Annotated in this window: 65 protein-coding genes (2 of these 65 cut by a window edge); 22 read left to right on the top strand and 43 right to left on the bottom strand. The window is 63.3% G+C overall.

Features of this window, described 5'->3' with window-relative positions; all coding sequences use genetic code 11:
• The 5 genes from VK792_RS05825 to VK792_RS05805 form a co-directional block, all read right to left on the bottom strand.
• On the bottom strand, positions 1–270 hold the start of the coding sequence (locus VK792_RS05825; RefSeq protein ID WP_326296417.1) for a F0F1 ATP synthase subunit B. The gene continues 291 nt to the left of window position 1, outside the view; only the first 270 of its 561 coding nucleotides appear in the window; its start codon is at positions 268–270; its stop codon lies off the left edge, out of view.
• Positions 271–275: 5 nt separating this feature from the next.
• Positions 276–827: a F0F1 ATP synthase subunit B' gene (locus VK792_RS05820; RefSeq protein WP_326296416.1), complete on the bottom strand. Its 552-nt coding sequence runs from the start codon at positions 825–827 to the stop codon at positions 276–278.
• An 86-nt stretch (positions 828–913) separates the two neighbouring features.
• Positions 914–1,138 (bottom strand): F0F1 ATP synthase subunit C, encoded by a 225-nt coding sequence (locus tag VK792_RS05815; RefSeq protein WP_005981269.1) that lies wholly within the window; start codon positions 1,136–1,138, stop codon positions 914–916.
• An 82-nt stretch (positions 1,139–1,220) separates the two neighbouring features.
• The gene (locus VK792_RS05810; RefSeq protein WP_326296415.1) at positions 1,221–2,012 is read right to left on the bottom strand and encodes a F0F1 ATP synthase subunit A; all 792 of its coding nucleotides are present in this window, start codon (positions 2,010–2,012) and stop codon (positions 1,221–1,223) included.
• Positions 2,002–2,343 (bottom strand): AtpZ/AtpI family protein, encoded by a 342-nt coding sequence (locus VK792_RS05805; RefSeq protein WP_326296414.1) that lies wholly within the window; start codon positions 2,341–2,343, stop codon positions 2,002–2,004. Before VK792_RS05805 ends, VK792_RS05810 begins: the two co-directional genes overlap by 11 nt.
• Positions 2,344–2,618: 275 nt before the next feature.
• Here VK792_RS05805 and VK792_RS05800 point away from each other — a divergent pair, with 275 nt between their 5' ends.
• On the top strand, positions 2,619–3,602 hold the full coding sequence (locus VK792_RS05800; RefSeq protein WP_326296413.1) for an alpha/beta hydrolase: 984 nt from the start codon (positions 2,619–2,621) through the stop codon (positions 3,600–3,602).
• A complete protein-coding gene (locus tag VK792_RS05795) occupies positions 3,599–3,934 on the top strand; it encodes an ArsR/SmtB family transcription factor (RefSeq protein WP_326296412.1) in 336 nt (111 codons plus the stop codon). Before VK792_RS05800 ends, VK792_RS05795 begins: the two co-directional genes overlap by 4 nt.
• Positions 3,935–4,164: 230 nt before the next feature.
• On the opposite strand, the gene dut is transcribed toward VK792_RS05795, so the two are convergent.
• Genes dut through VK792_RS05775 form a run of 4 tightly spaced genes read right to left on the bottom strand, consistent with a single transcriptional unit; the run spans position 4,165 to position 7,522 of the window.
• A complete protein-coding gene (gene dut, locus VK792_RS05790; RefSeq protein WP_326296411.1) occupies positions 4,165–4,614 on the bottom strand; it encodes a dUTP diphosphatase in 450 nt (149 codons plus the stop codon).
• On the bottom strand, positions 4,611–5,804 hold the full coding sequence (gene coaBC, locus VK792_RS05785; RefSeq protein WP_326296410.1) for a bifunctional phosphopantothenoylcysteine decarboxylase/phosphopantothenate--cysteine ligase CoaBC: 1,194 nt from the start codon (positions 5,802–5,804) through the stop codon (positions 4,611–4,613). The genes dut and coaBC overlap by 4 nt, the downstream gene beginning before the upstream one ends.
• Before the next feature lie 54 nt (positions 5,805–5,858).
• Positions 5,859–6,647 (bottom strand): ChaN family lipoprotein, encoded by a 789-nt coding sequence (locus tag VK792_RS05780; protein WP_326296409.1) that lies wholly within the window; start codon positions 6,645–6,647, stop codon positions 5,859–5,861.
• On the bottom strand, positions 6,644–7,522 hold the full coding sequence (locus VK792_RS05775; RefSeq protein WP_326296408.1) for an RNA polymerase factor sigma-32: 879 nt from the start codon (positions 7,520–7,522) through the stop codon (positions 6,644–6,646). The genes VK792_RS05780 and VK792_RS05775 overlap by 4 nt, the downstream gene beginning before the upstream one ends.
• Positions 7,523–7,738: 216 nt before the next feature.
• On the opposite strand from VK792_RS05775, the gene VK792_RS05770 reads away from it, so the two are divergent.
• Positions 7,739–8,431: a glutathione S-transferase gene (locus VK792_RS05770; protein ID WP_435404830.1), complete on the top strand. Its 693-nt coding sequence runs from the start codon at positions 7,739–7,741 to the stop codon at positions 8,429–8,431.
• 4 nt (positions 8,432–8,435) lie between these two features.
• On the opposite strand, the gene VK792_RS05765 is transcribed toward VK792_RS05770, so the two are convergent.
• The 17 genes from VK792_RS05765 to ffh all read right to left on the bottom strand — a co-directional run bounded on the left by VK792_RS05765 (position 8,436) and on the right by ffh (position 20,745).
• The gene (locus tag VK792_RS05765) at positions 8,436–9,245 is read right to left on the bottom strand and encodes a division plane positioning ATPase MipZ (protein ID WP_326296407.1); all 810 of its coding nucleotides are present in this window, start codon (positions 9,243–9,245) and stop codon (positions 8,436–8,438) included.
• A 198-nt stretch (positions 9,246–9,443) separates the two neighbouring features.
• On the bottom strand, positions 9,444–9,665 hold the full coding sequence (gene rpmE, locus VK792_RS05760) for a 50S ribosomal protein L31 (protein WP_326296406.1): 222 nt from the start codon (positions 9,663–9,665) through the stop codon (positions 9,444–9,446).
• Positions 9,666–9,676: 11 nt separating this feature from the next.
• The gene (gene rplS / locus VK792_RS05755) at positions 9,677–10,060 is read right to left on the bottom strand and encodes a 50S ribosomal protein L19 (RefSeq protein ID WP_326296405.1); all 384 of its coding nucleotides are present in this window, start codon (positions 10,058–10,060) and stop codon (positions 9,677–9,679) included.
• Between the two features lie 216 nt (positions 10,061–10,276).
• Positions 10,277–11,620 carry a TrkH family potassium uptake protein gene (locus VK792_RS05750; RefSeq protein WP_326296404.1) on the bottom strand — a complete coding sequence of 448 codons (1,344 nt, stop codon included), beginning with the start codon at positions 11,618–11,620 and terminating at the stop codon, positions 10,277–10,279.
• A gap of 3 nt (positions 11,621–11,623) precedes the next feature.
• Positions 11,624–12,289: a potassium channel family protein gene (locus VK792_RS05745; protein ID WP_326296403.1), complete on the bottom strand. Its 666-nt coding sequence runs from the start codon at positions 12,287–12,289 to the stop codon at positions 11,624–11,626.
• 137 nt (positions 12,290–12,426) lie between these two features.
• A complete protein-coding gene (trmD, locus tag VK792_RS05740; protein WP_326296402.1) occupies positions 12,427–13,215 on the bottom strand; it encodes a tRNA (guanosine(37)-N1)-methyltransferase TrmD in 789 nt (262 codons plus the stop codon).
• A 72-nt stretch (positions 13,216–13,287) separates the two neighbouring features.
• Positions 13,288–14,274 (bottom strand): hypothetical protein, encoded by a 987-nt coding sequence (locus VK792_RS05735; protein WP_326296401.1) that lies wholly within the window; start codon positions 14,272–14,274, stop codon positions 13,288–13,290.
• A 609-nt stretch (positions 14,275–14,883) separates the two neighbouring features.
• Positions 14,884–15,387, bottom strand: a complete 504-nt coding sequence (rimM, locus tag VK792_RS05730; RefSeq protein WP_326296400.1) for a ribosome maturation factor RimM — start codon at positions 15,385–15,387, stop codon at positions 14,884–14,886.
• On the bottom strand, positions 15,380–15,532 hold the full coding sequence (locus VK792_RS05725; RefSeq protein WP_326296399.1) for a hypothetical protein: 153 nt from the start codon (positions 15,530–15,532) through the stop codon (positions 15,380–15,382). The genes rimM and VK792_RS05725 overlap by 8 nt, the downstream gene beginning before the upstream one ends.
• A 72-nt stretch (positions 15,533–15,604) precedes the next feature.
• Positions 15,605–15,970, bottom strand: coding sequence for a 30S ribosomal protein S16 (gene rpsP / locus VK792_RS05720; RefSeq protein WP_326296398.1), 366 nt, complete (start codon positions 15,968–15,970; stop codon positions 15,605–15,607).
• Positions 15,971–16,028: 58 nt separating this feature from the next.
• Positions 16,029–16,325: a chorismate mutase gene (locus VK792_RS05715; RefSeq protein ID WP_326296397.1), complete on the bottom strand. Its 297-nt coding sequence runs from the start codon at positions 16,323–16,325 to the stop codon at positions 16,029–16,031.
• Positions 16,326–16,424: 99 nt separating this feature from the next.
• On the bottom strand, positions 16,425–17,030 hold the full coding sequence (locus VK792_RS05710) for a GNAT family N-acetyltransferase (protein WP_326296396.1): 606 nt from the start codon (positions 17,028–17,030) through the stop codon (positions 16,425–16,427).
• Between the two features lie 82 nt (positions 17,031–17,112).
• The gene (locus tag VK792_RS05705) at positions 17,113–17,679 is read right to left on the bottom strand and encodes a GNAT family N-acetyltransferase (RefSeq protein ID WP_326296395.1); all 567 of its coding nucleotides are present in this window, start codon (positions 17,677–17,679) and stop codon (positions 17,113–17,115) included.
• On the bottom strand, positions 17,676–18,188 hold the full coding sequence (locus VK792_RS05700; protein ID WP_326296394.1) for a GNAT family N-acetyltransferase: 513 nt from the start codon (positions 18,186–18,188) through the stop codon (positions 17,676–17,678). Before VK792_RS05700 ends, VK792_RS05705 begins: the two co-directional genes overlap by 4 nt.
• Positions 18,185–18,712, bottom strand: coding sequence for a GNAT family N-acetyltransferase (locus VK792_RS05695; protein WP_326296393.1), 528 nt, complete (start codon positions 18,710–18,712; stop codon positions 18,185–18,187). The genes VK792_RS05700 and VK792_RS05695 overlap by 4 nt, the downstream gene beginning before the upstream one ends.
• Entirely contained in the window at positions 18,709–19,242 is a 534-nt protein-coding gene (locus VK792_RS05690) for a GNAT family N-acetyltransferase (protein ID WP_326296392.1), read from the bottom strand. The genes VK792_RS05695 and VK792_RS05690 overlap by 4 nt, the downstream gene beginning before the upstream one ends.
• Positions 19,243–19,245: 3 nt before the next feature.
• Entirely contained in the window at positions 19,246–20,745 is a 1,500-nt protein-coding gene (gene ffh / locus VK792_RS05685; protein WP_326296391.1) for a signal recognition particle protein, read from the bottom strand.
• A gap of 412 nt (positions 20,746–21,157) precedes the next feature.
• On the opposite strand from ffh, the gene VK792_RS05680 reads away from it, so the two are divergent.
• Positions 21,158–21,394, top strand: coding sequence for a hypothetical protein (locus VK792_RS05680; RefSeq protein WP_326296390.1), 237 nt, complete (start codon positions 21,158–21,160; stop codon positions 21,392–21,394).
• A gap of 141 nt (positions 21,395–21,535) precedes the next feature.
• Entirely contained in the window at positions 21,536–22,408 is an 873-nt protein-coding gene (locus VK792_RS05675) for a LysR family transcriptional regulator (protein WP_326296389.1), read from the top strand.
• A 36-nt stretch (positions 22,409–22,444) separates the two neighbouring features.
• Here VK792_RS05675 and VK792_RS05670 read toward each other — a convergent pair whose 3' ends face one another.
• From VK792_RS05670 to VK792_RS05660, 3 genes are read right to left on the bottom strand one after another with little or no spacing between them, the layout of a single operon-like run.
• Positions 22,445–23,425, bottom strand: a complete 981-nt coding sequence (locus VK792_RS05670) for an SLAC1 anion channel family protein (protein ID WP_326296388.1) — start codon at positions 23,423–23,425, stop codon at positions 22,445–22,447.
• Positions 23,422–23,781 (bottom strand): DUF5368 domain-containing protein, encoded by a 360-nt coding sequence (locus VK792_RS05665; RefSeq protein ID WP_326296387.1) that lies wholly within the window; start codon positions 23,779–23,781, stop codon positions 23,422–23,424. Before VK792_RS05665 ends, VK792_RS05670 begins: the two co-directional genes overlap by 4 nt.
• Before the next feature lie 12 nt (positions 23,782–23,793).
• Positions 23,794–25,107 (bottom strand): NAD(P)/FAD-dependent oxidoreductase, encoded by a 1,314-nt coding sequence (locus VK792_RS05660; protein WP_326296386.1) that lies wholly within the window; start codon positions 25,105–25,107, stop codon positions 23,794–23,796.
• 229 nt (positions 25,108–25,336) lie between these two features.
• Here VK792_RS05660 and VK792_RS05655 point away from each other — a divergent pair, with 229 nt between their 5' ends.
• The 4 genes from VK792_RS05655 to VK792_RS05640 all read left to right on the top strand — a co-directional run bounded on the left by VK792_RS05655 (position 25,337) and on the right by VK792_RS05640 (position 28,523).
• Positions 25,337–26,467: an S-(hydroxymethyl)glutathione dehydrogenase/class III alcohol dehydrogenase gene (locus VK792_RS05655; protein ID WP_326296385.1), complete on the top strand. Its 1,131-nt coding sequence runs from the start codon at positions 25,337–25,339 to the stop codon at positions 26,465–26,467.
• An 86-nt stretch (positions 26,468–26,553) separates the two neighbouring features.
• Positions 26,554–27,324 carry a potassium channel family protein gene (locus tag VK792_RS05650; protein ID WP_326296384.1) on the top strand — a complete coding sequence of 257 codons (771 nt, stop codon included), beginning with the start codon at positions 26,554–26,556 and terminating at the stop codon, positions 27,322–27,324.
• On the top strand, positions 27,321–27,809 hold the full coding sequence (locus VK792_RS05645) for a GNAT family N-acetyltransferase (protein ID WP_326296383.1): 489 nt from the start codon (positions 27,321–27,323) through the stop codon (positions 27,807–27,809). The genes VK792_RS05650 and VK792_RS05645 overlap by 4 nt, the downstream gene beginning before the upstream one ends.
• Positions 27,810–27,824: 15 nt before the next feature.
• A complete protein-coding gene (locus VK792_RS05640) occupies positions 27,825–28,523 on the top strand; it encodes an NYN domain-containing protein (RefSeq protein WP_326296382.1) in 699 nt (232 codons plus the stop codon).
• On the opposite strand, the gene VK792_RS05635 is transcribed toward VK792_RS05640, so the two are convergent.
• Both VK792_RS05635 and VK792_RS05630 read right to left on the bottom strand, forming a co-directional pair.
• Positions 28,524–29,141: a TetR/AcrR family transcriptional regulator gene (locus tag VK792_RS05635; protein WP_326296381.1), complete on the bottom strand. Its 618-nt coding sequence runs from the start codon at positions 29,139–29,141 to the stop codon at positions 28,524–28,526.
• Positions 29,142–29,207: 66 nt separating this feature from the next.
• On the bottom strand, positions 29,208–29,360 hold the full coding sequence (locus VK792_RS05630) for a hypothetical protein (protein WP_326296380.1): 153 nt from the start codon (positions 29,358–29,360) through the stop codon (positions 29,208–29,210).
• Positions 29,361–29,532: 172 nt separating this feature from the next.
• Between VK792_RS05630 and mbfA the strand changes: the two genes are divergently transcribed.
• Complete coding sequence (mbfA, locus tag VK792_RS05625) at positions 29,533–30,507, top strand: iron exporter MbfA (RefSeq protein ID WP_326296379.1); 975 nt, start codon at positions 29,533–29,535, stop codon at positions 30,505–30,507.
• Positions 30,508–30,557: 50 nt separating this feature from the next.
• Here the strand turns inward: mbfA and VK792_RS05620 are convergent, their stop codons facing one another.
• The 8 genes from VK792_RS05620 to VK792_RS05585 form a co-directional block, all read right to left on the bottom strand.
• Positions 30,558–31,916 carry a branched-chain amino acid ABC transporter permease gene (locus VK792_RS05620; protein WP_326296378.1) on the bottom strand — a complete coding sequence of 453 codons (1,359 nt, stop codon included), beginning with the start codon at positions 31,914–31,916 and terminating at the stop codon, positions 30,558–30,560.
• Positions 31,913–32,923: a branched-chain amino acid ABC transporter permease gene (locus VK792_RS05615; RefSeq protein ID WP_326296377.1), complete on the bottom strand. Its 1,011-nt coding sequence runs from the start codon at positions 32,921–32,923 to the stop codon at positions 31,913–31,915. The genes VK792_RS05620 and VK792_RS05615 overlap by 4 nt, the downstream gene beginning before the upstream one ends.
• A gap of 28 nt (positions 32,924–32,951) precedes the next feature.
• The gene (locus tag VK792_RS05610) at positions 32,952–33,308 is read right to left on the bottom strand and encodes a hypothetical protein (RefSeq protein ID WP_326296376.1); all 357 of its coding nucleotides are present in this window, start codon (positions 33,306–33,308) and stop codon (positions 32,952–32,954) included.
• A gap of 2 nt (positions 33,309–33,310) precedes the next feature.
• Positions 33,311–33,667, bottom strand: a complete 357-nt coding sequence (locus tag VK792_RS05605; RefSeq protein ID WP_326296375.1) for a hypothetical protein — start codon at positions 33,665–33,667, stop codon at positions 33,311–33,313.
• 2 nt (positions 33,668–33,669) lie between these two features.
• Entirely contained in the window at positions 33,670–34,353 is a 684-nt protein-coding gene (locus tag VK792_RS05600; RefSeq protein ID WP_326296423.1) for an ABC transporter ATP-binding protein, read from the bottom strand.
• Between the two features lie 73 nt (positions 34,354–34,426).
• Positions 34,427–35,500 (bottom strand): hypothetical protein, encoded by a 1,074-nt coding sequence (locus VK792_RS05595; RefSeq protein ID WP_326296374.1) that lies wholly within the window; start codon positions 35,498–35,500, stop codon positions 34,427–34,429.
• Positions 35,500–36,276 carry an ABC transporter ATP-binding protein gene (locus VK792_RS05590; protein ID WP_326296373.1) on the bottom strand — a complete coding sequence of 259 codons (777 nt, stop codon included), beginning with the start codon at positions 36,274–36,276 and terminating at the stop codon, positions 35,500–35,502. Before VK792_RS05590 ends, VK792_RS05595 begins: the two co-directional genes overlap by 1 nt.
• Positions 36,277–36,372: 96 nt before the next feature.
• Positions 36,373–37,557, bottom strand: coding sequence for an ABC transporter substrate-binding protein (locus tag VK792_RS05585; RefSeq protein ID WP_326296372.1), 1,185 nt, complete (start codon positions 37,555–37,557; stop codon positions 36,373–36,375).
• 293 nt (positions 37,558–37,850) lie between these two features.
• Between VK792_RS05585 and VK792_RS05580 the strand changes: the two genes are divergently transcribed.
• Genes VK792_RS05580 through VK792_RS05565 form a run of 4 tightly spaced genes read left to right on the top strand, consistent with a single transcriptional unit; the run spans position 37,851 to position 41,678 of the window.
• Entirely contained in the window at positions 37,851–38,717 is an 867-nt protein-coding gene (locus VK792_RS05580; RefSeq protein ID WP_326296371.1) for an FAD binding domain-containing protein, read from the top strand.
• Complete coding sequence (locus VK792_RS05575) at positions 38,714–39,196, top strand: (2Fe-2S)-binding protein (protein ID WP_326296370.1); 483 nt, start codon at positions 38,714–38,716, stop codon at positions 39,194–39,196. The genes VK792_RS05580 and VK792_RS05575 overlap by 4 nt, the downstream gene beginning before the upstream one ends.
• Positions 39,196–41,436, top strand: coding sequence for a xanthine dehydrogenase family protein molybdopterin-binding subunit (locus tag VK792_RS05570; protein ID WP_326296369.1), 2,241 nt, complete (start codon positions 39,196–39,198; stop codon positions 41,434–41,436). Before VK792_RS05575 ends, VK792_RS05570 begins: the two co-directional genes overlap by 1 nt.
• Entirely contained in the window at positions 41,433–41,678 is a 246-nt protein-coding gene (locus VK792_RS05565; RefSeq protein ID WP_326296368.1) for a ubiquitin family protein, read from the top strand. Before VK792_RS05570 ends, VK792_RS05565 begins: the two co-directional genes overlap by 4 nt.
• 51 nt (positions 41,679–41,729) lie before the next feature.
• Here the strand turns inward: VK792_RS05565 and galU are convergent, their stop codons facing one another.
• On the bottom strand, positions 41,730–42,617 hold the full coding sequence (gene galU / locus VK792_RS05560; protein ID WP_326296367.1) for a UTP--glucose-1-phosphate uridylyltransferase GalU: 888 nt from the start codon (positions 42,615–42,617) through the stop codon (positions 41,730–41,732).
• A gap of 234 nt (positions 42,618–42,851) precedes the next feature.
• The gene (glmM, locus tag VK792_RS05555) at positions 42,852–44,192 is read right to left on the bottom strand and encodes a phosphoglucosamine mutase (RefSeq protein WP_326296366.1); all 1,341 of its coding nucleotides are present in this window, start codon (positions 44,190–44,192) and stop codon (positions 42,852–42,854) included.
• Positions 44,193–44,328: 136 nt separating this feature from the next.
• Here glmM and VK792_RS05550 point away from each other — a divergent pair, with 136 nt between their 5' ends.
• Complete coding sequence (locus VK792_RS05550; protein WP_326296365.1) at positions 44,329–45,342, top strand: NAD-dependent epimerase/dehydratase family protein; 1,014 nt, start codon at positions 44,329–44,331, stop codon at positions 45,340–45,342.
• On the opposite strand, the gene VK792_RS05545 is transcribed toward VK792_RS05550, so the two are convergent.
• Positions 45,330–46,730, bottom strand: coding sequence for a mechanosensitive ion channel family protein (locus VK792_RS05545; protein ID WP_326296364.1), 1,401 nt, complete (start codon positions 46,728–46,730; stop codon positions 45,330–45,332). The two genes, VK792_RS05550 and VK792_RS05545, sit on opposite strands and share 13 nt — an antisense overlap.
• Positions 46,731–46,835: 105 nt before the next feature.
• Here VK792_RS05545 and VK792_RS05540 point away from each other — a divergent pair, with 105 nt between their 5' ends.
• The 5 genes from VK792_RS05540 (at position 46,836) to VK792_RS05520 (ending at position 51,390) form a co-directional block, all read left to right on the top strand.
• Complete coding sequence (locus VK792_RS05540) at positions 46,836–46,979, top strand: isopropylmalate isomerase (RefSeq protein WP_326296363.1); 144 nt, start codon at positions 46,836–46,838, stop codon at positions 46,977–46,979.
• Positions 46,980–47,050: 71 nt separating this feature from the next.
• Positions 47,051–48,466 carry a 3-isopropylmalate dehydratase large subunit gene (leuC, locus tag VK792_RS05535; RefSeq protein WP_326296362.1) on the top strand — a complete coding sequence of 472 codons (1,416 nt, stop codon included), beginning with the start codon at positions 47,051–47,053 and terminating at the stop codon, positions 48,464–48,466.
• 183 nt (positions 48,467–48,649) lie between these two features.
• Positions 48,650–49,255: a 3-isopropylmalate dehydratase small subunit gene (leuD, locus tag VK792_RS05530; RefSeq protein WP_326296361.1), complete on the top strand. Its 606-nt coding sequence runs from the start codon at positions 48,650–48,652 to the stop codon at positions 49,253–49,255.
• Between the two features lie 327 nt (positions 49,256–49,582).
• Positions 49,583–50,419 carry a hypothetical protein gene (locus tag VK792_RS05525; protein ID WP_326296360.1) on the top strand — a complete coding sequence of 279 codons (837 nt, stop codon included), beginning with the start codon at positions 49,583–49,585 and terminating at the stop codon, positions 50,417–50,419.
• 101 nt (positions 50,420–50,520) lie between these two features.
• Positions 50,521–51,390 carry an endonuclease/exonuclease/phosphatase family protein gene (locus VK792_RS05520; RefSeq protein ID WP_326296359.1) on the top strand — a complete coding sequence of 290 codons (870 nt, stop codon included), beginning with the start codon at positions 50,521–50,523 and terminating at the stop codon, positions 51,388–51,390.
• Here the strand turns inward: VK792_RS05520 and VK792_RS05515 are convergent.
• Positions 51,380–52,273: a Rossmann-fold NAD(P)-binding domain-containing protein gene (locus VK792_RS05515; protein WP_326296358.1), complete on the bottom strand. Its 894-nt coding sequence runs from the start codon at positions 52,271–52,273 to the stop codon at positions 51,380–51,382. The two genes, VK792_RS05520 and VK792_RS05515, sit on opposite strands and share 11 nt — an antisense overlap.
• Positions 52,274–52,378: 105 nt before the next feature.
• Here VK792_RS05515 and VK792_RS05510 point away from each other — a divergent pair, with 105 nt between their 5' ends.
• Together VK792_RS05510 and leuB are read left to right on the top strand one after the other, a co-directional pair.
• Positions 52,379–53,281 (top strand): LysR family transcriptional regulator, encoded by a 903-nt coding sequence (locus tag VK792_RS05510; protein WP_326296357.1) that lies wholly within the window; start codon positions 52,379–52,381, stop codon positions 53,279–53,281.
• A gap of 70 nt (positions 53,282–53,351) precedes the next feature.
• Positions 53,352–53,822, top strand: partial view of a 3-isopropylmalate dehydrogenase gene (gene leuB / locus VK792_RS05505; protein ID WP_326296356.1) — the 5' portion only. 633 nt of this gene lie beyond the right edge of the window; the window shows 471 of its 1,104 coding nt (coding positions 1–471); its start codon is at positions 53,352–53,354; its stop codon lies beyond the right edge, outside the window.

Below are 53,822 nucleotides of genomic sequence, written 5' to 3'. Positions count from 1 at the left end.
CTGCTTGCGCTCGTAGCTGGCCAGCAGGCTTTGGGCCTCTTCACGCAGCTTGCGGGCTTCGTCCAATTCGTCGCGGATGCCTTCGGCGCGCTTGTCCAGCATGCCCCCCAGCAGCCCGGGGATCTTGAAATAGACCAGGACGGCAAGGAACAGAAGGAACGCCAGCAGCACGATGAAGTTCGTGTTGCCAAGCGAGAAGAACGGCCCGCTTGCCGCCAGTGCCGGCGATGCGCTCAGCGCGAGGGCAAGGGTCAATGTCAGCTTGCGCATATCGATTACCCTTTCAACTGGCCGGTTACGGCCGCATCCACATCGGATGCATCGGCCTTGCCACCCAGAGCCGCGACGATTGCGCCGGTGGTGTCCTTGGCGACAGCTTCGATGCTTTCCATGGCGGACGCACGAATGTCAGAAATGGCTTTTTCGGATTCCGCGGCTTTCGCTGCGATTTCCTCATCAGCCTTCTTCATGGCCACATCCAGTTCGGCCTGAATTTCGGCGCGGGCTTCGGCGGCGATCTGCTGGGCCTGCGCACGTGCGTCGGCCAGCGCCTTGTTATAGGCATCTTCCGCTTCGACGGCCTGACGCTTCAGGTCTTCGGCTGCGGACAAATCATTCGTGATGGTTCCCTGACGTTCCGCCAGAACCGCGGCAATGCGCGGCAGCGCAACGCGGGACAGGACGAAGAAGATCACCACAAGCGTGATGACCAGCCAGAAGATCTGGTTCGGGAACCAGTCAAAGCACAGCTGCGGCATACCAATGGCAGAGCCATGGCTGTCGACGCAGGTGCCGACCATCTCTTCGGCAAGAGGTTCGGTTGCCATAATGTCCTCCGTCGGAACGTTGTCTCTACATCGGGCGGCTTGCAGCGACTGCAAGCCGCCCGCGCGTAAGGATCAGGTTCCGCGAATTAGACGGCGAACATCAGCAGCAGCGACACGAGGAACGCGAAGATCCCCAGCGCTTCTGCGAACGCGATACCGATGAACAGGGTGGCGGTCTGCGAAGCAGCTGCCGAAGGGTTGCGCAGAGCGCCGGCCAGGAAATTGCCGGCCACGTTGCCCACCCCGATTGCGGCTGCGCCGGAACCGATTGCTGCCAGGCCTGCGCCGATGTGTGCGAGATCGCCTTCCATGTGTGTATCTCCTTACGATTGGAAGTTGCGGTATTGGGTTGTATCGGGCGTAGCGCGGGGCCGTGCCCCGCCGCGACGGTCGTTAGTGATGCGGGTGCAGCGCGTCCTTCAGGTACACGCAGGTCAGGATCGTGAAAACGTAGGCCTGAATGAAGGCCACCAGCACTTCCAGGCCGTACATCGCGGTGATCGCGACGACCGACAGCGGGCTGATCGTTGCGATCGCGGCAAAGCCTGCGAACACCTTGATCACCGCGTGGCCTGCCATGACGTTGCCGGCAAGACGGATGGAGTGGCTGACGGGACGGACGAAGTACGAAATGAGCTCGATGATTGCCAGGATCGGGCGCAGCGCCAGCGGCGCGCTCGACACCCAGAAGAGGCCAAGGAACGATGCGCCGTTCTTGACAAAACCAAGGATGGTCACGGTCAGGAACACGGCCAGCGCCAAGACCACGGTCACCGCGAAGTGAGAGGTGGTGGTGAACGACATCGGGATCAGGCCAAGGAAGTTTGCGAACACGATAAACAGGAACAGGGTCATGATGTAGGGGAAGTACTTCAGACCGTCCTTGCCGGTGACGTCTTCCACCATCTTGTAGACAAAGCCATAGGCCAGTTCGGCGATCGACTGGCTGCGGGTCGGGATGATGGCGCGCTTGGACGTGCCCAGAACCATCAGACCTATGATTGCCAGAACGGCAATCGCCAGCCACAGCGTCACGTTGGTGATGGTGAACATGCCCACGTCGCCATGGCCGAACAGCGGCTTGACAATGAACTGATCCATCGGGTGGAAGACCAGGCTGCCGCCCTCGGCTGCATGCTCTGCACCGTGGGCCATTTCTGCTCCGTGCGCTGCTTCAGTCGCCATCTTTTTCCCTCGTGTCCTCTCCGGCCTGCTCGGCCAGTTTTGCCGCCTGGATTTCGTTGGCCGTGCGCATCATCACCTTGATGCCGGCCGCGAAACCCAGAAATGTAAACAGCACCATGAACCACGGGAGCGTTCCCATCAGGCTGTCCAGCCCGTAGCCGATGCCAAAGCCGATCCCAAGACCGGCCACAAGTTCCGTCACCATGCGCCAGGCAATATTGGCCTGGGAATAGTGTTCCTCTTGGTGCGGTTTGGCGCCCTTGTCGGCCTTCGCCGCCGCGATCCGCGCTTCCAGCTCTTTCAAACGCTGCTTCGGATCGTCTTCGGACACACCTGTCGCCCCATTTGGACAATTGCCGCTTTGCTACGGTGCAGCGTGGCCTGAGTCAAGAAGCGGATACCAGTCAGATAGACGGTTATATCCTATTGAAAAAACGAGAATTTTCGATTTCGAGCACCCCATGCCGCGAAGAGTCGCGGCAGGCAACCCCGGCGAAAGCCGCCAAAACGCATATTCAACGATCTGGTTGAGTTTCTTTCGGTCGCCAGCTGTTTGCGCAAACGCGCCGCTTGACCGGGCAAACTGCGCGGCTTACCCGGAAAGCTGTGACACATACCGCCAAACTCCTGCGCAAGACCGCTCTCGGCCGCATTACCGGTGCGCTGCTGCTGTGCTGCGCCCTGAGCAGCCCTGTCGCCGCCGCGGAAACCGACCTGACCCTGCCCGGCCCGGCGGGCCCGCTGGGCGCCACGCTGTCGCTGCCCGAAAGCGTACGAGCGGCGGTTCTGATCCTGCCCGGCTCTGGCCCGACGGATCGGAACGGAAATTCGGCGTTCGGGCTGAAAACCGACACCTACCGCAAGCTGGCAGAAGGATTGGCTGACCACGCCATAGCGACCCTGCGCGCCGACAAGCGCGGGGTCGGAACCAGCGGCGGCGATGGGAATGCGGTTACCCTGGACGCCTATGCCCGGGATGCCGATCTTCTGATCGACATGCTGCGTGATCGCGGGCCTCAAACCTGCGTCTGGCTGGCCGGCCATTCCGAGGGCGGGTTGATCGCCCTGAAGGTCGCTCAACGGCGCGATGACCTGTGCGGGATCATCCTGCTGGCTACACCGGGCCGCCCGGTCAGCGCAATCCTGCTCGAACAACTCAGCCGTGTGCCCGAACTGGAAAACGATCTGCCCATGGCGCAAAAAGCCATCTTACAACTGGTCATCGGCAACCCGGTTCCGGTGGCGGACCTGCCCCCCAGCTTGCAGGGACTTTTTGCACCACAGGTACAGCCCTTTCTGATCGACCTTTTCGCCCATAACCCGACGGAATTGGCGCAGGCGACCGATCTGCCCTTGTTGATCGTGCAGGGGGACGCCGACCTGCAAATCGGCATGCAGGACGCCGACGTACTGGCCCAGGCTCGCCCCGACTCCCAAAGACTGACCCTGCCGGGTATGACACATGTCCTGAAAACCACCCCCGGACCGACGCGACAGGACAACATGACCACCTATCGGGATCCGAACCTTCCACTGACCGACGGGTTGGTCGACGCGATCGCCGGTTTCATTCTGGACGACCGCCCGTGAGCCGGCATCTGGACGCCGTCTTTGCCGCGCTGGCAGACCCGACCCGGCGGCAAATCCTGTCGATGTTGCTGGAAGATGATATGGCAGTGACCGACGTGGCCGAACCATTCGAAATGTCCCTCGCCGCGATTTCCAAACACCTGGGCGTTCTGGCCGAGGCCGGGCTGATCAGCCAGGAAAAACGCGGGCGGGTGAAATGGTGCAAGCTGGAGCCGGACTCGCTGCGCTCTGCAAGCGTTTGGATGCAGGGGTTCGGACAGTTCGAGCCAATCCACCTGGATGCCTTCGAGAGGTTCCTTGAAAATGAGATCGGGTCAGACCCAGAGGCCTGACCCGACGGACAAAGCAGATTGCTGCGCGCCTTTTTGGCAATACTCGGTCAAACGATACCCAAAAACAGCCCCCACAGCGGCAGCGGTCCCCACAGATGCGTTGCATTGACGGCAGTTCGTGCCAATGAACTCATAGGTAATGGAGAAACGGCCAGCCCTGACGCAATTTATACGGGAAAGACAAAACATGTCTAAGGGGAAAATTAACCTTTCCTACCCGCAAAGGGCGTTTACTCCCGTCCGGTCGATCCAAACCCGCCGGCCCCCCGCGCGGTATCCGACAGGGTTGCGGCCTCTTCGATCGTGACGCGTCTGACATCGGCGATCACCGCCTGTGCGATACGCTCGCCATGCGCGATGGCAAACGGTGCCTGCCCAAGGTTCATCAGGCCAACCATGACTTCGCCCCGGTAATCCTCGTCCACAGTGCCGGGCGCGTTGGGCAGGATGATCCCGTGTTTCAGGGCAAGCCCCGACCGCGCACGAATTTGCATTTCCGTGCCTGCGGGCAGTTCCACCCGGAATCCGGTGGGCACCAGATGCACGCGGTTCAGTTCCAGCACCAGCGGCCCGTCCGGCAGAAAGGCCCGCAGGTCCAGACCCGCCGCCCCCGGCGTGGCATAGGCCGGCACAGCCAGGTCCGTATTGCCCGCGACGCGTTGAAACCGGACAACCGTCATGCCAGCGCCCGCGCGATCCGATCGGCCAGTTGCCGGGCGACCGCATCCTTGCCCATGCGCGGCCAGCTTTCTGCGCCGTCGTCGGTGATCAAAGTCACCGCGTTTTCACTGCCGCCCATGATACCGGTCGCGGGACTGACATCGTTCGCCACGATCCAGTCACAGCCCTTGCGGCCCCGTTTCGCCGTCGCCAGCGCGACCACATCCTCTGTTTCCGCGGCAAAGCCCACCACCAGGGGCGGACGGTTCTTGGTCAGCCTGGACACCGTGGCAAGGATGTCGGGATTTTCCGCGAATTCCAGTGTCGGCAGCCCTTCGCGGGTTTTCTTGATCTTCTGGCTCGACTGGGCCTTTACCCGCCAATCCGCGACGGCGGCGGCAAAGACACCCGCATCCACCGGCAGCGCGGCCATCACCGCATCGTGCATCTGCTGCGCACTTTCCACCGCAATCACCTGGACCCCGTCGGGCGGCGGTACGCTGGCCGGACCGGTGACGAACACCACTTCCGCCCCCAGATCGCGCAGCGCCTTGGCAATACCGGTGCCTTGCGCGCCGGACGACCGGTTGGCGATATAGCGCACCGGATCAATCGGCTCATGCGTCGGGCCAGAGGTGACAAGGATCCGCTTGCCCTTGAGCGGACCATCGGCAAACTGCGCGTCGACCGCCGCGACGATTTCCAGCGGCTCCGCCATCCGGCCCGCACCGAATTCGCCGCAGGCCATGCCACCTTCGTTCGGGCCGATGACGGTCACACCGTCAGCCTTCAACGTCGCAAGGTTGCGCTGTGTGGCGGGGTGGTCCCACATCCGCACGTTCATCGCCGGCGCGATCATCACCGGTGTGTCGGTGGCCAGCAGCAGGGTCGAGGCCAGATCGTTCGCCAGCCCCTGCGCCATCTTCGCCATCAAGTCGGCGGTTGCAGGGGCGACCAGCACAAGATCGGCAGACCGGCTCAACTGGATATGGCCCATCTCGGCCTCGTCCGTCAGGTCGAACAGGTCCTGAAAGACCTTGCGTTCGCACAGCGCCGACACCGACAGCGGGGTCACGAACTCTGCCCCCGCGCGGGTCAGTACGGGTGTCACGCTGGCCCCGCGTTCGCGCAAGCGACGGATCAGGTCGAGGCATTTGTAGGCGGCGATCCCGCCGCCGATGATCAGAAGGATGGATTTTCCCTGCAACATGGCCCTGCCCCGCTGTTCACGTCAGGGCAGTGTTACGCAGCGCCGCCGGAAAACTCAATTGCCGCGGGACTTCAGGAACGCCTCGCACGGGTCTTCGCGTTCGATACTGGGGGAATGTGCCACCGTATCGAACCGGCCCTCGGGGTCGCGGTCGTCTTCGCCTTGCCCCAGTGCCGCGATTGTCAGGTCCGGCGCCGCAGCGGCCAGGGCCACCGGAGCACCCCAGTCTTCGCGCGCGTGCCCGTTGCCGGTGATCACCACCACCGGACCACCCGTCGCCTGATAGGCAAGCTTGGCCTGCCGCGCCAGTTCGGCATCACGCAGACGCTGGACCGAGACCATCATCGGCAGCATTTCCGGCGGCAATGCGTTGCAATGCGCCGCCTGCTGCAGTTCTTCGCGCGCGGCCTGCTGATCCTCTGGCAAGGGTTGATCAAGTCCAAACGCAGCGGCATCGCCGTCAAATGCCGCCACGACATCCGACATCGCCGCGCGCGCCGCGTCGCGCGGAACGGCGGCACCGTAAACCCGCGCCTGCGGGGCGGCCGCGAAGATCGGATAATACATGCTGAAATCCGGCCAGCCGCTGTCGTTCCAGCCCAAGGCCGCTTCCAGTGCCGCCTCGTCCCCGATCAGGTCCGGCGTCACCTGCGTGGCCTGTTCCGCTGTCAGCATCTCGAACACCAGCGCCTTGGGCGATAAGTCCGCGGTCAGCTCTGCCTGCCGCGCGTGGTGGTGTGGGTTGTCGTGCTGCTCCCCAAGGAACACCACGTCAACCCCCTGCAGATCTGCGGCGAAAACGGGGGCGGCGGCAAGTGCGAGGCAGGCGATCAGATGTCTCATGCGAAGAATGCATGGACCTCGTGGCTTTGCGCTTCAAGCGATTTCCGCATCTTGGCGAAGGCCGCCGCTTCCAGCTGACGCACACGCTCCTTCGACAACCCCAACTCCTGGCCCAACGATTCCAGCGTGCGGCTTTCTTCCCGCAATTTGCGTTCTCGAACGATTAACCTTTCGCGTTCGTTCAGCCCGTTCATTGCCACCAGCAGCCATTCGCGCAATTGCGCCCAGTCCAGATCCTCTTGCACGATCTCGGCGGCGTGTTCGCCATCGTCTTCCAGCGTTTCGATCCACTCGCGGCCTTCCTCGTCGGTCGACTGTGTCGCGTTCAACGAAAAATCCGAACCTTGCAACCGGCCCGCCATCATTTCCACGTCGTGCAACGGCACACCAAGGTCGTCGGCGATCATCTGGTGCAGCACGTGGCTTTCCAGCACCCGGCCCTCTGCGGCGGCTTCGCGTTCCAGCCGCGCCTGAACACGCTTCATGTTGAAAAACAGCGATTTCTGGCTGCTGGTCGATCCGGTCCGAACCATAGACCAGTTGCGCATCACGTAATCCTGGATGCTGGCTTTGATCCACCAGATCGCATAGGTCGAAAACCGCACGCCGCGATCAGGGTCAAACTTGTCGGCGGCCTTCATCAGGCCCAGCCCGGCCTCCTGGATCAGGTCGTTCATCGGCGCGCCATAGCGGCGGAACTTCGACGCCATCGAAATCGCTAGCCGCATGTAGGCGGTGATCAGACGATGCAGCGCGGCTTCGTCCCGCTGATCACGCCAGGCATAAGCCAACCGCAATTCTGTCTCTGCATCTAGGATTTCGGCCTTCATCGCCTTGCGCGACAGGGTTTGGTCGTTAAATGCATCAAGTGCCATCGTCTTCCCCCTTGGATCCGTCGCCCCTGGTTTCCGGGGCTGTTTGGTATGGTTACGAGGCGAAACCCCAACCGGATCACTTTCAGTTTCGAAAAGACCGTTGCGCCCCGGAATCGACCCATCAGGCCCCGTGATGGGGAACGCCACAACTTTGCGCTTTGGCCGGACCGGCGGCGTGCCATACTTGGTGTGGCACACAGATGGAAAGGTTCTGCCATGAGTTATCGCCTGATCATCGGCGACCCCGCGTATTCCAGTTGGTCCTTGCGCGGCTGGTTGCTGTTTCGCAAATTCGGACTGAGCGCAGAGCAAGAACTGGTGGATTTCAGCGCCAGCAGCGTGGCTGAACAGGTCAGCGCCGCGCGCCCCGCCCGTACGGTGCCAACGATGATCACACCCGAAGGCGCAGCGGTCTGGGATTCGCTGGCGATTGCCGAAGAACTGGCCAGTCGCCACCCCGAGGCCGGGCTTTGGCCCACAGACCCTGCGGCCCGCGCAACCGCACGGTCGATGGCCGCAGAGATGCATTCAGGGTTCAGCGCGCTGCGCGGCGCCTGCCCGATGAACCTGCGGTTGGCCTACGCGAATTTCCAGCCGTCAGAAGAGGTTCTGTCCGATGTCGCCCGGCTGGAGTTGATCTGGGCCTTTGCCCGCGACCGGTTCGGCGCGGATGGCCCGTGGCTGTGCGGTGCCTATTCGGCGGTGGACGCGTTTTTTGCCCCGGTCGCGGCGCGGATCGCGACCTATGGGCTACCGGTTGATGAGGTGGCGCAGGCCTATGTCGCCGCGCACCTGCAAGACGACGCGTTCCGCGAATGGCGGCGCTGGGGCATGACCACCGGCAAGACCCTGCCGTGGTACGCGATGGACGCACTGGAAACGAAGGATTGGCCCGGACCGGCGGACTAGGGCGCTAGAACGTCACCGTGACGCCCGGCAGGTTCAGCGACTTGATCAGGTCGCGCAGTTCCTGTCGGGCTGCCACGTTGGAAATGTTCAGTTGCTTGACGCCCACATCCTTGAGATCAAGCAAGGTCAGCCCACGGGGGAACAGTTCCCGGAAAATCACCCGTTCGGTAAAGCCCGGCACGATGCGGAAGCCAATCCGCTTCGACAGCCGTTCCAACGCGTTTTCCATCTTTTGCTTGTTGACCATTTGCTGGGCGCCCAGACGGTTGCGCAGAACCACCCAGTCTATGGGCTGCAACCCGGCCTGCGCCCGCAGTTGCCGCGCGTTCCAGACCATCTCGGAATAGACCGATGGGCCCTTGATCTTCAACCCGTCGCTGTCGACATGGGCCAGCAGATCGAAATCGACGAAACTGTCGTTCAGCGGCGTGATCAGCGTATCGGCCAGCGAATGCGCCACCTGGCTGAGCCGGGTGTGCGAGCCGGGACAGTCAATGAGGATGAAATCGCTTTCGGGTTCCAGCTCTGAAACCGCTGCCGACAGACGGTGATCATAGATGTTTTCACCGGGTTGCAATGCCGCCGGGTCGATCTCTGGCAGGTCAATGTAGGTTGGCGACGGCAGGCCAAGGCCTTCTGCCTCGGAAAAAGCACGTCGGTTGTCGACGTAACGGCCCAGCGTGCGCTGCCGCAGGTCAAGGTCCAGCGCACCGACCCGGTGGCCCATGCGCGCCAGCGCCGAGGCCACGTGCATCGACACGGTGGACTTGCCCGCACCGCCCTTTTCGTTCCCTACAACGATAATATGAGCCACCGCTCCGCCCCTTGTCTGACCCGCATGATCTGCGGTGTTTTGCCGAGCGCTACAATATATGTTGGGGACAGACAAGAAAACCCGTCGCAGATTTTCCGCCCGGTTTCGTGGCGCTGGGGACTCAGCCCCGAACCACCCCGCAAAAGAAAACGCCGCCCCGAAGGACGGCGTTTCCCGAAACCTGAAAGGCGGGGCAGATCAGAAGCCCAGGCCTTCGTATTTCTTCTTGAACTTGGACACGCGGCCGCCCTGGTCCATCAGACGGGTGCTGCCACCGTTCCACGCCGGGTGCGCGGTCGGGTCGATGTCCAGGGTCATGGTGTCACCCTCTTTGCCCCAGGTGGTGCGCACCTGGAAGATGGTGCCGTCGGTCATCTTGACGTCGACGAGGTGGTATTCGGGATGGATATCTTTTTTCATCTCGCCAGTCCTTACGCCTCGGCGCCCTTGGGGGCCTTGTAGTTGGTAACTTCTGCGATACGGGCCGACTTGCCGCGACGCGAGCGCAGGAAATACAGCTTCGAACGACGCACGCGGCCACGGCGCACGACTTCGATGCTGTCGATGTTGGTCGAATAAAGCGGGAACACACGCTCCACACCTTCACCGAAGGAAATCTTGCGAACGGTGAACGAACCGGCAATGCCCTTGCCGTTCTTGCGGCTGATGCAAACACCTTCGTAGTTCTGCACACGGGTGCGCGAACCTTCGGTCACCTTGTAGCCAACGCGAACGGTGTCGCCGGCCTTGAAATCGGGGATGGTTTTCCCCAGGGAAGCGATCTGTTCCGCCTCCAGCTGTGCGATCAGGTTCATCTGATCATCTCCTTTGTTACGCGCGGTTTGCCCGCGGAAATGTCTGGCCAGAGCTTTGACCCAACCGGGTAAAAGGGGTGCACCAGCTGTTCTTTGCTTTGGATGGCGGCAGGTTTCCCGACACCAATATCAAAAGGCGCCGAGTCGCCTCAGCACCTGAAGATGGGGCCGTATAGGCGCTTTGCCCCGGTCACGCAAGTGTCGCGTGGACGGCGATTAGCCCAGATAGATCTGACCAGCGGGGAATTTCACCCGCGGTGTGCTGCGCGTGGCCAGGAAGAACCCCACCACCAATGGCCCCACCCGGCCCACGAACATGGTGAACATGATGACCGCGCGCCCCAGCGTGTCCAATTCATGCGTCGCCCCGCGCGACAGGCCCGCTGTCCCAAAAGCCGAGGTCACTTCGAACACCAGGTCGACAAACTGGCCGTCATGGCTGATCGAAATCAGGAAAATCGAGGTCAGCACGATCAGCATGGATATCGTGGTCAGCGCCATGACCTTCATCACTTCCTCCAACCCCAAAGACCGCCCGAATGCATGCATCGATGTGCGGCGGCGGAAAAACGCGACCGTGGCCAGCAGCAGCACCGCGACGGTGGTCACCTTGATGCCGCCGGCGGTCGAGGTGCTGCCGCCCCCGATCAGCATCAGCACCATCGTGAGCATCGTGGTGCTGTCGTGCATCCCCCCGGTGTTGATCGTGTTGAACCCGGCGGTGCGCGGGCTGACCCCCTGGAACCAGCTGGCCCAGAGCTTCTCTGCAACACTGAGGTTGCCCATGGTTTCGGGGTTCGACCATTCCATCAGTCCGAACAGGACAGACCCCCCGACGATCAGCACGCCGCTGCCCGCGATCATCAGCTTGGAATGCACGGTCAGACGGTGCCACCGGCGTTTCTGGTAAATGTCACCCAGCACGATGAAGCCAAGCCCGCCTAGGATGAACAGCGCCGGGATCACAAGGTTGACCACCGGGTCGCCAACCCAGTGCGACAGGCTGTCGGGATGCAACGCGAACCCTGCGTTGTTGAAGGCCGATACCGAATGGAACACCGCCTGCCAGATACCGTTCCAGCCAAATTGCGGTACGAAGACCAGGCACAGCAACAACGCTCCGACGGCCTGGCAGATCAGCGCAACGGTAAAGATGATGCGTACCAGAACCGTCAGGTTTGACAGCGATGTCTGGTTCAGGTCTTCGCGCAGGATCAACCGTTGCGGCATGCCCACCGGGATTCCCAGCGCGCCCAGAACCAGCACGGCGAAGGTCATCAACCCCAGCCCGCCCAGCTGGATCAGCACGGCAATCACCGCCTGCCCAAAGCCTGTGAAGGCCGCGCCGGTATCGACCAGCGCAAGCCCCGTCACCGTCACGGCCGAGGTCGAGGTAAAGATCGCAATTCCAGGTCCCACCCCGCCGTGGTGCGAAACCGGCAGCCACAGCAGCAGGGCCCCCAACAGGATGGTCCCCAGATAGAACACCGCCAGCAGCGCCGGGGGCGGCAGGTGCAGCGCCCCGATCCGCCGGATCCTGTGCGTCACGCGCTTGATCATGGTCTACAGGCTGGAAGCAAAGCTGCGCAGGTCCTTGCGCTGGCCCAGCAACAACAGCAGGTCGTCCCGCTCCAGCCGGCAGGCGGTCCCGTCCTGGCCGATGTACTCGGTGCCGCGCATCACGCCAATGCAGCGCAGGTTGAATTTCTCGCCATGGGGCAAATCCGACAGAGTCTTGCCCTCAAGGCTTTCGGGAATGCGGAAATTGACCACGTGAAAGCCATTGCCAAGGCTGACATAGTCCCGCACCAGCGGATTGTGCAGCACCTGCGCGATATGCTGGCCCATCTCGACCTCGGGGTGAATCACCCGATCGACCCCCAGCTTGCTCAGGATTCGGTGATGCGTCTTGGTCTTGGCCTTGGCCCAGACCATCGGCACACCCAGCAGTTTCAGGTTGATCGCGGCCAGGATGCTGGCCTCCAGGTCCGAGCCGATCGCCACCAGCCCGGCATCGCAATCCGCCAACCCGGCTTCGCGAAGGGCAGCATCGTCGCGGGCATCGGCGATCAACGACTGTGACAGGCTGTCAGCATGGTTCGCCACCCGGCCTTCGTGAGTGTCGATCCCAATCACATGATTGCCGAAGCGTTGCAGTTCAGTGGCGACGGTGCTGCCAAAGTTGCCCAGCCCGATCACGCCCAAGGTGCGACTGTTGTTCTTGGCCATTCGGCCCCCCATTCCAGCCTGCCGGACACAGATCGGATCGCGCCCCCTTTCACAAGACCGGGGTCGCGCCCGCAGCGCCACGGACGTGAGCGCCAGACTGACCCCATGCGCGCGCAGGGTCAAGCGGCGCTTTGACGCTATTTCTTTTCAAGGCGTTGCCACAGATCCGGGCGGCGTTCGCGGGTCAGGTCCTGGGCTTGCTGGTGCCGCCACTTTGCAATTTCGCCATGGTTGCCCGACAACAGGACCGGAGGGATAGGGTGGCCTTTCCATTCGGCGGGTCGGGTGTATTGCGGATGCTCCAGCAACCCGTCAGAGAAGCTTTCCTCTTCGGTTGAGGTTTCGTTGCCCAACACCCCGGGCAGCAACCGCACGGTGGCATCCAGAACGATCTGCGCCGCCAACTCACCGCCGGTCAGCACGTAGTCCCCCACCGACACTTCGGCGATGCCATAATGATCGATCACCCGCTGGTCCAACCCTTCGAACCGGCCACAGATCATCGTGACCCCGTCCATCGTTGCCAAGTGCCGCGCCATTGCCTGATCGAAAGGCCGCCCGCGCGGCGACAGATAGACCATCGGCATCCGGCCGCGCGCCGACCGCCGCGCATGTTCCAGCGCCGCCCCAACCACGTCCGGGCGCAGCACCATGCCCGCGCCGCCCCCCGCCGGGGTGTCATCGACGTTACGGTGCTTGCCGTCGCCGAAATCGCGCAAGGCGATGGTTTCCAGCTGCCATTTTTCCTCTTTCAGCGCGCGACCGGTCAGCGACAGGCCCAGCACACCGGGGAAGGCGTCGGGAAACAGGGTGACGATCTGCGCATGCCACGCTTTCGCCAGAACCGGCTGTTCCGCCATCAGGTCGCGCGGCTTCAGCGACGCAGTGATTGATTTGCGGCCATGCGATTTCGGCGTGTCTGTCATCGGTCTGCCCCCTGTTGCGCGCCCCGGTCTAGCCGTGCCGGAACCACGGGGCAAGCCGGTGTCGGCCCTGTCTCAGGCGGCAATCGGGTCGACGTAATCTTCGTATTTCGGTGGCGACAGCAGTGTCCCGGTCATCAAGCACCAGTTGTCACGCCGCCGAACGGCGCGGCCTTCGTAGCGAATGAACAGTCCGTGCGGCACCGGCCAGGGGTCCCCTCCCAGGTCGCAAGCGACCTTGTCCAGCGTAGCCAGAACCGTGTCGCGGGTCTGTTCAACCCGGTCGGGCGGGTCCAGCGCAAGTTCGTGATTGCAATACCATCCGGCATTCCACAGCTCGATCACGCGCCGCACCGACCGGACAAAGCCGGCGTCGCCCTGCCGCACCGCGCGCTTCAAACTGCCGTTCAGCGCGGTGTTGACCAGAAAGCCCGCCACGGTCGCACGGTCGCAGGCGGATTGCTGGACGCACCACAGCGCCGCCTCTCTCTGGCCGGGGCAAGTGGCATCATGCTCCAAAACGATGTGGTGCCACAGGTCGGGATCGGGCATTGCCATACGCTCAAGACTGTCTCGCAGCCGCAGGCCCTTGACACCATTTCGCATCAGCCAGATCGCTCGGGTGGCCTCGAACGTGTCGCGCTGGCGTTCGAACCGCAGGCGGGTTGCGTGCAACGTCATCAGATGGTCACGGATCGTCAGCACCTGATACGGGTTCACAAAGGCCGCCGACAGGCGGCCCGCTTCCCCAGGGGTGCTGCGCATCACGCTGCAAAAGACATAGAGTTCCGCCAGCGCCGCGCGCGGCGCGGTTTCCAGGTCGGTCAGACCGCGTGCCGACATCAGTTTGGCCAGCGCCCTGCCGATCGCCCGGTTCAGGGTTTCCGGTTCAGGCTTGCCGGCAAAATGGTTCGGCTGGGTCTGCGCCTCGGACAGGTAGAACCGCAAATCGCCGCGCTGAGCTTCGACCGCAGGCAGATCCGCCATCAGGTGCACGATACCCCGCCGCCGCATCAGCCCCAGCGATCCGCGCAGATCGACCGGCGCGACCTTGCAGGACATGGCAACCGCAATTCCTGAAAGCACCAGCGCAAGAAGGACAGGCAGCGCTGCCCCGCTCCAGCCAACGGACAACCGCAACACGTCCGTATCTACGACGGACAACAACAAACCAGGGCTAACAGCGGCAGCCGACAAGGCAATACGTTCAACCGACAGTACCAAGGGAAAACCCCCAATCAAACGTGCCCCCACACGAAACATGGTCACATTCGGGTCGAAATAAGGCAGAAAAGTGGCAAATGCTGGGAAAAACCAAGGCCGGGACAGCGGATTTCCGATTTTATTTCATAATATCATATATTTAAACCTGCCTTACTGCTGCCTTTTTTCGCCCTGATGCCGCCTCATTCGACAGGTTGGGCAGGTTCAGTTTCAGGAATCCGGCGGGAATCGCGGAATCCGGTCCAGAATTCACCGATCTTGCGAGCGCCGGACGTGCGCGGATGTCTGCTGCGAGTCCCGCACAATTCAGCGGCGGGTCCGCCCCGGGCAGGTCGGACAGCGGTGACATCTTTGAGCGCGAGGGTGGGGTGTTGGTGATCGGCATCACCTGCACGCTGCTGGGGCCCGTTGTTTGGAACCGGGCACGAACGACGATCTGCGCAAGCTTCAGAACAGCCCGTCAGGCGGGTCCGCCACGATCCGTTCGCTGGACAGGTCGACCGTCGGCACGATGGCCAACGTAAAGGGCAACAACACCGTTGCGGAATTACCGGGAACGGTGAGTTCCAGAATATCGCCTGCGCCGTGATTCAGCACAGCCTTCACCCGTCCCAGTTCCGCCCCGCCGGTGTCGAACACGGTCAGGCCGATAAGGTCGGCGTGATAAAATTCATCATCCGGCAACGACGGCAACACCTCGCGCGGGGCATAAAGCCGGGTGCCTTTCAGCGCGTCAGCCTGTTCCTTGGTCGCGACGCCCGACAGGCGCGCGGCAAAACCATTCTTGATTGCACGGGTCAGTTCGACTTCGAACCGGGTTGCGCCATCCTCTGTCGACAGCGGGCCATAGTTGGCGATGGCTTCGGGATCGGCGGTAAAGCTTTTCAGCCGCACTTCCCCCTGAACACCGAAGGCCCCGGCAATCGCGCCGACACAGATCAATTCAGCCATCCTGTTCCCTTGCCCCTGCGCAGACATTGGCGCGCGTCCAGACACCGCCCGCGGTTTCGCACCGATCCATCTGTTGTGACCGTTCAAAGAACATACCCACCACGAAGGCGATGGCCACAAAGATAATCAGGCGAAAAAGGCGCATGGTCTGGTGACAGTGAACGACCCCCGGCGGCGGAACGCAACCGCCACCGGGGGACAATCAGCGTGGCGCAGATTATTCTGCGTCAGCGGATTCTGCGCCTTCGGCGGCCTTGGCTGCCTTGGCTTCGGCGCGTTCCTGAGCGGCCTTGCCCGGGGTGCCCTTCTTGGGGTTCGAACGCTCTTTTTTCTCAACGACGCCGGCAGCTTCGAGGAAACGCGACACGCGGTCGGTGGTCTGGGCGCCCTGCGCGATCCAGTGCTGGATACGCTCGACGTCCATCTTCACGCGGTCTTCGCTGTCCTTGGCCAGCAGCGGGTTGTAGATGCCGACCTTCTCGATGAAGCGGCCGTCGCGCGGCATGCGCGAGTCGGCGACGACGATGCGGTAGAAGGGACGCTTTTTCGAGCCACCACGGGCCAGACGGATTTTAAGTGCCATTGTGTTTCTCCTTTGAATGGCGGGGTCAGGGCGCATCACCGCCCTGTCTTTGGTGTGGTCACGATTGCTTTTGTTCGTGATGCTTGATGACTTCCTGAATGATGAAGTTCAGGAATTTCTTGGCGAATTCGGGATCGAGGTCGGCCTCTTCCGCCAGGGTTTCCAGCCGCGCGATCTGCTTGCCTTCGCGTGCGGGGTCGGATGGGGGCAGGTCGTGTTGCGCCTTGAGGACGCCCACGGCCTGGGTGTGCTTGAACCGTTCGGCCAGCGTGTAGACGAGGATCGCGTCCAGCCGGTCGATGCTTTCGCGGTGCTCTTTCAGCAGGGCTGCGGCGCGGGTGACGGCGTCGGTCATGCGGGTCTCCTTTGGCCCGGAACGGGTGATGCACAAGCCATGCACATGCGATGCACACTGGATGCATACGCGGTACGGGTCGGGATCGGGGTAAAACGGTCAGTCAATGGCCCAGCCCTTCGGTTTGAACAGCGGGTCCTGATAATGGGCGATCTCCATGTCGATACCATGCGCGAGCTGCGAGCCCTGCAACTGCGCGGGACTGGGGTGGCGATAACACACGTCGTGCCCGTCAACGGATTTGGCTTCGTGATCGCGCTTGGCCCCCAGCCGTTCCGCCAGCCGGATCGAATCGAGGTTCTTGGGGTCAAGGAAGCTGACCGCGGTTTCCCAGCCTTGTTCCTCGTAGAAGTAGCGACGTACCCGGTGGGTGGCTTCCAGAGCGAACCCGTGCCCGCCCTTTTCCGGCCAGATGATCCAGGCGATTTCGCGTTCCGGCCATTGCGCCGGGCACCAGCCGCCGGCCATGCCCACGGTTTCCTCGGTCCCTTTCAGGTGCACCATCCACATCCCGTAGCCACGGATTTCCCAGTGACCGATTTCAGCGGCGTAGAGCATCCAGGTCTCATAGGGATTCAACGGACCGCCCATGAAGCGCGAGCGATACGATGCGAAAGTGGCCTTGAAACCGGGGTAGTCCTGGGGGTCGGGACCGCGCAGGACCAGACGTTTGGTTTCGAGGACGGGAATATCGCGGTGGCCCATCAGACGGTCCTTTCGTGACCGGCTGCGCGGGTGGCAGCCGGGGTTGTCGAGTATTTTTGGAAAGATGAAAGCAGGTCCACGGTCAAGCCTCCTGCCGGTGTCGGTAAACCTGCGTGCCGTCGCCCAAAGCGGTCTCGGCGGCGGCGTCGCGGGTGGCGTTCAGCCGGGTCAGCAGGGCGATGACGCGGACATTGCTGCCATCGACATAAGACACGACCGTGTCCCAGCCCAGCGCGTTGAACGCGTGGTCCAGAACCGCGCGGCCGGCTTCTTCGGCGTAGCCGTGGCCTTCGGCCTCTTCGGTCAGGAAGATGCCCAGTTCCGGTTCCGGGTCGGCATAGTCGAAGCCCAGAAGCGCGAAGCCCGCGGAGGGGGTGGTTTGCGCGTCGATCGTCCACAGCCCATGACCGTGCAGCATCCACAGCGCGATGGCGCCGGTGAACGAGGCCCAGGCCTCTTCCCGGGTGAACGGGCCGCCCATGAACTGCGCGCGATCGCTGCAAAAAATGTCGGCATAGGCGCCGAAATCGTAGATCCGCGGCGCGCGCAGTTGCAGGCGGCGGGTGTCCAATGTCGGGATCCGGCCGCCGATCTTGGACGCCTGGCGCGACGCCCGCCCCGGGCGGTGCTGTTCGACGGCAACGGTCATGGCGCGACCTCGGGGTGGCGCCAGATCTGTGTCTGGGCGCCGCGCAGGGTGGTGACGGTTTCCAGCGATGCGCCCAGGCGACGGGCGAAGGCCTGCGACCGGGTGTTTTCCGGCGAAATGTAGCTGGCAAGGCGGGTCAACCCGAAATGGGTGGCGGCGGCCTGGCGCGCGGCGGTCACCGCCTCCGCCGCGAGGCCGGTGCCTTCGTGCGCGGCGGTGACAGCGTAGCCCAGTTCCGGTTCCGGCCAGTCGAAGGGCATGAAGATGCCGGCAAAGCCCGCGAAGGCCTGCGTGTCGCGGGTTTCCAGAAACCACAGGCCGAAGCCGCGCAGGTGCCATTGGCCCACCGTCGCCATCAGGGCGCGGCCGACGGCGACCGCGTCCAGCGGGCCGCCGTTCCAGTGGCTGCGCGGGTCCTGGAAATAGGCGCAGAGCGGCGCGTGATCGGCCAGCGCGGGGGCGCGCAGGACCAGGCGGTCTGTTTCGATCACGGGAATGGTGACGGTCATGCCAGCGCCTCCGGCCCCGGATGACGGTAGAGCATGTCCTCGCCCATGCTGATGTTCTGATAGGTGCGTTCGTAGGTGGCGCCCATCCGTTCGGCCAGCGCCACCGACCGGGCATTGCCCGGCACGATGTTCGAGGTCAGCGTGGTGAAGCCCAGGCTGTCATAGGCCCATTGGCGCGCGGCCAGGGCGGCCTCGTATGCCAGGCCCTTGCCTTCGAAGCCTTCGAAGACGACCCAGCCGACCTCGGGCTCTGGCCAGCCTTCGGGGTTCCAGATGCCGCAGATACCGGCGGTGGCGCCGGTCTGCTTCAGTTCGAGCGCGAAATAGCCGTAACCGTGGTAGTGCCAGTGGCCGACGTTCAGCATGAACCAGCGCCAGGCATCGCCCCGGTTGTCGAAGGCGCCGAACTTGGCGGCACGGTCCTGGTCCATCAGGAAGGCGATGGTGGGTTCGATATCGCGCGGCTCGGGGCCGCGCAGGATCAGGCGGTCGGTTTCGATACGGGGGGCGGCGGTCAGGCTCATGCGTAAGCCTCCGGGCTGCCGTCGGTGTCGGGGCTGTGGCGGTATACCACGGTTTCGTCGGGCGTTTCGCCGTCGGGCAGGTCTGCGTTGGCGTCGTGCACCGCGCCCAGCCGTTTCGCCAGCGCAATTGAGCGGGCGTTGTCGGGGTGGATGTAGCTGACCAGCGTGTCGAAGCCTTGCCCCCACGCCCAGTTGAGCGCGGCGGTTGCGGCTTCGGTGGCGTAGCCCTTGCCTTCGGCGGCCTCAAAGAAGATCCAGCCGATTTCGCGTTCGGGGAAATGCGGCGGTTGGGTGATCGCGACCTGGCCGATGAACTGGCCGTCGCGCGTGTCGACGCCCCAGCCACCCTGCCCCATCAGGTCCCAGCTGCCGGTTTCCGAGGCGAAGCCGTACCAGAAATGACTGCGGTTCTTCGGCCCGTCCACATAGGTCGCCCGCGCGCTCTGGAAGAAGTCCCAGAACGGGTCCATGTCTGCCATGACATGGGGCCGAAGGCGCAGGCGTGGCGTATGAAGGACGGGGGCGGGCATGGGTTATTTCTTCTTGCCGAACCCTGACAGGCCGCCGGGCAGCCCCATGCCGCCGCCAAGACCCGGCAGGCCCTGACCACCGCCCAGCTGGCGGGCGGCCTGTTCAAGCGATTTCTGGTCCATCTGGCCCAGCATTTCCTCGGGCGTGCCGCTTTTGCCGAACATGCCCTTCATGGCCTGTTTCAGCATGCCGCCCTTGCCCATCTTGCCCAGCTTTTTCATCATGTCGGACATCTGGCGCTGCATTTTCAGCAGCTTGTTCAGATCGGACACGTCCATGCCGGCGCCAGCGGCGATGCGTTTCTTGCGGCTGGCCTGCAGGATCTGCGGGTTGGCGCGTTCCTTTTTGGTCATCGACTGGATCAGTGCGATCTGCTGGCGGATGACCTTGTCGTCGATGCCCGCGCCTTCCATCTGCTTGGCCATCTTGCCCGCGCCGGGCATCATCGACATCATGCCTTCGAGCCCGCCCATCTTCATCATCTGTTCCAGCTGCATCTTCAGGTCGTTCATGTTGAACTGACCTTTCTGGAAGCGCTTCATCATCCGCTCGGCCTGTTCGACCTCGAGCGTCTGTTGCGCCTTTTCCACCAGCGCGACGATGTCGCCCATGCCAAGGATACGGCCCGCGATGCGTTCGGGTTCAAACGTTTCCAGCGCGTCCATCTTTTCGCCAAGACCGACGAACTTGATCGGCTTGCCGGTGATCGCGCGCATCGACAGCGCCGCACCGCCGCGGCCATCGCCGTCCATCCGGGTCAGGACAACGCCGGAGATGCCGATCTTGTCGTCGAATTCCTGCGCGACCTCGACCGCGACCTGACCGGTCAGGCCATCGACCACCAGCAGGGTTTCGCGCGGCTTGACCGCGTCGCGGACGTCTTCGACCTCTTGCATCAGCACCTGGTCGATTTGCAGACGGCCCGCGGTGTCCAGCATGTAGACATCGTAGCCACCCAGCGTCGCCTGCTGCTTGGCCCGTTTTGCGATCTCGACCGGGCTTTGCCCCGCGACGATCGGCAACGTGTCAACACCGATCTGTTCGCCAAGGATCTTCAGCTGTTCCATCGCGGCCGGGCGATAGATGTCGAGCGAGGCCATCAGCACGCGCTTGCCATCGCGATCCTTCAGGCGCCTGGCCAGCTTGGCGGTGGTGGTCGTCTTGCCGCCGCCCTGCAAACCGACCATCAGGATCGGCGCGGGAGCGTTGTCGATCTTCAGAGCGCCGGGCTCGCCTTCGCCGGTCAGGACCTGGATCAGTTCGTCATGGACGATCTTCACAACCTGCTGGCCTGGGGTGACCGACTTGGTCACGGCGGCACCGGTGGCCTTTTTCTCGACCGCCTTGATGAAGGACCGCGCCACCGGCAGAGAGACATCGGCCTCCAGCAAGGCCACGCGCACCTCGCGCAGGGCGGTTTTCACGTCGTCTTCGGACAGCGCGCCCTGTTTGGTCAGGCGGTCAAAGACGCCGCCGAGACGTTCGGACAGATTTTCAAACACGTCTCTGGCCTCCTTATGCCGCTCCAGGTTTCCTGCCCCGTATGTGGGGAGCCATGGCGCAATGCGCAAACGCCCCCACGGGCGCAACGCGCTGGTGGGGGGCGATCCCGGGCATAGCCCACAGGACCGGAAGCTTTGCCACTTCCGGAATCATTGCGCGGGATAGGCGCAAGACAGGTGAAAGTCAACCGAGACAGGGGTTTTGCGGGGTTTTTCGCGCGTCGGGGGTGACATCGCCCCGGGGCAACGATATGGTGCTGCCATTGAGTAAGGCGGAATATTGCCCAAAAATGCGGCGTGGACTGTTGCTGTTATACAAACAGTTGCGGTGCGCTACCATAGGGCAGTTGACGCAACCCTGAAATGCAGTAACTAACGGACATAGGTTAGCCCCTTTTCCTTGGAGACGGACATGAAAAAGATTCTCGCAACCGCACTCATTGCTTCGCTGGCAGCTTCCGGCGCGATGGCTGGCGGCAAAAACCAGGTTACCCCTGACGCATACGTGGACAACGAAGACCCGTTCGCCGTCGTTCCGGTAAGCAGCTCGGCACCTTCGCCGGCTCTGGCGCTGATCCCGCTGCTGATCATCCCGGCACTGGGCGGCACCTCGTCGAAGTGCACCACCACCGTCGGCAAGACCTGCTGATCGAACGCATTTCGTTCGAGACCTGTAAAGTTACGGACCCCCGCGATGTTTTCGCGGGGGTTTGTTTTTTGCGATTCGCCCTTTGCAGCGCGCGCCCTTCGCTTATGATTCGGCGGAACCGGAACCTTTGCGCGGGCTGTCATGACGAATTGGGATGAAATCCGAACCGCCTATCATGTGGCGCGGCTGGGCACTGTCAGTGGCGCGGCCGAAGCGTTGGGCGTGCACCACGCCACGGTGATCCGCCACATCGACGCGCTGGAAAAGCGTCTGGGGGTGAAGCTGTTCCAGCGTCACCCGCGCGGCTATACCCCGACCGAGGAAGGCGAGGAACTGCGCCGCGTGGCGCAAGCCACCGACGATCAGTTTCAGCAACTGTCGGGCCGTATCCGGGGCCGCGGGTCAGAAGTGACGGGGGAACTGGTGGTGACATCGCTGGTCAGCCTTGCACCTTTCCTGGTGCGGGCGCTGGCCGGGTTCCAACGCGAACACCCCGAGGTCATCGTACGCTATCTGACCGACGACCGGCTGTTCCGGCTGGAATACGGCGAAGCGCATGTGGCCCTGCGCGCCGGGGCGGTGCCGCAAGAGCCTGACAACGTGGTGCAGCCCTTTGCGCAGATGCGGATCGGGCTCTATGCCGGCACGTCCTATATCGACCGTCACGGACGTCCGGCGGCGTTGGACGATCTCGACGGGCATGTCTTTGTGGCACATGACAACCCCGACAACCGCGCGCCGCATCAGAAATGGCTGAAGGACAATATCCCGTTCGACCGGATCCGGTTCCGCTGTACGGATTCGCGGGTGATGCAGCGTGCGGTGCTGGAGGGGGCCGGGCTGGGGTTTCTTCCGGAAACCGAGGCGGCGCACAATCCCGATCTTGTTCAGGTGGTGCCCCCGCAGGACGACTGGTGCGCGCCGATGTGGCTTGTGACGCATGTTGATTTGCATCGCACCGCCAAGGTTCAGGCGTTCCTCAACTACCTCAAGGCGTTTGCCGAAGAGTTGTAGGGGCGCGGCGCGGCACCACGCCCCCACGGGGTTTGCTTACTCAGGCTGGCAGACCTGACCACGGGCGATCGCCATGAATGTGCGCACGATCAGGCCCAGAACGATCACCAGCAGCAGCGCCAGCCCGATGATGCCGATGGTGCGGATCGCGGGCAGATGCGTCAGCCCGGCAAAGCGGAAGGACGAGATCGTCAGCGCCGCGACCGGGAAGCTGAGCGCCCACCACGACATGGCGAAGGACAGCTTGGCGAAGGCCCGCGCCTCGATCAGGACGATCGCGGCAAAGACCAGCGTGGTGTAATACAGGAACCGCGCGGTGCCATCGATCTGGCCACCGTTCAGTTGCAGCCACGACAGGAAGGCGACGGCCGGCGGCGCGATCAGGATCATCAGCGTCGGCACAAGGCGCCACGGCAGCGGATCGTGGAAGATGAGCCGGTTGATCACCAGAGTCAGCAGGATCATCCAGAACAACACGCCTGCGGCAAAGAACAGCCACGAAATCTCGGGGAATCCCAGGCTGACACCGGCCACCGGCACCACCACGTTGCCCACCGCCGGAATGAACCAAGCGGGCGAAATGTGGGGGTGTTGGAACTTGCGGTGGCCGATCCAGTTGGAAATCACCGCCAGCGCCAGCGTGCCTTGCAGCGCGGTGCCGATAATCCACAGCACACGGGCGGCATCCATCGACACCGGGCGCATCGCCGTGGCGATCAGCAGGACCGAGATCGAAATCGCCGGAAAGAACGCAAGGCGCACTGGGTGATTCCATTCCGCCTTGACCGCGCCGGGATATTTCACCGCCTTGGCGATATAGAACAACGAGATCACGACAAAATCGATCACCGACGCCGCCAGCGCGATATGGGTGAGCAAGGGCGGGAACTTCAGCGCCCCTTCGGCGACATGCAGGGCCAGGGTCAGCCCCGCAAGCCCCATGACCGAGGCGAAAAAAGTGATCGGAAAATGTTCCAGACGGTTGTGAACCGCCTCGGGCATGGGTGTGTCGGTCATAGAGGTTTGTCCTTCTTCCTCAGTAGCAGCGACTCCAGCGTGTAGACGAGAATGGCAATGCCAACCGCGCCCCCACCGGCAACCATAAGCAGCACGATCACGTCGATCGGGCCGCCGATATCGCTGAATCCGGACCGGGTCATCGTCTGTACAAACAGGACAGCCGCGATGGCACCGAACGGCATCGAAAGCTGCGCCCACAGGAATTTGCGCCAGCTGACAGAGCGGTCGCGAATCAGCACGTAGATGTAGGCGACCGTAATCACGGCCGCCACGGCGACCATGACCCAGAACAAACCACGGCCGAAGATTTCTTCGAAGACGGCAAGCAGGGTGCCGAACGTCAAGTCTTTCATGTCTGTCGCTCCTTACGCGCGGCCACGCAGCATGGCGTTGTAGGTGGCTTTCAGCGCCACTTCCTTCATCAGCCAGCTGATCCACAGTTCTTCCAGCGGGGCGATGATGCCCGGGAAGCTGGGGGTGAGGTCATTGTTGTAGTCGAATTCCACCAGCATCGCCCGGCCCACGCGGGTGATCAGTGGGCACGAGGTATAGCCGTTATAGCTGGCGTCCGTGGTGTCGCCCTTGATCTGAGCAACAAGGTGTTCCTCGACCACCGGGACCTGCCATTTCACACTGGCCGCGGTCTTGCCCTTCGGCACGCCGGCCACGTCGCCCACGGCAAAGATGTTGGGATAGCGGTTGTGGCGCAGGTTGTGCTTGTCGACCTCGACCCAGCCTTCGCCAACCCACTTGTCTGCCCAGCTCAGGCCCGAGTCGCGGATGACCTGCGGTGCGCGCTGCGGCGGAATCAGGTGGATATAGTCGTAATCGCGTTCCTCGGTGCCGTCCTTGGTGGTGAACACCGCCCGCTTGGCACTGGCGTCGATGGATTTCAGAACGCGGCTGTAATCGGCATTGATGCCGCGGTCCTTGAACACCATCCGCACCTTTTCCGACACGATCGGCACACCGAACAGGCTGTCGTTGTTGGCCATGTAGGTGATGTCGAGCTTGCCGCGGGTGCCTTTGCGCACCGCGATGTCGTCGATCAGGAAAGTATGTTTCAGCGGTGCGCCGGCGCATTTCATTTCCGTGTTCGGACGGCTGAACAGGCCAATGCCCCCCTCTTCCGAGAACTTGGACGCGGCCTGCCATGTTCGGGCGGCGTAGTCCGGCCCTGCATAGAGCGAGCCGATGCCGTCCTTGCCGATCATGTCCATCTCAAGCCCTTCGATGGCGCCGTAGTTCAGCTCCAGCCCGGTGGCGATGATCAGATAGTCGTAGTTCAGCACTTCGCCCGATTGCAGCGCGACGGTCTTGGCCTCGGGGTCGATGTTGGCGGCGTATTCCTGTTTCAGCGTCACGTCAGAGGGCAACCAATCCGTGGTCTGGGTCACCGAGTAGTTGGACGGCTTGAGGCCAGCGGCGATCAGGCTGAAGCCCGGCTGGTACCAATGTTCCTTGCGGCCATCGACCAGGGTGATCTGTGCCCCATCCAGGCGGCGGACCAGGCGGTTCGACAGGGCGGCACCAGCGGCACCAGCACCCAGGATCACGATCTTCGCCTTGGTGGCGACCTGCGCCTGGGCGCACGTCGCGGCACCGGTCGCGACCAGCGCCCCGGCACCAGCGGCCAGCCCCAGAAAGCCGCGGCGCGTCGGGGTGAATTGCGATGTCATTTAGGGATTTCCTCCTATTTTCACATCGCGTGATCTGAATGTTTTAATGTCTGCGGGCATTGATGCAGATCAAACTTGAATTAGAGATATATATATAAAACTGCCCGCCTCACGCGGACGTGAACGCCAGAACCGCTTCGTTGCGATCCGTCCGATCCTGTCGGGTTTGCGCATTGCCCTTTCCGTCCGTTTTGTCGCACTGTGGCGCAAACAAGCAGGAGGAACCGCAATGCGTACACGCGCCGCCGTCGCCCTTGAGGCCGGAAAGCCGCTGGAAATCATGGAAGTGAACCTGGACGGCCCCAAGGCCGGAGAGGTCCTTGTCGAAATCAAGGCCACGGGCATTTGCCACACCGATGAATTCACCCTGTCGGGTGCCGACCCCGAGGGGATTTTTCCGTCGATCCTGGGCCACGAAGGCGCGGGCGTCGTGATCGAGGTCGGCGAAGGCGTGACCACGCTGAAGCCCGGCGATCACGTGATCCCGCTGTACACTCCGGAATGCCGGGAATGCCCGTCCTGCCTGTCGGGCAAGACCAACCTGTGTACCGCGATCCGCAACACCCAGGGCCAGGGCCTGATGCCCGATGGCACGACGCGGTTTTCGATGCTGGATGGCACCCCGATCTATCACTACATGGGCTGTTCGACCTTTGCCCAGCACACGGTGATGCCGGAAATCGCGCTGGCCAAGGTTCGGGACGACGCGCCGTTCGACAAGATCTGCTATATCGGCTGCGGCGTCACCACCGGAATCGGCGCGGTGATCAACACTGCGGGCGTCGAGATCGGCAGCACCGCCGCCGTCTTCGGCCTTGGCGGGATCGGGCTGAACGTGATCCAGGGCCTGCGCATGGCCGGGGCCGACATGATCATCGGCGTAGACCTGAACGACGCCAAGGAAGAGATGGCGCGCAAGTTCGGGATGACGCATTTCGTCAACCCGTCGAAGATCGAAGGCTCGGTCGTGCAGGAGATCGTCAACCTGACCAAGACCGAAAAGGACCAGATCGGCGGGGTCGACTATTCCTTTGACGCCACCGGCAACGTCAAGGTGATGCGAGATGCGCTGGAATGTTCGCACCGAGGGTGGGGGGTGTCGGTGATCATCGGCGTGGCACCGGCCGGGGCCGAGATCAGCACGCGCCCGTTCCAGCTGGTCACCGGGCGGGTCTGGAAAGGCACCGCGTTCGGCGGCGCCAAGGGCCGCACCGACGTGCCGAAATTCGTCGACTGGTACATGAACGGCAAGATCGAGATCGATCCGATGATCACACACACCATGCCGCTGGAAGAGATCAACACGGCGTTCGACCTGATGCACGCGGGCGAATCGATTCGCTCGGTGGTGATCTACTGAGCCATATGCAGCCTTGACCTGAAACCTTGCAGGGCGCCGGGATTTCCGCCACCAACGGACCCGGCGCCCTTTTTCATGGAACCGGTATGAGCAAACTGACGGAACGGCTGCACGAACTGTACGAAGGCGAAACCGATCGCGCGCATCGGTTCCGCTATGCGCTGCTGGTGTTCGACATCGTCACCATCCTGTTCGTGATCGCCACGTCGTTTTCGACCCACGGACCGGTGATCGAAACCATCGACGCTGTGTTCGGCGTGGTCATCCTGATCGATTTCATTGCGCGGCTCTGGATCGAAAAGCAGCGCCTGCGCTACCTGGTCTCTCCGGCGACGCTGGCCGATATCGTGGCGATCGGATCGTTCCTTGCGCCGCTGGCGGGGGAAGGGCTGGGTTTTCTGCGGGTGCTGCGGACGCTGCGGCTGTTGCGGACCTACCAGTTGATGAACCGGCTGCGCAGCGATTTTTCCGCTTTCCGCCGCAACGAAGAGGTGGTCATCGCTGCCGTCAACCTGCTGGTGTTCCTGTTCGTGATGACCGGGCTGATCTATGCCACGCAATATCCGCACAACCCCGACATCCGGAACTATGCCGACGCGCTGTATTTCACCGTCACCACGCTGACCACGACGGGCTTTGGCGACATCACCCTGACGGGGACCTGGGGCCGGATGCTGTCGGTCGTGGTGATGATCTTTGGCGTGACCCTGTTCCTGCGTCTTGCGCAGGTGCTGTTCCGGCCCACCAAGGTGCGCCAGAAATGCCACCGCTGCGGCCTGTTGATGCATGACGCCGACGCGGTGCATTGCAAGCATTGCGGCGCGTTCATCCACATCGAAACCGAAGGTCTGGAATGACACTGACGATCCGCGAAGCGACCCGCGACGACGAAGACCTTGTCTGGTCGATCCTAAAACCGTCGGTCGAGGCCGGCGATACGTTCTGCGCCGACCCCAAGGGTGGCAAGCCCGGTGGATTAGCGTATTTCTGGCCCGAAACCGCGCGTTGCTTCATTGCCGAGGTGGACGGACAGGCGCTGGGATGCAGCTACCTGAAGCCCAACCAGACAGGCAACGGCGCACATGTCTGCAACGCCGGTTATTGCACCCTGCCCGGCGCGCGCGGCAAGGGCGTGGCGCGCGCGCTGCTGGCGCATTCGCTGGACACGGCCAGGGCAGCCGGGTATCGCGCAATGCAGTATAACTTTGTCGTGTCGACCAACACCCGCGCCATCGACACGTGGGAACGGGCGGGGTTCCAGATCGTGGGCCGCCTGCCCGGCGCTTTCCGTCACCCGACCGAAGGCTACGTTGATGCCCTGGTGATGTTCCGCACGCTGTAAGCCAAAGGAAACCTGATGCCCAACCGTCCCGACCTGCTGGCCGTTCTGATCGACGCCGACAACGTGCCCCCGAAGTTCGCCAAGGGTCTGTTCGAGGAAATTGCCAAACTGGGTGAACCTTCAGTGCGGCGCTGCTATGGCGATTTTTCCGCCGACCGGCTGAAAGGCTGGGCCGACATCATGGGGCTTTACGGCATGGTGCCGGTACACCAGCCATCTTACACATCGAAAAAGAATTCGTCCGACATCGCGCTTGTGATCGACGCGATGGACCTGATGCATTCCGGGCGGTTCGACGGGTTCGTTCTGGTGTCTTCGGACAGCGATTTCATCCGCCTGGCCAGCCGGCTGCGCGAACACGGGCTGACGGTCTACGGCATGGGTGAACAGAAAACAAACGAAGCCTTCCGGCAGGTTTGCAAGCGCTTCATCTTTCTTGAAAACCTGCTGGACCAGAACGACTCGCACGCGACCAAGTCGCGCAACAAGCTGACCGAGGCGAAGAAACTGGTCGCCCGCGCCTTTGACGCGATGGAGGGGGACGAAGACTGGATGCATCTCGACCAGCTGGGCCAGTCGCTTGCCAATGCCAATCCCGATTTCGACAGCCGCAGCTATGGCTTTGCCAAGCTGAGCGGGCTGGTGGCGGCGTCGAACGGGTTCGAGGTGGGCCGCGACGCCAACAAGCGGATGATCATCCGGCGCATCGGCTGATCACGCGCCGTAACGCGCCATGAACGTATCGATTGCGCCGTCGATCACGCGGCTGATCTCTGATTCTTCAAAGCTCGTGCGGATGCCGAAGATCAGTTTCGGCCACAGGTCGGCTTTGCACAGTTCGGCGAACTGATCGGCAGCCAGCGACAGGTCGCAATCGCGAATCTCGCCGCGATCGCGGGCCAGTTGCAAATAGCAGACAACGGCATCGTGCACCGTTTGCGGCCCGCTGGCATAGAATTCGCGGCCCAGTTCAGGAAACCTGTCAGCCTCTGCCACGCAGATGCGAAAGATGCTGGAGCCGAAATCCGACAGGATGAACCCCAGAAACTGACGCGCCACCTGCCGCAGAACAACACGCGGCGGGTGGGACATATCCAGCGTTTGCAACGCCTCTTCGGCCTGCATTTCGCACTGGCTGGTGGCCACTTTCATAAACAAAAGTCGCTTGTCAGGGAAATAGCTGTAGAGCGTGGCCTTCGACACGCCCGCCGCGCGGGCGATGTCGTCGACGCTGGCGCCTTCGAAACCATCGCTCAGGAAGACCTGTTTCGCGCCTTCCAGAACCTGGTCGAACTTACGCCCCCTGCGTACCTTTTCAGCCGTTGCGGTCATCTGATCCTCCGATCCCAGGCGGCTATATTAGACCGAACGGTTCAGTAGCGGCAAGCCACGCAGCGGTCACTTGCACGTCTTGAGCAGACCCGTGCAGTCTTGCGACACGGATGCGGGCGCCGTGTCGGGATAAGTCAGGGTCGGCAGGTCCATGGTCATGCAGGCGGACCCGGCGGTTGCGAACAGGACAAGTGCGGTTGCAGTCAGGACGGTTTGCATGGTTATCTCCATAAGTGAACCAAACAGTTTAGTTTATAAATACGCAGAGCGACGCGATTCGCAAGACAAAATGAACTGATCGGTTCAGTTTCTGTTTCTTGCATCCTTCGCCATGGTTGATACCGTTGCAGAATGGCTCTACATTAGAACCATTCTAAACGAGGGACTCCCCATGCGCTTCCTGACGCAACGCCGTCATTTTTCGGACCTGTCGGAACAAGAGGTTCTGGCACTGGCGATTTCATCCGAAGAGGATGACGCCCGAATCTATCGCAGCTATGCCGAAATGCTGCGCACCGACTTTCCCGATACCGCCAAGGTGTTCGACGGGATGGCGGAAGAGGAAGACACCCATCGGCAATGGCTGATCAAGCTGCACCAGGACCGGTTCGGCGACGTCATCCCGCTGATCCGGCGCGAACACGTTGCAGGCTATTATGCCCGCCGCCCGGTGTGGCTGATCCAGAACCTGGGCCTGGACCGCATCCGCGCCGAGGCCGAAGCGATGGAGCGCGACGCCGAGCATTTCTATCTTGCCGCAGCGAAACGCACGACCGATGCCGCGACCCGCAAGCTGCTGGGCGATCTGGCCAAGGCCGAGGCCGGGCACCAGCACGCCGCGACCGAACTGGAAGGCAAGCATCTGCAGGAAGAAGAGCGGGCCGAGGAAGACCGCGCCGCGCATCGCCAGTTTGTGCTGACCTGGGTGCAGCCCGGTCTGGCGGGGTTGATGGACGGCTCGGTGTCGACGCTGGCGCCGATCTTTGCCACGGCCTTTGCCACGCAGGACACCTGGACCACCTTCCTGGTCGGCTTGGCCGCATCGGTCGGGGCCGGGATTTCCATGGGCTTTACCGAGGCCGCGTCGGACGACGGCGAACTGTCGGGCCGCGGATCGCCTTTCAAACGCGGGGTCGCGTCGGGGGTGATGACCACGGTCGGCGGCCTGGGCCATGCCCTGCCCTACCTGATCCCGCATTTCTGGACTGCGACCAGCATCGCCTGGATCATCGTCTTCATCGAACTTTGGGCGATTGCCTGGATCCAGAACAAATACATGGAAACCCCGTTCCTGCGCGCCTCGATGCAGGTGGTGCTGGGCGGCGCGCTGGTGCTGGCGGCCGGGATCCTGATCGGGTCGGGCTGACATGGCAGGCATCGGCACAAATTGGAAAGGGCCCCGAATGGGGCCCTTTGTCATTTCTCGGGCAGCAGGCCCTTTGGACTGAACCGCAGCACCAGCAGCAGCACCAGCCCCATCGAGAACAGGCGCATGTGGGCAGCGGCGTCGGTCATGCGGATGCGGAACCAGTTGTCCTCGGCCAGACCGCTCGTCATCACCTGTGACAGCCACTGGCCGATCGGTTCGACCTGGATCCAAAGCCAGTAAATCAGGAACCCGCCCAGGATGGCGCCAAAGTTGTTGCCCGACCCGCCAACGATCACCATCACCCAGATCAGGAAGGTATACCGCAGCGGCTGATAGGACGACGGGGTCAGTTGTCCGTCCAGCGTGGTCATCATCGCCCCGGCGATACCGCAGATGGCGGACCCCAGGATGAAGATCTGCAAATGCCGTGCGGTCACGTCCTTGCCCATCGCCTCTGCCGCGACCTCGTTGTCGCGAATCGCGCGCATCATGCGGCCCCAGGGGCTGTTGTAGGCCAGTTGCGCCAGTACCAGCAGAACCACCAGCACCACCGTGAACAACATCATGTAGTTCAGTTTGACGAACAGCGTCGACGCCTCGGTCACCTGCATCCCCCAATCCGCCGCGCGTTCGGCAAATGCAGGGTCGGCTTGCAGGTCGACCTCATAGGGCACCGGGCGAGGCAGGCCGATCACGTTCTTCACGCCACGCGCCAGCCAGTCTTCGTTCTTCATGATGGCGATGACGATCTCGGCAATTCCCAGCGTCGCGATGGCCAGGTAGTCGGACCGCAGCCCCAGCGCCGTCTTGCCGATGATCCACGCGGCCCCGGCGGCGATCAGCCCGCCCACAGGCCAGGCCACCAGCGTCAGCCAGCCCCAGTCCCTGTAATTCTCGGCCCCGCCGGGGTTCAAACCGCCGATATGGCCGGTGGCGGCGGGGGTGATGGATTCGACGAATTCCACCCCGCCATCGAAGACCGACCGGTAAAGGAAGAACCCGACGACCAGCATCCCCAGTGTAACAACCATCCGGGCCCGGCCCTTGGCCATGCGCTGGCGCATCAGGGCAACGGCCACCACCGTGGCCGCACCGATCACCAGCCCCAGCAGGATGCGCCACGCCCCCCCGGCGGCCCACGCGCCGGGCGCGGGCGGCATCGAGACCAGCACCGTGGCCAATCCACCCAGCGCCACGAACCCCATCACCCCGATGTTGAACAGGCCCGCATATCCCCATTGCAGGTTGACCCCCAGCGCCATGATGGCCGAGATCAGCGCCATGTTCAGGATGCCAAGCGCGGTGTTCCACGAGCCGGAAAAGATCCAGGCGTCGGTTGTGCCTTCCAGAATGAACAGCGCCGCGACGAAGGCAAACAGCAGCGGTGCGCGCAGGGAATGAGTCATAGCGATTGCCCCTTGAACAGGCCCGTCGGCTTGAACAGCAACACGATCACGAGGATCGCAAAGCTGACGGCGAATTTATAGTCGGTGCCCATAAGCTGTACGAGCCCGGAGGGTTCCAGCGCTTCGGGCAGCATGTATCCCAGAACCTTTTTCCAGACATAGGTGACCGTCACCTCGGAAAAGGCGATGACGAACCCGCCCGCGATCGCGCCCAGCGGGCTGCCCAGCCCGCCGACGATGGCGCTGGCAAAAATCGGCAGCAGCAGTTGGAAATAGGTGAAGGGCTTGAAGCTTTTATCAAGCCCATAAAGCGTGCCCGCGATCGTTGCCAGCGCCGCCACGATCAGCCAGGTCACGATCACCACCCGCTCGGGGTTGATGCCCGACAGCAGGGCCAGGTCTTCGTTGTCGGAAAAGGCACGCATGGATTTTCCGGTGCGCGTACGGTTCAGGAACCAAAACAACACCGCCACCACCAGAACGGCGACCACGATGGTCAGCCCCTGGGTGGTCTTTAGCGCCAGACCTTCGCGCAGCCCGGTCATTTCCCTGAAATCGCGGGCCGAGATGATGAAACGGCTGCCATCGGTGAACACCTGGTCATCGACCCCGATGATGAACCGCACCAGCCCGTTGTACAGAAACATCACCCCGGTCGACACGATCACCACGATCACCGGCACAGCACGTTGCTTGCGATAGAAGCGATACACCACCCGATCGGTCCCGATCAGCAACAGCGCGGTGACCGCAATGCCAAAGGGCAGAGCCAGCAATGCGGTGGGCAACGGGCCAAGCCCGATCCCCATCGACTGGAACCACCAGGTGAACAGAATGGTGATCGCGGTTCCGAATGCCATGGTATCGCCATGGGCAAAGTTGGAAAACCGCAGCACGCCATAGACCAGCGTCACCCCCAGTGCGCCCAACGCCAGCTGGCTGCCATAAGCGGCCGCGGGGATGATGACGAAATTGGTCAGCGCAACAAGCGCGTTCAGGAAATCCATCACAAAGACCTCTTCAACGGGACCGGCATCAGCTGTCCTCCGACCCGGCGCATTGGCCGGTGTAGCGTTTGGAATAGTTGCCCAGGTACAGGAACTGCCCGTCGGGCTGAATGGTCAGCACATGCCCGCCACCAAAGGCGGTAAGCGTCAGCACGCGCGCCGAACCATCTGTGGTTTCGCGGGCGGGGTACGGCCCCTTGCCGCTGATATAAAGGTGCACCTTGTTGCCGCTGCGCGGCGCGATGCAGATCGTCGTCGCCGACGGGGCGCAATGGCTGCGGGCGTCGTCGCGGCACTGTTCCACCGCCGTGCACAGCACGTCGCAGACCGGGGCGGCCTGCGACAGCTGTGGCGCGATCGCCAGCAAAAGGATCAGCGCGCGCATCGTCACTTGGCCTCGCACGTCCCGTGATAGGTGACCTGCCACGCCGGGTCGGTCAGCCCGTGCTGGGTATAGATCACCTGCCCGTCCGCGGTGATCGTCATCAGCGCGCTTGTGCCGTCGACATTGCCCGACACCAGCGCCCGGTGACCGTCCTTGTCAGACACCTGCATCATGCCGCGCCGTCCGGCCACGTCTTCAAGAATGTAGATATCCCCGAACTGGGTCATCTCGGCCTCATAGTCCGTGTCGGCGCAGGCTTCCTTGCCATAGCATTCGGTGACAAAGCGGCACAGGAATCCTTCGGCCTGCGCGGCCCCGGCCAGAAATGTGGCGACCAGCGCCAGGGTGATCCGGGTCATCGTCATCCTCCCAGGAAACTTGCGCGGACTTCGGGATCGGCCAGCAATTCCTTGCCCGTCCCGGTATGCGCATTTGCGCCCTGGACCAGCACATAGGCGCGGTCCGCGATGTTCAGGGCCTGCTTGGCGTTCTGTTCGACCATCAGGATCGGAATGCCGGTGCGGCTGACTTCGATGATGCGGTCGAACAGTTCGTCCATCACGATCGGGCTGACGCCCGCGGTGGGTTCATCCAGCATCAGGACCTTGGGTTTGGTCATCAGCGCGCGGCCCACGGCAACCTGCTGACGCTGCCCGCCCGACAGTTCCCCCGCCGCCTGATAGCGTTTGTCGCGAAGGATCGGGAACAGGTCATAGACCTGCTCCATCGTGCCCCGAATGTCATCCTTGCGGATGAAGGCGCCCATTTCCAGGTTTTCCTCGACCGTCATCGACGGGAAGATGTTGCGCACCTGCGGCACGAACCCCATGCCCTTGACAACCCGCGCCTGCGGGCTGAGCGCGGTAATGTCCTCGCCATCCAGCACGACACGACCGGACCGCACGTTCAACATGCCGAACACGGCCTTCATCGCAGTGGATTTGCCCGCCCCGTTCGGGCCGACGATCACCGCGATTTCGCCGGGATTCACGGCGATGGTGCAATCGTGCAGGATGTCCGGCCCCTTGCCATAGCCGCCGGTCATGCTTTCTCCGATCAGGAAGGGGCTGTTGCCCTCGGTGGTCACGGGTGGCTCTCCTTGTTGTTTTTCTTGCCGGTCAGTTCGGAATGTTCAGGCCCAGCGCGATTTCCCTGAGCACGGCCATGTGGTCCGCGCTCAGGGCGTCGCCGCTGTTGCCGGAAAAGATACGGATGTAATAGCCCGGCCCAAGGTACAGCGTGCTCAGCACCATCTGCATTCGGCCGTTCGGGTTGCCCGCCGGAAAGCTGATCCCTTCGGCCTTGCGGTTGCGGCCGGCATCGCCCAACCGCACCGACAGTTTCTTGCCATCGCGCAGGGCAGACGGTTTGGCACCGATATCGCGCAACTCATCTTTCAAAAGGGTCTTGTGCAGCTTGGATTGCGTGGTCTGGCGCCAATTCGGATAGTCGCGGACATAGACCCAACCGTTTGTGTCGCCATAGACAAAGCGATAGCCGAAGCCTTGCTTCATCGCAGTGAACTCGGCCCATTCAACCGGGTGCAGACGGCACACCTCGATCCCCATCGGCAGGCCGTTGCAGACCATGGCGTCGTCGCTGTCAGGAGCAGCGACCCGCGGGGCGGGTTGGGCAGCGTCAGGCAAGCGGAACGCGGCCAGTGCGGCCTTGAAATCGGCAAGGTGCTTCGCAGAGGGCTTGCCCGCATTGGCAAAGCCAACGATCACCAACGAATAGTCAGGACCATAGTGGATCGCCGCGGTTTCCCCCGTGGCAGGCTTACCGCTCGTCGCGGGCACGGTGTAGCTGACCATGCCGCTGGGCTGGCCACCAATCCGCACGTCTTCCCCGACCCCGATATCCAGATCGCCGACCCCCACACCCGCCTTGCGCGCCGCGTTGCGGATGAAGGTCAGATAGGCATCTTGCAGCACCAGATTGCTGTTCAGGTTCGCACGACCCTGCATTTCCGGCGGCAGTTCCTTGACCGACGGCAGCAGGAACACCACCTCGGGCGCGACGGACATCGGATCGTTCTTGTAAGCCTTGGCGCCGGTCGTCGTGGACATCGGGCTGAACGCGGTCTGGGACCAGCAGAACGTCACGCCCTGCCCAAGATCATCACAGCTTTGGGCCGTGGCGGCACCCGCCAGACCGGTGATGACAAGGACAAGCGCAAGAAGGCGCCGCATCAGGCGGGTTCCTTGTTCTTCAGCCCGGTGCCAAGGTAGGCCTCGATCACCTGTTCGTTGGCCTTGATCTCGGCCAGCGTGCCTTCGGCCAGCACCTTGCCCTCGGCCATGCAGATGACCGGGTCACAGATCTTGCCGATGAAATCCATGTCGTGTTCGATCACGACGAAGGTGTAATTGCGTTCGCGGTTCAGCCGCAGGATCGCGTCGGCGATGGTCATCAGCAAGGTGCGGTTCACACCCGCGCCGACCTCGTCCAGGAACACGATCTTGGCGTCGACCATCATGGTCCGGCCCAGTTCCAGCAGCTTTTTCTGACCGCCGGACAGGTTGCCCGCCTTTTCGTCCTTCAGGTGGTCGATGGTCAGGAACTCCAGCACCTCGTCGGCCTTGGCCAGCAGCGCGCGTTCCTCCTCCGCGATGCGCTTGCGTCCGAACCAGGTGTTCCACAGCGTTTCGCCATGCTGGCCACCGGGCACCATCATCAGGTTTTCCCGCACCGTCATCGACGAAAATTCATGCGCGATCTGGAAGGTGCGCAGCAACCCCTTGTGGAACAATTCATGCGGCGGCAGGCCGGTGATGTCTTCGCCGGCCATGGTGACACGGCCAGAGGTCGGGCTGTGCACACCCGCGATCACGTTGAACAACGTGGTCTTGCCCGCGCCGTTCGGCCCGATCAGCCCGGTGATCGACCCCGGAGCGATTTCGAGGCTGGCCCCGTCAACCGCGTGAAACCCGCCGAAATGCTTGTGGAGGTTTTCGACCTTGATCATCGCTGTGTCCCCCGACGGCGCCTCCCGCGCCTGTCTTAGTTATGGGAACGGCGCGGGGGGTGCCCCGCGCCGTCCGGCTTTCGTCAGATCAGGCGATCAGCGGAACTGAACGGTTTGGAACTTGCCGCCGGTGATCGTGTATTCACGATAGGAACCGGCCGCTTCGCCCGGGCCGATCAGTTCGACATTGGTGGCGCCGACGTAATCCACGTCGCCACCCGCGGCGATGATGTCCAGCGCCTTGCCCAGCTCGCCCGGCAGGATCTGTTCACCCGGGGCGTTGGCCACGTCCAGCACGTTGGCGGCCACGGTGGCTGGATCCGCGCTGCCGGCTTTCTGCATCGCCATCGCCAGCAGGGCAGCGGCGTCATAGCTTTCGCGGGTGAACGGGCCAGAACCGTTCACGCCGTTGGCCTCGGCCTGCGCGGCAAAAGCGTCGGAGCCTGCGCCTTCGCTCCACGGAACAGACCCGAACGAGCCTTCCATGTCGGCGCCCAGATCGGCCAGCAGGGCCTCGGCATACATGCCGTCACCCAGAGCGAACGTGTCGAACGCACCGGTGTCCAGCGCGGCCTGGATAATGCCCTTGCCGCCCTGGTCGGCATAGCCGAGCACGGCCAGAACCTGGCCACCGGCCGCGGCCAGCGCACCGATTTCCGCCGAGTAGTCGGCCTTGCCGTCTTCGTGCGGGGCGTTGATCGTGACGGTACCGCCAGCGGCTTCAAACGCGGCGATGAAGCTGTCCGACAGGCCCTTGCCATAGTCGTTGTTGGTGTAGGTCACGGCGACCTCGGTGATCCCGCGCGCGCCCATCACATCGGCCAGCACCTGGCCCTGACGGGCGTCGGACGGCGCCGTGCGGAAGAACAGGCCGTTGTCTTCGGCAGTCGACAGGCCCGGCGAGGTGGCCGAGGGCGAAATCATCGTCACGCCATTCGGCACGGCCACGTTGGCCAGGATCGCGCCGGTCACGCCGGAACAGTCCGCACCCATGATCGCCGACACCTTGTCGGCGGTGATCAGGCGTTCCGCAGCCGCCGAAGCCGCGGCAGAATCCACACAGGTCGAATCCGCGCGCACCGGCATGATGGCCGAGCCACCCAGGAACTTGCCCGAGTCGCTTACTTCTTTCATCGCCATTTCGGCGGCGGCGGCCATGTCGGGGGTCAGCGATTCAATCGGACCGGTAAAGCCCAGGATCACCCCGATCTTCACGTCTTCGGCCTGTGCAGCCCCTGCGAACATCGCAATCGCTGCGGTGGCGGTCAGCAGTTTCTTCATCATACGCTCCTCTGTCGTAGTGCCGGATTTGCCCGGCTTGTGATTCGCCGGATTATGTCCGCAATGGTGCCGGAAAGCGAGAGCAGACACCACAGGCGAACCCAACGGCATTTGCCCCTGCGGAAGGCCTGCGATCATGGCGCAAGGCTTGCGCCCGCGGGGAGTTTGCGGTTGATTGCCGTTAACGCGGTTTCTGCGGCGTCGGGTGGCCCCCTGCGGGCGCGCTTGGTCACCGGACGACAGGACCCGTACCACCGACACGGCAATTGCAGGTCGCACTGCAAGGAGGCGGAATGCGCTATCATACACCATCGACATTTACCGAAGCGGCCGAAATCGCTGCCGGTGCCGGGGGGATCACCCGGTTCCTTGCAGGTGGCACCGACGTTCTGGTGCAACTGCGCGCGGGCATGGTGACGCCCGACGACCTGATCGACCTGAAACACATCCCCGGCGTGATGGACATCACCCGCACGGACGATGGCGGCTGGAAGATCGGCGTGGCGGTCTCGGGCGCGCGACTGGGTGCCCATGACGCACTGATCGCCGACTGGCCCGGCGTGGTCGAGGGCATGGAACTCGTCGGTTCGACCCAGGTGCAGGGCCGCGCGACGCTGACCGGCAACCTGTGCAACGGCAGCCCTGCGGCGGATTCGGTCCCGGGCCTTGTCGCCGCGGGTGCGACCGTTGCCATCACCGGACCGGACGGCGACCGGGAACTGGCGGTCGAAGACGTGCCGACCGGCCCCGGCAAGACGGCGCTGCAACCGGGCGAGGTGATCTCGGCCATCACGCTGCCGCCGCGCGGCGCAAACGGCGGCGATGCCTACCTGCGGTTCATCCCGCGGACGGAAATGGACATCGCCGTTGTGGGCTGCGCCGTGAACCTGCGACTGGACGGCGATACGATCACCGAAGCGCGCGTGGCGCTGGGGGCCGTCGCCCCCACCGTGCGGCTGGCGCCCGACGCGGCGGCGGCGATCATCGGCACATCGCTGGACGATGCCGCGCTGGCCGCCCTGACCAAGGCGGCCGAGGCCGCCTGCAACCCCATCGACGACAAGCGCGGCACCGTGGCGTTCCGCACCGAGGTGGCCGGGGTCCTCGCCCGCCGCGCCGCCCGCATCGCCTATGACCGCGCGAAAGGAGCCGCGAAATGAGCAAGGTTCATGTGACCACCACCGTCAACGGCGATACGGTCGAATTCCTGACCGACCCGCGCGAAACCCTGCTGGACTGCCTGCGCGACAAGCTGGGGATGACCGGCTCGAAGGAAGGCTGTGGCACCGGCGATTGCGGGGCCTGTTCGGTGATGCTGGACGGTGTCCTGGTCAGTTCCTGCCTGGTCCTGGGGGTCGAGGCCGAAGGCAAGACCGTCGACACCATCGAAGGCATGGCCAAGGGCAACGACCTGCACCCGCTGCAACGCAAGTTCGTGGAACATGCCGCGCTGCAATGCGGGTTCTGCACCCCGGGGTTCCTCGTGGCGTCCAAGGCGCTGCTCGACCAGAACCCCGACCCAACCGAAGAGGAAGTCCGGTATTGGCTGGCGGGGAACCTGTGCCGCTGCACCGGCTATGACAAGATCGTGCGCGCCGTGCTGGACGCGGCCGCGGAACTGCGTGGGGAGGCTGCGTGATGGCCAAGGACGAATACAAGGAATTCCGCCTGGTCGGCACCCGTCCCGACCGTCCCGACGGTCTGGACAAAGTCACCGGCCGTGCCCGGTACGGAGCCGATATCGCGGCCCCCGGCATGCTCTGGGCCGCCGTCGTGCGCAGCCCCCATGCCCATGCCCGAATCGTGCGCATCGACACTTCGAAGGCCGAGGCCCTGCCCGGCGTCAAGGCCGTGATCACCCGCGCCGATTTCCCGGAGGGCCTGACCGGCGAAGCCTGGAACATGCAGGAAAACACCATGGCCGGGGAACGCGCGCTGTATGACGGGCACGCGGTGGCGGCAGTTGCCGCGATATCCGCCCTGATCGCGCAGGATGCCGCCCGGCTGGTCGAGGTCGAGTATGAAATCCTGCCCCATGTCACCGACGTGGACGAGGCGATCAAGCCCGACGCCCCGGTGATCCGCGCCGGCGCCGCCGATGCGACCGTGCCCGAAGGCATGCCGCCGAACGTCGTGCGCTACATGGAATTCGGCCATGGCGATCTGGACGCAGGCTTTGCCGCGGCCGACCTGGTCATGGAAAAGACCTACAAGACCGAGGCAACGCACCAGGGCTATATCGAACCCCATGCCTGCCTGGGTCAGTTGGGCAGCGACGGCAAAGGCGAAATGTGGGTCTGCACCCAGGGCCACTGGTACATCCGCAAGATGTGCACCGACGTTCTGGGCCTTGACCCGGCGCAACTGCGCGTCACCCCGTCCGAGATCGGCGGCGGCTTCGGCGGCAAGACCACGATCTTCATGGAACCCCTGTCGCTGGCGTTGTCGCGCAAGGCGGGCGGCCGTCCGGTCAAGGTGGTGATGAGTCGGGCCGAAGTGCTGCGCGCCACCGGGCCGACCGCGTCGGCGTCGATGGACGTCAAGATCGGGATGAAGAAAGACGGCACCATGACCGCCGGCAAGGTGGTGTTCCGGATGCAGGGCGGGGCGTTCCCCGGTGCGCCGGTCGATATGGCGCTCTATTGCGCCTTTGCCGCCTACAAGGTGCCCGCGCTGCATCACGAAGGGTTCGACGTGCTGGCCAACCGCCCGCGCGCCGCGGCCTACCGGGCCCCGGGCTCGCCGATGGCGGCCTATGCCGTCGAAAGCCTTGTTGACGAGATGTGCAAGGAACTGAACCTTGACCCCATTGACACCCGGCTGAAGAACGCCGTGCGCGATGGAGACCAGTCCAGCTATGGGCCGAAATTCGGTTCGATCGGTCTGGTCGAGGTGCTGGAAGCGATGAAAGCCCACCCCAACCTGCAGGCGCCGCTTGGACCCAACCAGGGGCGCGGAGTCGCGTCGGGCTTCTGGTTCAACCACGGCGGCGACACCTCGGTGTCGATGGCGATTTCCGAAGACGGCACCGCGCAGGTGTCGATCGGCACACCCGATATCGGCGGCTTGCGCGCCTCGATCGCGTTGATGACGGCGGAAACCCTGGGCATTGCCTATGACGACGTGCGGGTGAACGTGGTGGAAACCGGCGCGCTGGGGGTCAACGAACCGACCCACGGCAGCCGGGCCACCTTTGCCAGCGGCAAGGCGGCGGTGATCGCCGCGCGCCAGGCGATCACGGAAATGTGCCGTCGCGCCGCCGCCGAATGGGGGATCGACGCCGAAGCGGTCGAATGGGTCGATGGCGCGGCCCAGCCCGCTGGCCCCAACGCCGGGAAATTCCCGCCGATGACGATCAAGGAAATCGCCGCCAAGATGAGCAGCACCGGCGGCCCGATCGCGGGCCACCATGAATCGGTCCCCGATGGCGTTGGCGCGTCCTTTGGCGCGCATGTGGTGGATGTCGAGGTCGATCCCGAAACCGGGCGCACCACGATCCTGCGCTATCTTGTCGTGCAGGACGCGGGCCGGGCGATCCACCCGTCCTATGTCGAAGGCCAGTACCAGGGCGGTGCCGCGCAGGGCATCGGATGGGCCCTGAACGAAGGCTACATCTACGGCGACGACGGCCGGCTGCAGAACCCGGTGTTCCTGGATTACCGCGTGCCGGTCGCCTCGGACCTGCCGATGATCGACACGGTGATCGTCGAGGTGCCGAACCCCGGCCATCCCTATGGCGTGCGCGGTGTCGGTGAAACCGGCATCACTCCGCCCCTGCCCGCCATTGCCAATGCAATCCACGCGGCCACCGGCGCGCGGCTGCGATCGTTGCCGATGAACCCGCCCAGCGTGCTGGCGGCGATCAAGGCGCTGGGGTGAGCGTCACGGTCCACCTGTGGTCCGGTCTGCGCCGTCTGACCGACGGCGCAGAAACCGTCGAGGTCGAGGCAACGACCATCGGCGAAATGCTGGATGCGCTGGTCGTGGCGCATCCAGGCCTTGGCCCGCTGATAGAGGCCGGGGTTTCCGTGACCGTGGACGGAGAAATGAAGCCGTCGCGTCACCACGCCATCGGGCCGGAAAACGAAATTTACCTGATGCAGCGCCTGCGCGGCGGCTGACAAGAAAAGCCGGGGTCACGGCCCCGGCTTTCCTGTTCGCGTCACGCCAGATCACTGCGCGGCTTTTTCCGCCGAAACGATGTCGTGCAGGAAAGCCGACAGTTCGGTCTTCAGGTCGTCACGCGCCAGCGCGAAGGACACGGTTGCCTGCAGGAAGCCCGACTTCGACCCGCAGTCGAACCGCTCACCGCGGAAGCGATAGCCATACACGCCCTCGCCGTCGATCTGCTGGGCAATCGCGTCGGTCAGTTGGATCTCGCCGCCCGCGCCGGTTTCCATCGCGTTCAGGCTGTCCAGAACCTTGGGCGACAGGATGTAGCGCCCGATCACGGCCAGGTTCGACGGTGCGGTGCCGGCCTTGGGTTTTTCGACCATGCCCTTGACCGACACCAGCGAGCCCATGTCGTCCTTGACGTCAAGCATACCATAGGCGCTGGCCTTTTCAATCGGCACTTCCATCGCGGCCACCATGTTGCCGCCGGTTTCCTCATACGCTTCGACCATCTGCTGCAGGCAGGGCGTGTCGCCCGAAATCACGTCGTCGGGCAGCATGACGGCAAAAGGCTCATCGCCGATCAGGCGGCGGGCGCACCAGACCGCGTGGCCAAGCCCAAGCGCGCGGTGCTGACGGATATAGGCGACCTCACCCGAATCCATGTTGGTCGAGCGCAGGATTTCCAGCAGGTCGTCCTTGCCGCTGTCGGCCAGCGATTGTTCCAGTTGCGGCGCGTGATCGAAATAATCTTCCAGCGCGCCCTTGCCGCGAGAGGTCACGAAAATGAATTCCTTGATCCCCGCGGCGCGGGCCTCGTCAATCGCGTATTGCACCAGCGGACGGTCCACCAGCGTCATGATTTCCTTCGGAACGGATTTCGTTGCGGGCAGAAAGCGCGTGCCAAGCCCTGCCACCGGAAAGACCGCTTTAGTCACTTTGTTCATTAAAAATTTCCTTTTGCCACCGCTTCCGGTCAGCCCCGCAGGTCACAGGCCAAATGCTGGGGCGACTGTCCAATAGTCCCGCCCTGTATTGCGGCAGGTTTTTGCATATTACAACAGGCGCACCGGCAGACGGACTCTGGTTGTTCTCAAAACGCCACCAAAACAGGCATTCTGCCCACGGTCGTTTTCCAAGCGGCGCGACACGCGCGGGCCGAATCCCGCCCAGTCGGCAGCTCAGCTTTCGGCCTTCACGGCGGCGACGATGCTGTTGAGCACATCTTCCAGCAGCGCGGTATCGCCCGCTTCGCCCATGACCCGGATCAGCGGTTCGGTGCCTGATTTGCGGATCAGCAGGCGCCCGCCCGTGCCCAGCCGCTGTTCACCGGCCCTGATCGCCTCTTGTACCGCGTCGGCGTCCAGCGGAGCCTTGCCCGCAGCATAGCGCAGATTGATCAGCTTTTGCGGCACCGGGGCGAACACGCGCGCCAGCTTGCTGGCCTTCTGGCCGGTTTCGACCATCGTCGCCAGGAACTGCAGCGCCGCGATCAGCCCGTCACCGGTGGTGGCGTAATCGGTCAGAACGATATGGCCCGACTGTTCCCCCCCCAGGTTCAAGCCTTTCTCCCGCATCCGCTCGACAACGTAGCGGTCACCGACAGAGGTCCGCTCCAGCCCGATCCCAAAGCGTTCCAGGTGCCGTTCCAAGCCCAGGTTCGACATCACCGTGGCGGCCACGGCCCCCCCGGCCAATCGGCCTTCCTGCGCCCAGCGGGTCGCGATCAGGCCCATGATCTGGTCGCCGTCGGCCACATGGCCCTTTTCGTCGATCAAAATCAGCCGGTCGGCATCGCCGTCCAGGCAGATCCCCAGGTCGGCGCGGGTGTCGCGCACCTTGCGCGCGGCGGTTTCAGGGTGGGTCGAGCCGCATTCCGCGTTGATGTTCAGGCCATTGGGTTCAACCCCTACCGGGATCACCTCGGCGCCCAGTTCCCAAAGCACGGCAGGTGCCGTGCGATAGGCGGCACCGTTGGCGCAATCCACCACAACCCGCAGACCATCCAGCCGCTTGCGGCGCGGAAAGGTGGTCTTGGCGTATTCGACATAGCGGCCCCGGGCGTCCTCGAACCGGCGGGCGCGGCCAATATTGCCAGGCCGTGCGGGGGTCACACCGGTGTTCAGCAGGCGTTCGATCTCGCGCTCTGCCTCGTCTGACAGTTTGAAACCATCGGGGCCGAAGAACTTGATCCCGTTGTCCGTGGCCGGGTTGTGGCTGGCCGAAATCATCACGCCCACGTCTGCGCGCAGGCTGTGTGTCAGATAGCCGATCGCAGGCGTCGGCACCGGCCCCAACAGAAACACGTTCATCCCCGAAGACGTAAACCCCGCGGTCAGCGCGTTTTCGATCATGTACCCCGACAGCCGGGTGTCCTTGCCGATAACGACACGATGGTCATTCTTGTCTTGCCGGAAATAGCGGCCCGCCGCCGCCCCCAGCCGCAACGCGATGTCCGCCGTCATCGGATAGCTGTTGGCCATGCCCCTGACGCCGTCTGTCCCGAAAAACCTGTCTGCCACCGGTCCCGCCCGTATTGTTTGTTCCTGCGGTTTCCAGATACATCCTGCATGGCGCGCTGTCTAACGGCTTTGCCCCGGATCGGCAGGTTCTTGTCACCGGGTGGCGGCTGCGCCGCGAATCGGAAAGGAGCGGCTGATGCCCACGGCCCTTGTCACCGGCGCTGCCGGGTTCATCGGATACCACCTGTGTCAGCTGCTGCTGAACGACGGGTTCACCGTCTGCGGCACCGACGGCATGACGACCTATTACGACATCGCGTTGAAACGCGACCGGCTGGCCCGGCTACGGGTCCGCGACGGGTTCGCCTTTACCGAAGGGATGCTGGAAACGCCGGGTCTGATCGAAAGCCTGGCAGCCGACTGCAAACCCGACGTGATCGTCCACCTCGCGGCGCAGGCCGGGGTGCGCTACAGCCTTGAAAACCCGCGCAGCTATATCGACAGCAACATCGTTGGCACATTCAACGTGATGGAGGCGGCGCGGCAACAGCAGGTTGCGCATCTGCTGATGGCCTCGACGTCGTCGGTTTACGGGGCGAACACGCAGATGCCCTATGCCGAAACGCACAAGGCCGACCTGCCGATGACGATCTACGCCGCCACCAAGAAGGCGACAGAGGCAATGGGCCATTCCTATGCCCACCTTTGGAACCTGCCGACCACCCTGTTCCGGTTTTTCACCGTCTACGGGCCCTGGGGCCGGCCCGACATGGCCTATTTCAAGTTTACCCGCGCCATTCTGAACGGCGACCCGATTGACGTTTACAACAACGGCGAGATGTACCGCGATTTCACCTATGTCGGTGATCTTGTCCGCGCGATCCGTCTGTTGATCGACACGCCGCCTGTGCGCCCTGCCGATGGTGAAACCGTGCCCGAGGGCGACAGTCTCAGCCCGGTGGCCCCGTATCGTGTCGTCAACATCGGCAATTCGACCAGCGTGAAGCTGACCGATTTCATCGCGGCGCTGGAACGCGCGCTGGGGATCGAGGCGCAAAAAAACCTGCTGCCGATGCAAAAGGGCGACGTGCCCGCGACATGGGCCGATGCCAGCCTTCTGCACCGGCTGACGGGGTACCGCCCGCAGACCGACGTGGGCGACGGGCTGGCGGCGTTCGTCGATTGGTATCGCGCCTACTATGACGCCTGACCGTCCGGCTCTGTCCGCAGAACCGACCCGTCCAGAACCTTGACCTCGCGCTGCGGAAACGGAATCGAGATATCGTTTGCCTTGAACGCATCCCACAGCGCCAGGAACACGTTGCCACGAATGTTGGTCAGCCCGCCGGTCGGATCAGTTATCCAGAACCGCAGCACGTAGTCCACAGAGCTGTCGCCGAAGCCGATGATATGGCAAACCGGCGGCTTTTGCGTCAGGACCCGGTCAACCGACCGCGCCGCGTCGACGGCGATCTTGCGCACCTTGTGCGGGTCGTCGGAATAGGCCGTGCCAAAATGGATATCCAGCCGCACGAAATCGTTGGAATGGGACCAGTTGACGACCTGCCCGGTGATCAGATCCTCGTTCGGGATCAGGTATTCCTTGCCGTCGCGCGTCACGACGCTGACATAGCGCGCGCCCAGGCTTTCGATCCAGCCGAACGTATCGCCAAGGCTGATCACGTCGCCCGGCTTGATCGACTTGTCCAGCAGGATGATCACCCCGGACACAAGATTCGACACCACCTTTTGCAGGCCAAAGCCGATGCCGACACCGATGGCCCCCGACAATACCGCCAACCCGGTCAGGTCGACCCCCACCAGCCGCAGCCCAAGAAAGAACGCCGCCCCGTACAGCACGACTTGCAGGAACTTGACCGCCAGAACCTGCATCGACGGGCTGATTTCGGAATTGGACTTGATGCTGGCAGTGGTGGCCACCGCCACCCCGCGCGCCGCCGCCATCAGCACGGCCAGCATCACCACCGCCTTCAGCGCCAGCCAGGCGCTGATATGGGTCGACCCGAAATTGACCGAGAAACTGGCCAGCAGCGTTTCCGCCTCGTCTGTCAGGCCAAGAATGTTCAGCGTCACCCAGGACCACGCGCCATAGCGCACGATGGTGCGCAGCAGGCCGTTGGTGATCAGCCGGGTCGCAAACGCGATGAACAGCCACGCGGTGGCCCAGTTCGCGATGATCGACAACAGGTAGGACCGGCTGGGCCAGGTCACCTCTCGCATGATCCAGACCGTCGACCACAACAGCAGCGCGAACAGGATCATCCGCATCCGGCGATGCACCATCAAGCCCAGCCGGGTCCGCCACATCGGCCAGTTGTCCCGGGTGCGCAGCCATTCGCGCAGACGCGGCTGCGCCATCCGCGCCAACAGCACCGCCAGCACGAACACCGCCAGCGCGATCCCAACCTGATAAGCATTCCACGGCCGCATCAGACCCAGCAGGAAATTCTCGGCCTGAGCCAGCAATCCGGTGGCAATGTCCTGGGCCACCTCGGCCGTCGTTGCGGCCTGGTCCGGCGTTGCGGTTGCCCCCGTGGCGGCGGCAGAGGGATCTGGCGTGGGTGCGTCTGTGGTCATGTGTCGTCCGTTTGTCCAAGCGTTGCACGGCTTGTGACACCGGGCAAGGGCCGCGCAAAGCGGCAAGGCCCAGCGCTCCGCGGCAAAGCGCCCTGAGCCCCGCGATTGCGCTGCCCACAGCCCGCACTTGCGAGAATCCGGCGCAGGCTGTATCTGGGCGCCATGGAAATGGTCTTTGATCTCGACGACCGGGCGCGGCTGCGCGAACGGTTCTATGGTGCCAGCCACACGGTTCTGGCCCGACTATAATCGTTTGCGCCGGGGATCCGGCGCGCCTGACCAACCGCCTTTTGCAAACATTCTGAACGGGAGAGGACCACATGTCCCCCAAAACGCTCTATGACAAGATCTGGGATGCCCACGTCGTCCAGGAAGACGCCGACGGCACCTGCCTTCTGTATATCGACCGCCACCTCGTGCACGAGGTGACCAGCCCGCAGGCCTTCGAAGGTCTGCGCATGGCCGGCCGCAAGGTGCACAGCCCCGACAAGACCATCGCCGTGCCGGACCACAACGTGCCGACCACAGCGGGCCGCGAAGACCCGGCGCAGATGACCGAGGACAGCCGCATCCAGGTTGCCGCGCTCGACAAGAACGCCCGTGATTTCGGCGTGCACTATTATCCGGTCAGCGACATCCGCCAGGGCATCGTGCACATCGTCGGTCCGGAAAACGGCTGGACCCTGCCGGGCATGACCGTGGTCTGCGGCGACAGCCACACCGCGACCCACGGCGCCTTCGGTGCGCTGGCGCATGGCATCGGCACATCCGAAGTGGAACACGTTCTGGCGACGCAGACGCTGATCCAGAAGAAATCCAAGAACATGAAGGTGGAAATCACCGGCAAGCTGCGCCCGGGCGTGACCGCCAAGGACATCACCCTGTCCGTGATCGGCCACACCGGCACCGGCGGCGGCACCGGCTATGTCATCGAATATTGCGGCGAAGCGATCCGCGACCTGTCGATGGAAGGCCGGATGACCGTCTGCAACATGGCGATCGAGGGTGGCGCCCGCGCCGGCCTGATCGCACCGGATGAAAAGACCTTTGTCTATGTCAACGGCCGCCCGCATGCCCCGAAAGGTGCCCAGTGGGAAGCGGCGCTGACCTGGTGGAAGACGCTCTATTCCGATGACGATGCGCATTGGGACAAGGTCGTGACCATCCGCGGCGAAGACATCGAGCCCGTCGTGACCTGGGGCACCTCGCCCGAGGACGTGCTGCCGATTTCCGCAACCGTTCCCGCGCCCGAGGATTTCAAGGGCGGCAAGGTCGATGCGGCACGGCGCGCGCTGGATTACATGGGTCTGACCCCGGGTCAGAAGCTGACCGATATCGAGATCGACACCGTTTTCATCGGGTCCTGCACCAACGGCCGGATCGAAGACCTGCGTGCCGCGGCAGATATCCTGAAAGGCAAGAAGATCAAGGTGAAACGCGCCATGGTCGTGCCGGGCTCGGGCCTTGTCCGCGCCCAGGCCGAAGAGGAAGGCCTGGCCGACATCTTCAAGGAGGCCGGTTTCGAATGGCGCCTTGCGGGCTGTTCCATGTGCCTTGCGATGAACCCCGACCAGCTGTCCGAAGGCGAGCGTTGCGCCTCGACTTCGAACCGCAACTTCGAGGGCCGTCAGGGCTACAAGGGCCGCACCCACCTGGTGTCGCCCGCGATGGCCGCCGCCGCCGCGATCACCGGTCACCTGACCGACGTGCGCGACCTGATGGGCGAAGACGCCTGACCCGTCCCGGGGCGGGGAACCCCCCTGCCCCGTCAACCATGCCTTTGGCCCGCATCGGGGCGAAGCGCCGGGTTTCTGCACTGCGGCATGCATGGAATGTGCATGGGTTGTGCATCGACTGTGCCCCCGGGCCCCGGCGACCGCCAACACAAGATGTTGAGGGTCAGCTTTAGGAGAACGCAGATGGAAAAGTTCGAGAAACTCACCGGGATCGCGGCGCCCATGCCGCTGGTCAACATCGACACCGACATGATCATCCCCAAGGAATTCCTCAAGACGATCAAACGCTCCGGTCTGGGCGTGCACGCCTTCGACGAGATGCGCTATGACCGCCAGGGCAACGAAATCCCTGATTTCGTTCTGAATAAACCGCAATACCGCGAGGCGTCGATCCTTGTCGCCGGCAACAATTTCGGCTGTGGCTCGTCCCGTGAACACGCCCCCTGGGCGCTGGCGGATTTCGGCATCAAGGCGGTGATTTCCACCAGCTTTGCCGACATCTTCTACAACAACTGCTTCAAGAACGGCATGCTGCCCATCGTCATGCCCCAGGACGCCGTGGACGTGCTGATGAAGGACGCAGAGAAGGGGTCGAACGCCCGGATGATCGTCGATCTGGAAACCCAGACCGTGACCACCTCGGACGGCGAAGTCTTCAACTTCGAGATCGATCCGTTCAAGAAACACTGCCTTCTCAATGGCCTGGACGATATCGGCCTGACGATGGAAAAGGCCGGCGCGATCGAAACGTTCGAGTCCCGCATGGCGCAGGAACGTCCCTGGGTCTGATCCGGTTCCCCCCGCCCCGCCACATGCGGGGCGGGTTTCGCGGCCAGATCGACGCCAAATAGCGTCATATGGCTGCACACCCCCTTTCCACAACATATTGATTTTTCGCAGGGTTTCACCGCAACCGCCCCCCGGATTGCGGCTTTTGCGCATCATGTTCCAAGGGATCTGAGGGAATTTTCCGCCTCTTCCCCGCTGCACGGTTGAGCGGCCGCAACAAACACGGCAAAAATTGGGCAACAATGAGGCAGCGCGCCACAATCGGCGCGGAAACACGGGCATAAGGCCGCGGCATCGCATCGCGACCAGCCTGATGAGGATAGAGCAGTGATCAAACGCAGCTTCACCGCCGGCGTGCGCGCGGTTCTTGTGACCGGGCTGGTGATGACCCCTTCGGTGGTTTTTCCGGGAACGGCCGCGGATTCCACACAGGCCATCGCCTTTGTCGCGCTTCTGGCGGGTATTCTGACCTTTGTCGAATATGCCGGGGCCGCGCCAAGCCTGATTGATTTTCGCAGCGCCCCGCCAATCAACCGTCTGCGCTTTGTCACGCTGCTGGCGCTGCTGTTGGTGGTTACGGCTGTGGTGTCTGACGGCACCGGGCACGGCGGCTGGGGCAGCCAGGTCGCTGCGCTTGCGGCACCGGTGGGCCAGGCGCTGGACTTTCCGTTTTCGCCCGTGCACCTGCTGACAATCGCCGATCCGCGCAACACCGCAAGTGGCGTCGAACTTGTGCGCGATGCAGCCGGGCTTGGCCTTGTCCTGTCATCGGTTGCCGTGATCTTGACGCTCTGGATCCTGAAAACGCTGGACTGGCCTTTGAACAACGGCGCGTTCAACGTGCATGTGAACCTGCCGATGTTTGACCCGACCAGCGGCGGCGACGTGCTGGCCCGGATGAAGCGCGACGCCCAGATTAACATTGCCTTAGGATTCCTGATGCCATTCTTGACCCCGGCACTTGTCGGGATCGTGTCGCCGTTCGTCACGTTGCTGTCCCCGGCAGAGCCGGAAACACTGATCTGGATCGTATCGCTTTGGGCCTTTCTGCCGACCAGCTTGATCATCCGGGGCACGGCCCTGTTACGTGTCGCCGCCCTGATCGAGGAAAAGCGCCGCCGCGCCTATGCGCAGCGCGGCGACGATGGCTTGCAGATCGCCTGATCCCCGGCCTGCTGGCGTGGCTGGGCCTGGCCCTGTCCTGCTGGGCAGAGCCGATCCGCGTCGCCACCTTTCACGCCGACCTGTCGCGCAAGGGGCCCGGGTTGTTGCTGCGGGACCTGCTGAACCGCGATGATAGTCTGTCCGCCAGCGTGCAGACGATTGTCATGCGGCACCCCGATGTGTTGGTTCTGACCGATATCGACTTTGACCACGACCGCGCCGCGCTGCGCGCACTGGCGGCGTGGCTGGCAGAGGCGGGGCATCCCCTGCCCCATGTTTTTGCCTTGCGTCCAAACACCGGCCTGCCGACGGGAATCGACCTGGATGGCGATGGGCGCGACGACGGGCCACGGGATGCGCAAGGCTATGGCCGGTTTTCCGGTCAGGGCGGCATGGCGGTGCTGTCGCGCTGGCCGATCGACGAAGACCGGGTCACGGACCTCAGCACCCTGCTTTGGGACGCACTGCCCGGCAGCGCGATGCCCGCCGACGATCCCGGGCGCGCGGTGCAGCGCCTGTCTTCGACCGGGCACTGGATCGTGCCAATCCAGTCTGATCCACCGATCGCGGTGCTGGCATTCCACGCCACTCCGCCGGTGTTCGACGGGCCAGAGGACCGCAATGGGCGTCGCAACGCGGATGAGGCGCGGCTGTGGTCACTGGTGCTGGACGGGGCCTTTGGCCCGCCACCGGATCGCATCGTGATTGCCGGCAATGCCAACCTTGACCCCGATCGCGGGGAGGGCCGCAAAGGGCCGTTGCGCGCCCTGCTGACCGATCCCCGCCTGCAAGACCCCGTCCCGCAAGGCCCCCATGGCGCGATCACCGCGAACTGGCAAAAGGCACCGGGGCCGCTGCGGGTCAGCTATGTTCTGCCCTGGGCGGGGTGTCGTGTGACAGGGGCCGGCGTTGACTGGCCCCCGAACGGCTCCGCGGTGCACGGGCTGGCCTGGGTCGACCTTAACCCATGACCGGTTGCGGCTCGGCGGTGGCGTCCGAGACCGACAGTGCCTGGCGCAACGCCTCGACCGGTTCGGTCGGATGAAACTCGGGCAGCATCTCATCGAAGGCCGCACCATCCAAATGGTGGGGCTTGGACCACAAGTACCGCATCTCCAGCAGCCCGCCGGCGATTTTCAGCACCGGACGGGCCAGTTGGATCGGCCACCACGACATCTGTTTGATCGCCACCGGACGCCCCAGCGCCTGCGCGACCAGCGCCCCCAACTGCGCACCGGTCAGGGTATAGCCGGGGAAAGTGACCTCGGCAAACCGGGGCAGGTGCGCCCGTCGCTCGCACAACGCCACGCCGGCGCGCGCCAGATCGGGCAGGAACGCCCATGCGTGGTCACGATCCAGCGGACCGGGATAGACGAAGGACCCATTGGGCAGCTTGGCTGCCATGATCTTGTCGAACCAGTTGCCGGATGCGGTCGTATCAATGAAATCCCCCGCCCGCAGCAAGATCACCGGGATCCCTGCATCCCGCAGCCGCGCCTCGAGCGCGACCCGCAGACGGCCCAGCGGGTTGTCGGCCAGATGCGCGGTGTCCGGCGCAAGGCGGGCCGGGGCCTTAGCGCCGTAGACATAGACATTGCCGGGTTGCAACAGCGTCGCACCGGTCTGGCGGGTGACGTCAATAAGCCGGTCGATCTGACCCGGCAATTCCGCCTGCCAACGGTGATAGGGCGGGTTCCAGCCATTCACGATGACATCGGCCCCCTGCGCGGCGATCGCCAGATCGTCGCGCTTGCGGTCGAACAGGCGCACGGTCCAGCCGCGGTTCCAGAAAGCTTCGGCCATGTTGCGGCCAAACCGGCCGGTTGCGCCAAGGATCAGTACGGTTCCCGGCATCTTGTGCCTCCTCATCGGTGGTGGGATCAACCAATGAAGACAAGATGCGGCATTCACACCAGTATGAGTATTGCCAAGAATCGCAGATTTGATATTCAATATTGAATGGACGCTACGCTTACCCAACTCGATTGGTCGTTGGTTCAGACCTTTGTGGCGGTGGCCGAAACCGGGTCTTTGTCTGATGCGGCACGGCAACTGGGCAGCAGCCAACCCACTGTCGGCCGCCAGATCAAGCAATTGGAATCGCTTCTGGAAGTCACCCTTTTCCAGCGACATCCACGCGGCCTGTCCCTGTCTGAGACCGGCCACGCGCTGCTGCCGCATGCGCAGCGGATGCGCGACGGGATGCACGGGCTGAGCCTGACGGCCGCCAGCCGGTCCGAGAAACTGTCGGGCCCGGTGCGCCTGACCGCCAGCGTTTTCGTGGCACAGCACCACTTGCCCGGCATCCTGTCGCAATTGCGACGGGACGAGCCCGAGATCAGCATCGACCTTGTCGCGACGGACGAAACGGAGAACCTGCTGTTCCGCGAAGCCGACATCGCCGTGCGGATGTTCCGGTCCGAGCAACTGGATGTGGTCACCCGGTATCTGGGTGAACTTGAGATCGGGCTCTACGCGGCCAAATCGCTGGTCGAGCGTTTCGGAACCCCCGAGAATTTCGACGATACGATCGAACTGGGCATGGTCGGTTTTGACCGAAACGATGCGATCCTGCGTGGGATGCAGACGCTGGGGATCCCGGCGCAACGCGATTGGTTCGCAACCCGCTGTGATCAGACGCTGGTGTACTGGGAACTGGTCCGCGCGGGCTGCGGCGCCGGTTTCGTGATGAGCTGTGTCGCCGACCACGATCCCGGCGTCGTGCGCTTGCCGGTGAATTACCCGATTCCCACGCTGCCCCTGTGGCTTGCCGCGCACGAGGCCGTGCGCACCACGCCCCGCATCCGTCGGGTCTGGACCGCCCTGGAAGACGGTTTGCGCCCCCTTGTCATGCCGCGTTGACCCGGCGTTTCTTGACGTTGTGCGGCGCAAGCGATAGGCGAAAGCCGTTATAACCGAAGGACAGCCCGCAATGACCAACCCCTCGCTTCTTATCCTTCCCGGTGACGGGATCGGCCCCGAAGTCATGGCCGAAGTGCGCAAGATCATCGACTGGTACGGCGCCAACCGTGGTCTGGCCTTCGACGTCACCGAAGATCTTGTCGGTGGCTGCGCCTATGACAAGCACGGCACCCCGCTGCACGACGACACCATGGCCAAGGCACAAGAGGTCGACGCCGTCCTGTTGGGCGCCGTCGGCGGCCCGAAATACGACAACCTCGACTTCAGCGTGAAACCTGAACGCGGTCTGCTGCGCCTGCGCAAGGAAATGGATCTGTATGCCAACCTGCGCCCGGCCCAGTGCTTCGACGCGCTGGCCGATTTCAGCAGCCTGAAAAAGGATGTCGTCGCCGGTCTGGATATCATGATCGTGCGCGAACTGACCTCTGGCATCTACTTTGGAGAGCCGCGCGGCATCATCGAAGAAGGCAACGAGCGCGTC

The sequence above is a fragment of the Mesobacterium hydrothermale genome, assembly GCF_035818635.1.
Taxonomy (GTDB): domain Bacteria; phylum Pseudomonadota; class Alphaproteobacteria; order Rhodobacterales; family Rhodobacteraceae; genus Mesobacterium_A; species Mesobacterium_A hydrothermale.
This window is presented reverse-complemented; position numbering and strand designations above follow the sequence as displayed.

Bases quoted from the DNA above. Each gene is read 5' to 3' on its own strand.
- VK792_RS05615 (WP_326296377.1), bottom strand. From the start codon at position 32,923: ATGGATTTCCTGAACGCGCTTGTTGCGCTGACCAATTTCGTCATCATC.
- VK792_RS05815 (WP_005981269.1), bottom strand. From the start codon at position 1,138: ATGGAAGGCGATCTCGCACACATCGGCGCAGGCCTGGCAGCAATCGGT.
- VK792_RS05620 (WP_326296378.1), bottom strand. From the start codon at position 31,916: ATGACTCATTCCCTGCGCGCACCGCTGCTGTTTGCCTTCGTCGCGGCG.
- VK792_RS05775 (WP_326296408.1), bottom strand. From the start codon at position 7,522: ATGGCACTTGATGCATTTAACGACCAAACCCTGTCGCGCAAGGCGATG.
- leuD (WP_326296361.1), top strand. From the start codon at position 48,650: ATGGAAAAGTTCGAGAAACTCACCGGGATCGCGGCGCCCATGCCGCTG.
- VK792_RS05750 (WP_326296404.1), bottom strand. From the start codon at position 11,620: ATGATCAAGCGCGTGACGCACAGGATCCGGCGGATCGGGGCGCTGCAC.
- VK792_RS05600 (WP_326296423.1), bottom strand. From the start codon at position 34,353: ATGACCGGCGGCTATGGCAAGGGGCCGGACATCCTGCACGATTGCACC.
- VK792_RS05550 (WP_326296365.1), top strand. From the start codon at position 44,329: ATGCCCACGGCCCTTGTCACCGGCGCTGCCGGGTTCATCGGATACCAC.
- VK792_RS05690 (WP_326296392.1), bottom strand. From the start codon at position 19,242: ATGCCCGCCCCCGTCCTTCATACGCCACGCCTGCGCCTTCGGCCCCAT.
- VK792_RS05675 (WP_326296389.1), top strand. From the start codon at position 21,536: ATGACGAATTGGGATGAAATCCGAACCGCCTATCATGTGGCGCGGCTG.
- VK792_RS05715 (WP_326296397.1), bottom strand. From the start codon at position 16,325: ATGACCGACGCCGTCACCCGCGCCGCAGCCCTGCTGAAAGAGCACCGC.
- VK792_RS05510 (WP_326296357.1), top strand. From the start codon at position 52,379: ATGGACGCTACGCTTACCCAACTCGATTGGTCGTTGGTTCAGACCTTT.
- VK792_RS05660 (WP_326296386.1), bottom strand. From the start codon at position 25,107: ATGACATCGCAATTCACCCCGACGCGCCGCGGCTTTCTGGGGCTGGCC.
- coaBC (WP_326296410.1), bottom strand. From the start codon at position 5,804: ATGTTGCAGGGAAAATCCATCCTTCTGATCATCGGCGGCGGGATCGCC.
- VK792_RS05605 (WP_326296375.1), bottom strand. From the start codon at position 33,667: ATGACCCGGATCACCCTGGCGCTGGTCGCCACATTTCTGGCCGGGGCC.
- VK792_RS05585 (WP_326296372.1), bottom strand. From the start codon at position 37,557: ATGAAGAAACTGCTGACCGCCACCGCAGCGATTGCGATGTTCGCAGGG.
- VK792_RS05630 (WP_326296380.1), bottom strand. From the start codon at position 29,360: ATGCAAACCGTCCTGACTGCAACCGCACTTGTCCTGTTCGCAACCGCC.
- mbfA (WP_326296379.1), top strand. From the start codon at position 29,533: ATGCGCTTCCTGACGCAACGCCGTCATTTTTCGGACCTGTCGGAACAA.
- VK792_RS05735 (WP_326296401.1), bottom strand. From the start codon at position 14,274: ATGTCCTGCAAGGTCGCGCCGGTCGATCTGCGCGGATCGCTGGGGCTG.
- VK792_RS05570 (WP_326296369.1), top strand. From the start codon at position 39,196: ATGGCCAAGGACGAATACAAGGAATTCCGCCTGGTCGGCACCCGTCCC.
- VK792_RS05610 (WP_326296376.1), bottom strand. From the start codon at position 33,308: ATGCGCGCGCTGATCCTTTTGCTGGCGATCGCGCCACAGCTGTCGCAG.
- VK792_RS05695 (WP_326296393.1), bottom strand. From the start codon at position 18,712: ATGAGCCTGACCGCCGCCCCCCGTATCGAAACCGACCGCCTGATCCTG.
- rimM (WP_326296400.1), bottom strand. From the start codon at position 15,387: ATGGCTGAATTGATCTGTGTCGGCGCGATTGCCGGGGCCTTCGGTGTT.
- VK792_RS05670 (WP_326296388.1), bottom strand. From the start codon at position 23,425: ATGACCGACACACCCATGCCCGAGGCGGTTCACAACCGTCTGGAACAT.
- leuC (WP_326296362.1), top strand. From the start codon at position 47,051: ATGTCCCCCAAAACGCTCTATGACAAGATCTGGGATGCCCACGTCGTC.
- rplS (WP_326296405.1), bottom strand. From the start codon at position 10,060: ATGAACCTGATCGCACAGCTGGAGGCGGAACAGATCGCTTCCCTGGGG.
- rpsP (WP_326296398.1), bottom strand. From the start codon at position 15,970: ATGGCACTTAAAATCCGTCTGGCCCGTGGTGGCTCGAAAAAGCGTCCC.
- VK792_RS05650 (WP_326296384.1), top strand. From the start codon at position 26,554: ATGAGCAAACTGACGGAACGGCTGCACGAACTGTACGAAGGCGAAACC.
- VK792_RS05640 (WP_326296382.1), top strand. From the start codon at position 27,825: ATGCCCAACCGTCCCGACCTGCTGGCCGTTCTGATCGACGCCGACAAC.
- VK792_RS05515 (WP_326296358.1), bottom strand. From the start codon at position 52,273: ATGCCGGGAACCGTACTGATCCTTGGCGCAACCGGCCGGTTTGGCCGC.
- rpmE (WP_326296406.1), bottom strand. From the start codon at position 9,665: ATGAAAAAAGATATCCATCCCGAATACCACCTCGTCGACGTCAAGATG.
- trmD (WP_326296402.1), bottom strand. From the start codon at position 13,215: ATGACAGACACGCCGAAATCGCATGGCCGCAAATCAATCACTGCGTCG.
- VK792_RS05595 (WP_326296374.1), bottom strand. From the start codon at position 35,500: ATGCGGCGCCTTCTTGCGCTTGTCCTTGTCATCACCGGTCTGGCGGGT.
- VK792_RS05655 (WP_326296385.1), top strand. From the start codon at position 25,337: ATGCGTACACGCGCCGCCGTCGCCCTTGAGGCCGGAAAGCCGCTGGAA.
- VK792_RS05780 (WP_326296409.1), bottom strand. From the start codon at position 6,647: ATGAGACATCTGATCGCCTGCCTCGCACTTGCCGCCGCCCCCGTTTTC.
- VK792_RS05665 (WP_326296387.1), bottom strand. From the start codon at position 23,781: ATGAAAGACTTGACGTTCGGCACCCTGCTTGCCGTCTTCGAAGAAATC.
- dut (WP_326296411.1), bottom strand. From the start codon at position 4,614: ATGACGGTTGTCCGGTTTCAACGCGTCGCGGGCAATACGGACCTGGCT.
- VK792_RS05700 (WP_326296394.1), bottom strand. From the start codon at position 18,188: ATGACCGTCACCATTCCCGTGATCGAAACAGACCGCCTGGTCCTGCGC.
- VK792_RS05710 (WP_326296396.1), bottom strand. From the start codon at position 17,030: ATGGGCCACCGCGATATTCCCGTCCTCGAAACCAAACGTCTGGTCCTG.
- VK792_RS05705 (WP_326296395.1), bottom strand. From the start codon at position 17,679: ATGACCGTTGCCGTCGAACAGCACCGCCCGGGGCGGGCGTCGCGCCAG.
- galU (WP_326296367.1), bottom strand. From the start codon at position 42,617: ATGAACAAAGTGACTAAAGCGGTCTTTCCGGTGGCAGGGCTTGGCACG.
- VK792_RS05645 (WP_326296383.1), top strand. From the start codon at position 27,321: ATGACACTGACGATCCGCGAAGCGACCCGCGACGACGAAGACCTTGTC.
- VK792_RS05770 (WP_435404830.1), top strand. From the start codon at position 7,739: ATGAGTTATCGCCTGATCATCGGCGACCCCGCGTATTCCAGTTGGTCC.
- VK792_RS05745 (WP_326296403.1), bottom strand. From the start codon at position 12,289: ATGGCCAAGAACAACAGTCGCACCTTGGGCGTGATCGGGCTGGGCAAC.
- VK792_RS05575 (WP_326296370.1), top strand. From the start codon at position 38,714: ATGAGCAAGGTTCATGTGACCACCACCGTCAACGGCGATACGGTCGAA.
- VK792_RS05590 (WP_326296373.1), bottom strand. From the start codon at position 36,276: ATGATCAAGGTCGAAAACCTCCACAAGCATTTCGGCGGGTTTCACGCG.
- VK792_RS05810 (WP_326296415.1), bottom strand. From the start codon at position 2,012: ATGGCGACTGAAGCAGCGCACGGAGCAGAAATGGCCCACGGTGCAGAG.
- VK792_RS05725 (WP_326296399.1), bottom strand. From the start codon at position 15,532: ATGCGCCTTTTTCGCCTGATTATCTTTGTGGCCATCGCCTTCGTGGTG.
- VK792_RS05635 (WP_326296381.1), bottom strand. From the start codon at position 29,141: ATGACCGCAACGGCTGAAAAGGTACGCAGGGGGCGTAAGTTCGACCAG.
- VK792_RS05680 (WP_326296390.1), top strand. From the start codon at position 21,158: ATGAAAAAGATTCTCGCAACCGCACTCATTGCTTCGCTGGCAGCTTCC.
- VK792_RS05545 (WP_326296364.1), bottom strand. From the start codon at position 46,730: ATGACCACAGACGCACCCACGCCAGATCCCTCTGCCGCCGCCACGGGG.
- VK792_RS05820 (WP_326296416.1), bottom strand. From the start codon at position 827: ATGGCAACCGAACCTCTTGCCGAAGAGATGGTCGGCACCTGCGTCGAC.
- VK792_RS05580 (WP_326296371.1), top strand. From the start codon at position 37,851: ATGCGCTATCATACACCATCGACATTTACCGAAGCGGCCGAAATCGCT.